This is a genomic window from Streptomyces sp. NPDC046860 (genome assembly GCF_040645115.1).
Taxonomy (GTDB): domain Bacteria; phylum Actinomycetota; class Actinomycetes; order Streptomycetales; family Streptomycetaceae; genus Streptomyces.
The window spans coordinates 66,376-124,046 of sequence record NZ_JBEYXQ010000006.1; the positions used below are offsets into that span (position 1 = coordinate 66,376).

Below are 57,671 nucleotides of genomic sequence, written 5' to 3' on the forward strand. Positions count from 1 at the left end.
GGCCCTCCCCCCCCCCCCCCCCCCGGCCGCCGGGCGGCCCCCCCCCTCCGCCCCCCCCCACCCGGGCTCCTCGCGTGTCCGGCGTCAGTCCTTGTCGTCGCCGGGCGTGCCCAGTGACACCACGACCGCGGTGGCCTCGCCGTCCGGGGCGTCGTAGCTGACGGTGTCACCGGGGACGCGGCCCATGAGCGCGCCGCCCAGCGGGCTGTCGGAGGTGACCAGAGCCGGGTCGCGGGCGTCGGCGATCTCGCCGATGTGCAGCGTCTGCGTGGTGCCGTCCGCGAACCGCACGGTGACCGTCGTGCCCACCCCGACCACGTCGGTGGGCGCCGGGCCCGCGAGGCCGGCCTGGCGCAGCCGGTCCTCGACCCGGTCGATGCGTTCGTCCAGCCGGTTCAGCTGGTCGGCCCGCTGGATCTCGTCGGCCTGGTCGGCGCGGTCGCCCACCTCGTCGGAGTCCTTCAGCGTCGCGGCGACCGTCCTGCGTTCCTCATGCAGATCGGACAGTTCCTGTTCGAGCGCGCGACGGGCTTCGGCGCTGATCGGCTCGGGGTCACCGGTCATTCCTGCTCCAGTGCTACAGGCGGGAAATGCTGGACAGAAGCACCCTAATGGCGCTCCCGCACGACAACCAGTCGGACCGGGCGCGCCGCGGGGCGGGCCCGGCCGGCCCTACTGGCGCGAACCGGGTGGCGGGGGAACCTCCGGCACCCAGGGCTTCTGCCAGGGCGGGCTGCCCGCCACCAGGGCCTCGGCCTGGGGCGGACCCCAGGAACCGGGCGGATAGGGGTGGACCGGCGGGGGATAGGTCAGCAGGGGCTGGACGATCCGCCAGCACTCCTCCACCGCCCGCTGCGGGGCGAAGTACTTGTCGTCGCCGGTCAGCGCCGCGTACAGCAGGCGCTCGTACGGGGCGAGGGGCTGGCCCAGTTCACGGGCGAAAATGGTGTCCAGCGGGACCAGCCGCCACGCCGAGGCCTCGTCCAGCGCGGAGATCTGCAGCCGCATCCCCGCCTCCGGGTCGATGCGCAGCACGATCTGGTTCCCGGCCACCCTGCCGGGGTCGGGGAGGAAGTTGAGCCGGGGCGGCTCGCGCAGGATCAGCCGTACCTCGGTCACCCGCACCGGGAGCCGCTTGCCCGCGCGGATGAGGACGGGCACTCCCGCCCACCGCCAGTTGTTGATCCCCAGCCGCAGCGCCGCGTAGGTCTCCGTGGTCGACCCCGGTGCCACGCCCGGCAGTTGCTGGTAGCCGACGTACTGGCCGCGTACGTACTCGTGCACGTCGGCGGCCGGCATGGCGCGCAGCACCTCGATCCGCTTGTCCCACAGATCGGTCGCGCTCGGCCCGACCGGCGGGTCCATCGCCACCAGGGCGAGCACCAGCAGCAGATGGTTCTGGATCACGTCGCGCAGCGCGCCCACATGGTCGTAGAAACCGCCGCGCTGTTCGACGCCGAACTCCTCGGCCATCGTGATCCGGATGGACACCACGCTGTCGCGGTGCCACAACTCGGCCAGCGCGGAGTTGGCGAACCGCAGGTACTCCAGCTCGATCACGGGCTCCTTGCCCAGGAAGTGGTCGACCCGCAGGATCTGGCCCTCGTCCAGCACCGCCGTCAGCCTGCGGTCCAGCGCGCGGGCCGAGGCCAGGTCGTGCCCGAAGGGCTTCTCCAGCGCCACCCGCGCCTGCCCCAGCAGCCGCGCGGCGGCCAGCTGGTCCACGATCGGCGCGAACAGCGAGGGCGGTGTCTCCAGATAGAACAGCGGACGCCGGCGCCGGCCCAGCATCTGGGCGAGCCGCCTATAGGTGTCGGGTTCGTCCAGGTCTCCGGACACATAGGCGAGCCGGGCGGCCAGCCGTCCGAACACCGCGTCGTCGACCGGCCCGCCGGCCTCCTCCACCGCCTCGCGGGCGAACGCGGCCAGCGCCTCGCCGTCCATCTCCCGTCTGCCCACGCCGATCACCGGACAGTCGAGCAGCCCCCGGCCCTCCAGCTTGTACAGGGCGGGGAACGTCATCTTCCGCGCGAGATCCCCGGTCACCCCGAAGATCACCAGGGCGTCCGCTTCCCAGGTTCCGGCCATCGGCTGGTGCTCCTCACCCCTCGCGGGACGCGCCCGCGAGGACAGGACCCCGTCTCCCGCCATCGTCCGTGTCCCGCACCCGGCGCGCGAGTCGGGGCGTGCGCTCCGGCGGCTGTGCCCGGGGGCCGTACCGGCATGTATGGTGTCCGGCACGCGGGGCAGGTGATCACCCGTCCCCGTACCGAACGTGACCGACCACGCCAGAAGGAGGCCCGCATGTCCTCGAAGCGACGCCGGAAGAAGAAGGCCCGCCGGAAGAACGGCGCCAACCACGGCAGCCGGCCGCAGTCCTGAACGACGGCCGCACCGGGCCCGGTCACCTCACCGCGAGGCGGCCGGGCCCGGCCCGTTCTCCGGCCCGCCGGAGCCGGCCGCGGTGACCGCCCGCCCGTGACGGTCCCCCGTACGGACCGCCCGCGCTGGCCGCCGGACACCCGACGCCCGAGTCTGGGAGCGCGGCACGCCGCGATCCCCGCCACGGAAGAGGGTTGCTGTCCGGTCATGAGCGAACAGGATGGACCCGGAATGGAACGAGGTCCGCACGCGGGCAAGGGCCCCTATCTGGACGCCCGCGTGGGTTCCGCGCAGGGCCCCGGCGCGGGCGGATCGACGTTCACCGTCCTGGTCGCCGCGGCCGCCAACTTCGGCGTCGCGCTCGCCAAGGCGGTCGCCGGTGTGCTCAGCGGCTCCAGCGCCATGCTCGCCGAGGCCGGGCACTCCGTCGCCGACACCATGACCGAGGCGCTGCTCTTCGTCGCCCTCAAGCGCAGCAAGAAGCCGGCCGACGACGACCACCCCCTCGGCCACGGACCCGAGCGGTACATCTGGGCCCTGCTCGCCTCCGTCGCCACCTTCGTCGGCGGCGGCGTCTTCGCCGTGTACGACGGCATCCACGCGCTCACCCACGGCGAGAAGCCCGGCAACCCGCTGATCTCCTACATCGTGCTCGCCGTCGCCTTCGTCCTGGAGGGGCTGTCCCTGCGCACCGGCCTGCGGCAGGCCACCGGACGCGCCGAGCACTTCCGTGTGCCGATCCTGCGCTACCTCCAGCACACCCCCGACACCGCCGTGAAGGCCGTCGTCATGGAGGACTCCGCCGCGCTCGTCGGCCTCGTCCTCGCCGCCCTCGGCCTGCTCGGCGGCCAGCTCACCGGCTCCGGCGTCTACGACGGCATCGCGTCCATCCTCATCGGTGTACTGCTGGTCGGGGTGGCCTACGTCCTCGGCCGCGCCAACACCGAACTCCTCGTCGGCCGCGCCCTGCCGGCGCCCATGCGGGAGGCGGTGCGCAGGGAACTGCTCTCCGTCGACGCCGTCCAGGACGTGATGGAGCTGACCACGCTGGTCCAGGGGCCGGGGGAGATCCTGATCGCCGCCAAGGTCGACTTCCGCGACGTCTCCACCTCCGCCCAGATCGAGTGGGCCTGCGAGGAGGCGGAGACCCGGCTGCGCGCCCTGATCCCGGCGGTCAAGCGCGTCTACCTGGACCCGACCCCGCCGCGCGCCGGGGAGTAGCCGGCCGGCGGTCTCCCGGCAGGCGTGCGGACCCGGCGGCCGTTAGCGTGTTGCCGACGGCCGCCGCCGCGCGCGACAGCCGCGACCGGCCGTTCCCGCCGACGGAAGGACCCTCCCATGGGCCGACGCAAGGATCTCGGACTGCTGGCCGTACGCCTGGGCACCGGCGGCGTACTGGCCGCCCACGGCGCGCAGAAGCTCCTCGGCTGGTTCGGCGGCGCCGGCATCGACGGCACGGGGAAGTTCATGGAGTCCCTGGGCTTCGTCCCGGGCAGGCCGAGCGCCGTCGCGTCCGGAGCCGCCGAGCTGGGCGGCGGGGTCCTGCTCGCCCTCGGTCTCGCCACGCCCGCCGCCGGTGCCGCGGTCGCGGGCGGCATGTCCGGCGCCGTCTCCGTGCACCGCCCGAACGGGTTCTTCATCACCGCGGGCGGCTACGAGTATCCGGCCTACCTCGGCTACATCGCCGCGACCGTCGGGGTGACCGGGCCCGGCCGCTACTCCCTCGACCGCCTCCTCGGCTACCGCCTCGACCGCCCCCGGCTGGTCCTGCTCTCCTTCGCGCTGAGCGCCGCCGCCACCGCGGTCGTCGTGGCCCGCCGGGAGACGGTGCTCGCGGCCCGGGAGCGTGAACAGGGCGGCTCGCACGTGCGAGCCTGAAGCACGCCGTCACTTCGGAATCGCGGCACGGAACTCGGTGGGCGAACCGAATTCCGTGCCGTTCCGGCATTGCGCGGCTCCGCCATTTCCGCACCGGTGAAAAAAGGGTTCGGGTTTCCGGCTCCGAATAGCCGCTCGCCCTTTGTTCGCAAGGGGTGTGCGTCGCGTGGCGGGTGCTGATACACCGACATACTCTGGCCTAGAGCTCCATATATCGGTATGGACGCACGCCGCGACGGCGGAAGGGTGAGAGTCTTGAGCACCTTGGACGAAGAACAGTCACGGATGATGGAGGCGGAGTCGGATCTCGAGCCCCGCGTGGGCCCGATCCCCAAAGGGGAACCGTACTTCCACCCCTACCATCACCCCGCCGCGGGATGGGGCGCCGCAAAGAGCGTGACCAAATTCCTGCTGGACGAGGGAACGCTGATCGAGGGCCCGCGGGCCATCATGAAGATGAACCACGAGAACGGTGGTTTCGACTGTCCCGGATGCGCGTGGCCGGACGACACCAAGGGTCTGAAGCTCGACATCTGCGAGAACGGGATCAAGCACGTTCTGTGGGAGCTGACCCACAAGAGGGCCGACCGGCAGATGTTCGCCCGCCACTCCGTGAGCGAGATGCACGAGTGGAGCGACTACAAACTGGAGGACCAGGGCCGGCTGACCGAGCCCATGGTCTACGACGCGGCCACCGACCACTACGTGCCGATCTCCTGGCACGACGCGTTCGCGCTGATCGGGCGCCACCTGCGCAACCTGGAGAACCCCAACCAGGCGTCGTACTACACCTCGGGCCGGCTCGGCAACGAGGCGACGTTCCTGTACCAGCTCATGGCGCGCGAGCTGGGCACCAACAACCTGCCGGACTGCTCCAACATGTGCCACGAGGCCAGCGGACGCGCCCTTCAGGCGTCGCTCGGCACCGGAAAGGGCACGGTCGACCTCAAGGACTGGGAGGCCACGGACGCCCTGTTCGTGATCGGCGTCAACGTCGCCTCCAACGCACCGCGGATGCTCACCTCGCTGACCGAGGCGTTCGACCGGGGTGCGCAGGTCGTGCACATCAACCCGTTCATCGAGGCGGGCGCCACGAAGGCCATCATCCCGCACGACTTCGTGGACATGGCCACCTTCCACGCCACCCGGACCAGCACCCTGAACCTCCAGGTGCGGGTCGGCGGCGACCTGGCGCTGCTGCGCGGCATGGCCAAGGCGGTGCTGGAGCAGGCGAAGACCGACCCCAAGGCCATCGACACCCAGTTCATCAACCGGCACACCGTCGGCTTCGACGAGTACCGGGCGATCTGCGAGGCCACGTCCTGGGAGGAACTGGAGCGCCAGTCCGGCCTCACCCGCGCGGACATCCTCAAGGCCGCCCGCATCTACACCGACGCCGACCGCTCCATCATCAGCTGGTGCCTGGGCGTCACCCAGCACGAGCACGGTGTGGACACCGTCCGCGAGATCGTCAACCTGCTGCTCCTGCGCGGCAACCTGGGCCGTGAGGGCGCGGGTCCGTCGCCGGTGCGCGGGCACAGCAACGTGCAGGGCAACCGCACCTGCGGCATCGACCACCGCCCGGAGCCCGAGTTCCTGGACCGGCTGGCCGAGGTCTGCAAGATCAACCCGCCGCGCGAGGACGGCCTGGACACGGTCGGCACGCTCCAGGCGATGAACCGGGGCGACGTCAAGGTCTTCATCGGCATGGGCGGCAACTTCGCGCTCGCGGTGCCGGACTCGCCGTTCAGCTACGAGGCGCTGCGCAACTGCGACCTCACGGTCCAGGTCAGCACCAAGCTGAACCGCAGCCACGTCGTCCACGGCAAGGAGGCGCTGATCCTGCCGTGCCTCGGCCGGACGGACAAGGACCACCAGAAGAACGGCGTGCAGAGCACCTCCGTCGAGGACTCGATGTCGATGGTCCACCTGTCGGTCGGCATGAAGCGGCCCCCCTCCAAGCACCTGCTGTCGGAGCCCGCGATCATCTCCGGCATGGCGCGTGCCGCGCTGCCCACGAGCCCCACGCCGTGGGAGTGGTACATCGAGGACTACGACCGCATCCGCGACACGATGTCCGAGGTGCTCGACGGCTTCGAGGACTTCAACCGCCGCGTGCGGCTGCCGCTGGGCTTCCGCATCAAGCAGCCCGCCCGTGAGCTGATCTTCCTCACGAAGTCCGGCAAGGCGGAGTTCTCGCACGCCAAGCTGCCGGACGTGGTCCCCCCTCCGGGCATGCTGGCGCTGGGCACCATGCGCTCGCACGACCAGTGGAACACCACGATCTACTCCGACAACGACCGCTACCGCGGCATCAAGAACCTGCGCGAGCTCGTCTTCATGAACGAGGACGACATGCGCGAGCGCGGGATCTCGGAGTTCGACCCGGTGAACATCGTCGCCACGGCCAAGGACGGCAGCCACCGCTACCTCGACGGCTACCTGGCCATCCCGTACGACATGCCGCGAGGCTGCGCTGCGGGCTACATGCCCGAGATGAACGTGCTGATCGCCCTGTGCGACTACAGCACGCAGAGCGACCAGCCGCTCATGAAGTACGTCAAGGTGGACATCACCCCGGCGACCTGACCGGGAGCGCACACGGGCGGGCCCCCTCCGAGTTTCCGGAGGGGGCCCGCCCGTTCGTCCGTGCGGTGCGGCCGACGGGTCAGTGGCCGGCCGGGATGTGGTGGACCGCGATGCGCTTGCTGAAGACCCAGTACGTCCAGCTCTGGTAGAGGATGATCAGCGGGGCGAAGATCGCCGCGACGATCGTCATCACCGTCAGCGTGTAGGACGCGGACGAGGCGTTGGCGACCGTCAGCGACCAGGCGGGGTTCAGCGTGGACGGCATGACCTCGGGGAACAGCGTCAGGAACAGCATGGCGAAGGTCGAGACCACCGTCAGGGCGGAGAAGGTGAACGCCCAGCCCTCCCGGCCGATCCGGTTGAAGAACAGCGCCACGAGCAGCGCCGCGAACGCCACGATCATCACGCCGAGGCTCTGGCCGTTGCCCGAGTTCACCTGCGTCCACAGCAGGAACGCGAGCAGCAGCAGGAGGGAGGCCGCCCCCAGCACGGGCACCAGCTTCCGCGCCCGCTGCCGGATCTCGCCGTCCGTCTTCAGCGCCGCGAAGATCGCGCCGTGGCAGGTGCAGAGCACCAGGGTGGCGAAGCCGCCCAGGACCGCGTACCCGTCGAACAGCTCACCCGGCGTGCCCACGTAGGACTTGTTCCGGGCGATGGCGATGCCCTGCACCATGTTGGCGAAGACCACGCCCCACAGGAACGGCAGGATCGCCGAGGTCCAGAAGGTGACCTGCTCCCAGCTCCGCTGCCAGCGCGGGTCGTCGCGTTTGGCGCGGTACTCGAAGGACACGCCCCGCGCGATCAGACAGAGCACGATGATCAGCAGCGGGATGTAGAAGCCGCTGAACAGGGTGGCGTACCAGTCCGGGAACGCCGCGAAGGTCGCGCCCGCGGCCGCGATCACCCACACCTCGTTGCCGTCCCACACGGGCGCGATCGTGTTGATGAGGACGCGCCGCTCCTTGTCGTTGCGGGCCATCGTCTGGGTGAGGACGCCGATCCCGAAGTCGAACCCCTCCAGGAAGAAGTAGCCGACCCACAGGAGGGCGATCAGGATGAACCAGAGATCGTAGAGATGCATGGCGATCCGTCCTCAGTAGGCGATGGAGAGGGGCTTGTCCTGGTCGTCCGGGGAGACGCGCAGGGACGGATCCTTCGCGGGCGGCTGCTCGTCGACGTCGGGCCCCGGTTTCGCGTACTTGACCATCAGGCCGCCCTCGACCACCGCGAGGATCGCGTAGACCACGCTGAGTGCGGCCAGCGAGCCGATCTGGGTGCCCACGCTCACGTTCGGCGAGTTGGCGTCGGCCGTCTTCATCAGGTGGAACACCACCCAGGGCTGGCGGCCCATCTCGGTGAAGATCCAGCCGAAGCTGTTGGCCAGCAGCGGGAACCCCAGGGTCAGGGCGACGATCCGCCAGCTCCACTTGGTGAAGAAGTCGTTCATCCTGATCTTGTCGGTGAGCATCAGGTTCGGCGGCTCGTCCTCACCCGTGCGGAACCTGGGTTTGACCCACAGTCTCCTGCGGGTGAGGTAGAGGCCGATCACGCCGATGGTGAAGCTGGTCATGCCGAAGAAGATCATCAGGCGGAATCCCCAGTACGTCATGAAGATGTTGGGGATGTAGTCCTCCCGGCTGCCGCCGAACAGCCGCACCTGCTCGTCGGCCCGGTCGTTGATGCCGGGGACGGGGGAGTGGAAGTTGCTCTTGGCCAGGAAGGACAGCGCGCCCGGGACTTCCAGGGCGACGTCGTTGCGCCCCTCGCCGACGTTGCCGACCGAGAAGATCGAGAAGGGGGCCGGCCCTTCCGTGTCCCACAGGGCCTCCGCCGCCGCCATCTTCATCGGCTGCTGCTCGAACATCACCTTGGCCAGGCGGTCGCCGCTGAGGGCGGTGAGGATGCCGGCGATCGAGCAGACGACCAGGGCCAGCTTGAGCGAGCTGCGCATGGCCGCGATCCGCTTGCGGTTGGTGTCCTTGCCGCGCTTGGCCCGCCACAGGTGGTAGGCCGCGATGCCCATGACGAAGGCGGCGCCCGTGATGAACGCCGCCGTCAGGGTGTGGAAGACCTGCACCAGCGTCGTGTCCTGGAACAGCACGCGCCAGATGTTCGTCAGCCGGGCCTTGCCGTTCTCGGGATCGATCCGGTAGCCGACCGGGTGCTGCATGAAGGAGTTGGCGGCCAGGATGAAGTACGCGGAGAGAAGGCTGCCGATGGTCACGATCCAGATCGTCGCCAGGTGGACCTTCTTCGGGAGCCGGTTCCAGCCGAAGATCCACAGGCCGATGAACACGGACTCGAAGAAGAAGGCGATCAGCGCCTCCATCGCCAGCGGAGCGCCGAAGACGTCACCGACGAAGCGGGAGTAGCTCGACCAGCTCATGCCGAACTGGAACTCCTGGAAGATGCCCGTGACCACGCCCAGCGCGAGGTTGATCAGCAGGAGCTTTCCCCAGAATTTGGTGGCGTGGAAGTACTTCTCCTTGCCCGTCCGCACCCAGGCCGTCTCCAGACCGGCGACGATGCCTCCGAGGCCGATGCTGAGCGGGACGAAGAGGAAGTGGTAGACCGTCGTCATACCGAACTGCCACCGCGCGATGGTCTCCTGAGCGATTGCTAGTTCCACTACGTCCTTCTCTCGCTCGATCCGGCCGCAATCTGGATAAAAGGTATCTCTCAGGCATAGTCGCGTCGACTTGGGGAAGGGGATACGCGCACTCGGCGCAAGTCGTCCGGCCGGGACGGTCGGTGACGTCATCGCGAAAACGCGATCAGGGCGCGCATCTGCGTGCCGATCTCCCCTTTTCGGGTCTTATGTGCGCACCCTCGGGCGGCATTTCAGGAACACCGCACGCGGAATGCCGACCCGCGTACATGCGTATTCCTTTATCGCCCGAGGCTCCTTTTCGGGCGTCACGCGAGGACCGCGTCCCCCAGCCAGTGCGCGGCGAGCAGCGCGGCCCGCACGTTGAAGTCGTCCGCCGGGCCGTCCGGCAGCAGCGCGGTGGCCCGGCGCACCCGGTACTGGACCGAGTTGCGGTGCAGGTTCAGCGCCCGCGCGGCGGCCGTGTGGCTGCGGCGGCAGGCGAGGAAGACCCGCAGCGTCTCGCGCAGGGTGGCGCCCCGCGCGTCGCGGCACGCCAGCCCGCCGAGCGTGCCCGTCACGAAATCCCGTACCGCCGGAAGGTCACCGGCCATCAGTGCGACCGGCGCGACCGCGGCGTAATGCACCCACCGCGCGGTGCCCGCGCCGCCCGCCCCGGCCGGCTTCGCCGTGAGGATCTCCCGGACCCGCGCCGACTGCCGCGCCGACGTGCGGAAACCCTCCAGACCGGCGCCGGGCCGCCCCACGGCGGCGTGCAGCGCCGTGCCCTCCGGCGGGGCCAGGTCGCCCTGCCACCGCCGCTCGCCCCCGGCGGGCAGCGCCAGCCACAGCCGGGCCTCGCGCTCGTCGGTCGGCACCACCAGCGCGGCCCGCGCCCGCAGCGCCGCCACCGCGTGCGCGCGTACCTCGTCCACGGCGGTGACCAGGTCGAACGACGTCATCGCGCCCACCGGCCACAGCGTGCAGGCCACGTGCACCGCGTCCAGCGGGTAGCGCAGCGCCCGCTCGGCGGCCGCCCGGTCCACCGGCCCCGCGCCGAGCAGCGCCCCCACCCACTGCTGGCGCACGCCGCCCTGGCTCGCCACCCACCGCTCCCGCTCGTGCTCGTAGGCGCGCCCGACCTGCTCGCAGACGTGGTCGATGAACAGCGCCGAGCGGCGCACCACGTCGAGCACGAGCGCCACCCGGTGCTCGGCCGGCAGCGCGTCGAGATGCGCGAAGGCGTGGTCCAGCACCCGGGAGTGGCCGATGCGGTACGCGCGGACCAGGGCGGACAGCGGCACATCGCGCTGGGCCAGCGTCCGCGCGTACGCCACGGCCGCGGACGGGGCCTCCAGCAGCTCCGGGTCGAAGTCCTGCTGGAGGAAGTTGAGCGCGGCCATCACGTTCTCGCTCAGGCTCGCCTCCAGCAGGGAGCGGGTGGCGGCGTCGTGGTCGAGGGCGTCGATCTGCACGAGGGTCAGCCGGACCAGATCCGTGATCATGGCCTCGCTCGTCCCGCGCAGCCGGTCCACCAACTGGCTGACCAGGGCCTGTTGTGTCGGCATGAGTGAACTGTAGAGGTGCCGGGCGGCGGTGCCGCTGTGCCCGGCGCACAAAGGAGGCCCCGGATGTTGTGACGCGCGGCCGTCGCCGCCGTGCTCCGGGCGCCCCTACCTTCACCGGGTCCGTACCGCCCGCCCAGTGAAGGCGTGATGTCCATGGGCTTCATGAAACCCCGGCTGATCCCCGTCGACGCCGGCACCTACCGCACCCTGCCGCGCCGCGACCGCCTCCAGGTCCTGACCCGGCACTGGGTCGAGCACGGCTTCGGCAGCCCGGCGGCGGTGTACCTGTTCTACGTCGTCAAGTGCGCGCTCTACATCGGCGGGGCGGCACTGGTGATCTCGCCGACGCCGGGCCTCGGACCGGTCACCGAGGTGGCGTCCTGGTGGTCGGAGCCGGTCGTCTACCAGAAGCTGATCGTGTTCACCCTGCTGTGGGAGGTGACCGGACTCGGCTGCGGCTCCGGCCCGCTGTCCTCCCGCTTCCTCCCGCCGATCGGCTCCGCGCTGTACTGGCTCAGGCCCGGCACCGTGCGGCTGCCCCCGTGGCCCGGCAGGGTGCCGCTGACCCGGGGCGACCGCAGGACCGCGGCCGACGTCCTGCTCTACGCGGCCGTACTGGCCTCCGGCGTCTGGCTGCTCGGGCGCCCCGGCGAGGCGGGCCCGCCCGGACACGCGGGCCTGCTCGACCCGGTGGCCGCGATCCCGCTCATCGTGACCCTGGCGGTGCTCGGACTGCGCGACAAGACGGTCTTCCTCGCCGCGCGCGGGGAGCAGTACGGGCTCTCGCTGCTGGTGTTCTTCTTCCCGTACACCGACATGTTCATCGGCTTCCAGCTGATCATGCTGGCGATCTGGTGGGGCGCCGCCACCTCCAAGCTCAACCACCACTTCCCCTTCGTGGTGGCCACGATGATGAGCAACGCGCCCCTGGTCCCGAACCGGCTCAAGTCCCTCTTCTACCGCGACCACCCCGAGGACCTGCGTCCCTCCCGCCTGTCCTTCCTGCTCGCGCACACCGGCACCGCCACCGAGTACCTCGTCCCGCTCTTCCTCGTCCTCCTCGGCGACGGCGGGCCCTGGACGTGGGCGGCCCTGCTCTACATGGCCGTGTTCCACCTGCACATCCTGTCGACCCTCCCCATGGGAGTGCCGCTGGAGTGGAACCTGTTCTTCGTCTTCTCGCTCTTCTTCCTCTTCGGCGCCCACGGCGACCTCACCGTGTGGCAGCTCCACTCGCCCTGGCTGCTCGCGGTGATCCTGCCGAGCCTCGTGCTGCTCCCCCTCCTCGGCAACCTCCGCCCCGACCTCGTCTCCTTCCTGCCCGCCATGCGCTACTACGCGGGCAACTGGGCCACCAGCGCCTGGCTGTTCACCGGGGACGCGCTCGACCGGCTCGAAGCGGGCCTCACCACGAGCGCCCGGCCCGCCCACCGGCAGATGGCCACCCTCTACGACGCCGACACCGCCCTGGTGCTCGCGGCCAAGGCCGAGGGCTGGCGGGCCATGCACTCCCACGGCCGGGCCCTCGGCGGCCTGGTGGAACGCGTCACCGACGGCCAGGACGCCGTCACCGTGCTGGAGGGCGAGCTGATCGCGGGCTTCGCCCTCGGCTGGAACTTCGGCGAGGGCCACCTCCACGACGACCAGCTGCTGCGCGCCGTACAGGCCCGCTGCGCCTTCGCGCCCGGCGAGGTGCGGGTGATCTGTTTGGAGGGACAGCCCCTGCACCGGCAGACTCAGGACTATGAGATCCACGACGCGGCCCTCGGCCTGCTGGAGAGCGGCCATGTCGCGGTGCGCGACATGCTGACCCGTCAGCCCTGGCCCACGGACGGGGCGGCCTACCCGGTGTACGGCGTACAGGTCCGGCGTGCGCTGCCGCTGCCGCTGGACAGCACCTCATGACCTCCGCCGTCGTGGTCGGCGGCGGGCCCAACGGGCTCGCCGCGGCGGCCCTGCTCGCCAAGGCGGGACTCGACGTCACCCTCCTGGAGGCCGCCGACGAGGCCGGCGGCGGCACCCGCAGCCACGAGGCGCTCCTGCCGGGCCTGCTGCACGACCACTGCTCCGCCGTGCACCCCATGGCCGTCGGCTCGCCCGCCCTGCGCGAACTGGAACTGGAACGCCACGGACTGCGCTGGCGCCTGCCCGCCGTCGACTGCGTCCACCCCCTCGACGACGGCACGGCGGGCGTGCTGATGCGCTCCGTCGCGGACACCGCCCGGCTCCTCGGCCCCGACGGCGCCCGCTACCGTGCGCTGATCGAGCCCTCGGTACGGCACTGGGACACGCTCGCCGGGGAGGTGATGGGTCCGCTGCTGCGCGTCCCCTCGCACCCCCTGCTGCTCGCCCGGTTCGGCCTGCCGACCGCCCTGCCCGCCACCGCCCTCGCCCGGCTCTTCCGCACCCCGCGGGCACGCGGCCTGTGGGCCGGTGTCGCCGCCCACGCCTTCCGCCCGCTGAACCGCCCGTTCACCTCCGCCATCGGGCTCGGCATCCTGACCGCCGGGCACGCCGCCGGGTGGGCCGTGGCCGAAGGAGGCTCGCAGTCCATCGCCCTCGCCCTGGAGAAGGCGCTGCGCGAGCACGGCGGGACCGTCCACACCGGCGTCCGGATCACCGACCACCGCCAGCTCCCCGCCGCCGACGTCACCCTGCTCGACCTCGACCCGGCGCAGGCCGCCGCCGTCTACGGAGACCGGCTGCCCGCCCGGACCCGGTCCGCCTACCGGCGCTTCCGCCGGGGACCCGGCGCCTTCAAGATCGACCTGGCGGTCGAGGGCGGCATCCCCTGGACGCACGAGAAGGCCCGGCAGGCCGGGACCGTGCACCTGGGCGGCACCGTCGAGGAGATCGCGCGGGCCGAACGGGACGTGACGGCCGGACGCATGCCCGAGCGGCCGTTCGTGCTGGTCGGCCAGCAGTACCTGGCCGACCCGAGCCGCTCGGCCGGTGACATCCACCCGGTCTGGGCCTACGCGCACGTCCCGTACGGATACACCGGGGACGCCACGGAGGCGATCCTCGGGCAGATCGAACGGTTCGCCCCCGGCGCCCGGGACCGCGTCGTGGGCATCGCCGCCACCGCCCCGGCCGGGTTCGCCGCCGCCAACGCCAACTTCGCGGGCGGCGACATCCTCACCGGCGCCAAGACGACCCCCCAGCTCGTCCTGGGCCCCCGCCCCGCCCTCGACCCCTACAGCACCGGGCTGCCCGGCGTCTTCCTCTGCTCGGCGGCCACCCCGCCGGGGCCGGGCGCCCACGGCATGTGCGGTGCGGGCGCGGCGGCCTCGGCGCTGCGGTACCTAGCGCGCGAGTAGCTCCAGCGTGTCGATCACCCGGTTGGAGAAGCCCCACTCGTTGTCGTACCAGGCGACCACCTTGACGTGGCGGCCGTCGACCCGGGTGAGGGCGGAGTCGAAGATCGAGGAGGCCGGGTTGCCGACGATGTCGGTGGAGACCAGCGGGTCCTCGGAGTACTCCAGGACACCGGCCAGCGGGCCCTCGGCCGCGGTGCGGTAGGCGGCGAGGACCTCCTCGCGGGTGACGTCGCGGGCGACGGTGGTGTTCAGCTCGACGATCGAGCCGACCGGCACCGGGACCCGGATCGAGTCGCCGGACAGCTTGCCGTCCAGGTTCGGCAGCACCAGGCCGATGGCCTTGGCGGCGCCCGTGGTCGTCGGCACGATGTTCACGCCGGCCGCGCGGGCCCGGCGGGGGTCGCGGTGCGGGCCGTCCTGGAGGTTCTGCTCCTGGGTGTAGGCGTGCACGGTCGTCATGAACCCGTGCTCGATGCCCGCCAGTCCGTCCAGCACCGCGGCCAGCGGGGCCAGCGCGTTGGTCGTGCACGAGGCGTTCGACACGATCGTGTGCAGGGCCGGGTCGTAGGTGTCGCTGTTCACCCCGTACGCCAGCGTCACGTCGGCGCCGTCCGAGGGGGCGCTCACCAGCACCCGCTTCGCACCCGCGTCCAGGTGGGCGCGGGCGGCCTTGGCCGAGGTGAAGCGGCCGGTCGCCTCCAGCACGATGTCGACGTCCAGCTCGGCCCACGGCAGCTGCGCGGGCTCGCGCTCGGCGAGGACCTTGATGCGGCGGCCGTCGACCACGAGGGTGTCGCCGTCCACCTCCACCGGGCGGCCGAGCCGCCCGGCCGTCGAGTCGAAGGCCAGCAGCCGGGCCAGCCCCGCGGGTTCGGTGAGGTCGTTCACCGCGACGACCTCGAGGCCGCTGTCCCGTTCGAGCAGGGCCCGCAGCACGTTGCGTCCGATGCGGCCGAATCCGTTGATGGCGATGCGCGTCATGAAAGTGTCCCTTCCGTCCGCCATCAGGTTCGCGGGCGGCGGCCGCGCGCGGCAGTGGCAGGAGCGCCACGGTTCACAAGGATCGCGCCAGGTCCGCAAGGCGCCAGGCCCCCAGAGATCGCGCCGGCGCTACTCGCCCCGGGCGAACGTCCGCCGGTAGTCGCTCGGCGTCGTCCCCAGCACGCGCTGGAAGTGCAGCCGGAGGTTGGTGCCGGTGCCGAGCCCCACCTCGTCGGCGATTCGCTCCACGCTCCGCTCCGAACGCTCCAGCAGCTCGCGCGCCAGGTCGACCCGGGCCCGCGTCACCCACTGCATCGGCGTGTACCCGGTGTCCTCCGCGAACCGCCGGGAGAACGTGCGCGGCGACACCGCCGCGTGCCGGGCCAGCGCCTGCAGGCTCAGCGGCTCACCGAGCCGGTGCAGCGCCCACTCCCGGGTCGCGGCGAACCGCTCGCCCAGCGGCTCGGGCACGCTGCGCGGCACGTACTGCGCCTGACCCCCGCTGCGATAGGGCGCCGCGACCAGGCGCCGGGCCGCGTGATTGGAGGCGGCCACCCCCAGCTCGCCGCGCAGCATGTGCAGGCACAGGTCGATGCCGGAGGCCGCCCCGGCCGACGTCAGCACGCTGCCCTCGTCCACGAACAGCACGTTCTCGTCGACCCGGATCAGCGGGTACCGGGCCGCGAGGGCACGCGCGTAGTGCCAGTGCGTGGTGGCCCGCCTGCCGTCCAGCAGCCCGGTGGCCGCCAGCGCGAACGCCCCCGTGGAGATCGCCGCGAGCCGCGCGCCCCGCCCGTGCGCGGCCACCAGCGCCGCCACCACCGGCTCCGGCGGGTCCTCCCGGTCCGGGAACCGGTAGCCGGGCACGAACACCACGTCCGCCCACTGAAGCGCCTCCAGCCCGTGCGCCACGTGGTACGACAGACCGTCGCCGCCCGTCACCAGCCCCGGCGCGGCACCGCACACCCGCACCTCGTACGGCATGCTCGCCCGGGTCGTGAACACCTGCGCCGGAATACCGACGTCGAGCGGCTTCGCGCCCTCCAGAACGAGAACGGCGACACGGCGGAGGCGGGATGAGGGCACGTCAGCAGCGTACGGCGCCTCCGCCCGGGGACCGGGTCACCCCCTCCGTGGTGTCCGGCCCCGCCGACGAGCGGTGCCCGGCCGAGATGGAGAAGCTCGTCCGGGACACCTGGGCGCGCCCCAACGGCGGCCCCTCTCCCTTCGATTCGGCTCGGCACACCGCGGGGAGAGGAAGATCACCCGTGGGTGACGTGGTCTTGGCCGACCACGTCACACGCGATACCGTCGGGGCGATATCGACGACGGCGAATCGGAAGCCGGTGGGAAACCGGCACGGTCGCGCCACTGTGTGCGCGGGCCCTCCAGGAAGGGGCCGCGCGAGTCAGACCCGTGGCCGTCGTCCTGTGCACCACCGAGATGGGACGCGAACTCCCAGAGGAGGTCCTGCCATGGCGCAGACCGTCGCCCAGCCGACCGCCGGCAACCCTGCCGTCCCCGCCAAGCTGCCGCTGAGGGAGATAGCGCCCTGGGCGGTCTTCTTCGGCGTCCTCATGATGGTCCTGCTGTACTTCGTCGGCGCCGAGCAGGGCGCCACCTCCGTGTTCAACGGCACGGACGTCCACGAGTGGGTGCACGACGCCCGCCACCTGCTCGGCTTCCCCTGCCACTGACGCGAGGGACGCCGCACACCCATGAACTCCGCAACGGTAAGAAACCTCCTCGTGCGGGGCATGCTCGCCGGCCTCGCCGCCGGAGTGCTCGCCCTGATCGCCGCCTACTTCCTCGGCGAGCCCAGCGTGGACAGCGCCATCAGCTTCGAGGGCCACCACGCCCACGAGCACGAGGTCGAAGTCGTCTCCCGCTCGCTCCAGTCCACCGCCGGACTCGCCACCGGTGTCCTCGTCTACGGCGTCGCCTTCGGCGGCATCGCCGCGCTCGGCTTCTGCTTCGCGCTCGGCCGCGTCGGCCGCTTCGGCCCCCGCGCGACCGCGCTGCTGCTGTCCGGTGCCGCACTGCTCGCCGTGTACGTGGTGCCGTTCCTGAAGTACCCGGCCAACCCGCCCTCGGTCGGCGACCCGGACACCATCGGCAAGCGCACCACGCTGTACTTCCTGATGATGGTGCTCAGCGTGCTCCTGGCGGTCGCCGCCACCCTGCTCGGCAAGCGGCTCGCCCCGCGCCTGGGCACCTGGTACGCGACCGTCGTGGCCGTCGCCGCCTTCGCCCTCGTGACCGGGCTCGCGTACGCGTTCCTCCCGGTCGTCAACGAGGTGCCGGAACACTTCCCGGCCACCCTGCTGTGGCGCTTCCGCCTCTCCGCGCTGGCCATCCAGACCGTGCTGTGGGCCGGATTCGGGCTCGTCTTCGGTGAGTTGGCCGAACGGCTGCTCAACCCGCGCCCCGCGACGGCGCGCGAGACGGGTCAGGCGGTCGCCGCCTCCCACTGAGCCGGTGACATGACGAGGAGAAGGGGCCCCGGAGATCTCCGGGGCCCCTCTCATTCGCCCCCGAGCGGGCGCCCCAGCCGCAGGTTCCAGCGTCCGGTCCGCCCCGACAGTTCCGTCGCGGTGAGCGGTGCCGCGTCCAGCCGCCAGAACGCCCCGGCCGGCAGCCTCAGCGCGTGCACGACGGCCGCCCGTACCACCTCGGGCTCCGCGACGGCGAGCGTGCGGCCGTCGGGCAGCGACTCCAGCCAGCGCCCGACCCGTGCGCACACCTCCCGCACCGACTCCCCGCCCGGTGCCGCGTACTCCGGGTCGGCCAGCCACCGGGCCATCGCCTCCCCCTCCGTCGCGACGGCCTCGGCCAGTGTGCGCCCGCGCCACCGCCCGGCGTCCAGCGGCGCCAGCTCCGGCGCCGTCACGCCCCGCAGCCCCAGCGCCTCCGCCGTCGCCCGGCACCGCGCGCCGGGGGACAGCACCACCCGCGACGCCTCCGGCAGCCCCCCGGCCGCCGCCCGCGCCCGAGCGGTGCCCGCCTCGTCGATCGACGAGGAACCGTCGTAGAACCGGGCCTCCCGCAGCGCGGGCCCGACGGCGGGCGAGATGAGCAGCAGCCGACTGGTCACCCCGGGAACCTCCTGATCACACAAGCCCGTTCGTCCCGGCCCACAGTGAGGGCCGGGACGAACGGGCAGTACGGTTAACGCAGTTCATCCCGCACGGTACGGGCCGCCGCCACCAGGTTCTCCAGCGAGGACCTGGTCTCCGGCCAGCCCCGGGTCTTCAGCCCGCAGTCCGGGTTCACCCACAGCCGCTCGGCGGGGATCGCCTTCAGCCCCGTACGCAGCAGATCGGCCGCCTCCTCGGCGCTCGGCACGCGCGGGGAGTGGATGTCGTACACGCCCGGACCCGCCTCGCGGGGGTAGCCGTGCGCGGCGAGTTCGCGGGCCACCTGCATGTGCGAGCGGGCCGCCTCCAGGCTGATGACGTCGGCGTCCAGGTCGTCGATGGCCCGCACGATGTCACCGAACTCGGCGTAGCACATGTGGGTGTGGACCTGGGTGTCCGGCCGGACCCCGGCGGTGGTCAGCCGGAACGCCTCCGTCGCCCAGGCGAGATAGGCTGCCCGGTCGGCGGCGCGCAGCGGGAGCGTCTCGCGCAGCGCGGGCTCGTCCACCTGGATCACCGAAGTGCCCGCCGCCTCCAGGTCGTTGACCTCGTCACGGAGGGCGAGCGCGACCTGGCGCGCGGTGTCGCCGAGCGGCTGGTCGTCGCGGACGAAGGACCAGGCCAGCATGGTGACCGGACCGGTGAGCATGCCCTTGACCGGGCGGTCGGAGAGCGACTGGGCGTACGTCGTCCAGCGGACCGTCATCGGCTCGGGGCGGGAGATGTCGCCGGCCAGGATCGGCGGGCGGACGTAGCGGGTGCCGTAGGACTGGACCCAGCCGTGCTGGGTGGCGAGGTAGCCGGTGAGCCGTTCGGCGAAGTACTGCACCATGTCGTTGCGTTCGGGCTCGCCGTGCACCAGGACGTCCAGGCCGGTCTTCTCCTGGAAGGAGATCACCTCCTGGATCTCCGCCCTGATGCGCTCCTCGTACCCGGCGGTGTCGATCCGGCCCGCGCGCAGGTCCGCGCGGGCGGTGCGCAGTTCGCCGGTCTGCGGGAACGAGCCGATCGTGGTCGTCGGCAGCAGCGGCAGGCCGAGGTGGGCGCGCTGGGCGGCGGCCCGCTCGGTGTACGGCTGGGAGCGGCGGGCGTCGGCGTCCGTGACGGCCTCGGAGCGGGCCCGCACGGCGGGGTCACGCGTGATCGGCGAGCCCGTGCGGGAGGCCAGGGCGGCCCGGTTCGCGGCGAGTTCGGCGCTGATCGCGTCCGTGCCGCGTGCCAGGCCCCTGGCCAGGGTGACGATCTCGGCGGTCTTCTGCCGGGCGAACGCCAGCCAGCGCAGGATCTGCGGTTCGATGTCCCGTTCGGGCGCGGTGTCCAGCGGCACGTGCAGCAGGGAGCAGGACGCGGAGACGTCGACCCGATCGGCCAGCCCGAGCAGGGTGCCCAGGGTGGCGAGGGACTTCGACAGGTCGTCGGCCCAGATGTTGCGGCCGTCGACCACACCGGCCACCAGCCGCTTGCCGGGGAGCCCGCCGACGGCGGCCAGCGCGTCCAGATTGCCCGCTGCGGTCCCGGTGAAGTCCAGCGCCAGCCCCTCCACGGGTGCCTTCGCCAGCACCGGCAGCGCCTCGCCGAGACGGTCGAAGTAGGACGCGACCAGCAGCTTCGGCCGGTCGGCCGGCGCGCCCAGGTCGCGGTAGGCGCGCTCGGCCGCGTTCAGCTCGGCCGGGGTGCGGTCCTGCACCAGCGCGGGCTCGTCGAGCTGGACCCACTCCGCCCCGGCCGCGCGCAGATCCGCCAGCACCTCGGCGTACACCGGGAGCAGCCGGTCCAGCAGGGTCAGCGGATCGAAACCGGCGCCGACCCCGGGCGCGGGCTTGGCCAGCAGCAGGTAGGTGACCGGGCCGACCAGCACCGGCCGGGCGGCCAGGCCCAGGGCGAGCGCCTCCTTCAGCTCCGCGACCTGCCTGGCGGAGTCCGCCGAGAACACGGTGTCCGGGCCCAGCTCGGGCACCAGATAGTGGTAGTTGGTGTCGAACCACTTGGTCATCTCCAGCGGCGGCACCTCTCCGGTGCCGCGCGCCATGGCGAAGTAACCGTCCAGCGGGTCGGCGGCGACGGCGGCGCGGTGCCGGGCCGGAACCGCGCCGACCATGACGGTGGTGTCCAGGACGTGGTCGTAGTACGAGAAGTCGCCGGTCGGGACCTCGTCGATGCCGGCCCCGGCGAGCGCCTGCCAGTTGGTGCGGCGGATGTCCTGCGCGGTGGCCCGGAGGGCGTCGGCGGTGACGCGGCCCTTCCAGTAGCCCTCGATCGCCTTCTTCAGCTCCCGGTCCTGGCCCTGACGCGGGTAGCCGTACACGGTGGACCGTGCTGCCGCGGCTGCGGACTTCGGTGTCACGGAGATCTCCTTCACGAGATGAATCCCTGAGATCCCGGCGACGGGACGAGCACGTGAAGGGGTGACGGCCAGGCGGCCCGGCCCGCGTGCTGCGGCGCGGTGGTTCCGACTGGTTGCGTACGCCGACCCGCCCTCGAGGTCACCGGGACTCCGTACGCGAACGGGCCGCGCACGGGCAGTTGGCAGGTCTTCGGACTCGCGGGCACGTCCTCGACGGAGGACACCTAGTGGCCGTCGCTTCCCAGGCCCGTGCGTCGGACCCAGTGCGTATGACGGCGTTCGTTCCCGCTCACCGCTGCGGGGCAGTCCCGGATTCCCACCGGGTTCCCTCTTACGACACCCCGCCTGGCGGACGGGGCGAACCAGCTACAGGGGTCACCCTACGGGCCGTGACCGCGTGCCGCCGGTGGCGTCCGGCATTCGGATGGTGATCCGGGCCACGCGTCCCGGACTCAACTCCCCGCCGGGCCCAGTTGGGCGAGCGCCGCCGTCACCATCGCGGCCGTGCCCGTGTCCAGGGTCAGGCGGACGCTGGGCAGATAGCGGGGCGAGTGGTTGTGGGGCAGGCCGCGGAACTTCTCGGCGGGCCCCTTGCCCGCGGCCGCCGCCCACTGGGTGGGGCCGACCGAGCCCAGCATCCAGTAGGTGCCCCGGATGCCGGGCCGCCCGTGCAGATGGCCGCCCGCGCCGGTGAGCAGCGGGAAGTCCTCGGTCGCCGAGGACGCCGGCCAGCCGGTGACGCGGGCCGCGCCGAAGGCCGCCCGGTGGGCGGCGCGGACGGTGGCCGTGACGCCGGGGTCGGGCCGGGTGACACCGGAGCGTGCCGTCTCGCGCACGCTGACCCGGGGCGGCAGCGCGGCCGCGGCGGCCTCCGCGCGCACCACCCGCTCCACCGCCGCCGTCCCGCGTACGAGCGCCGCCTCCGACAGGGCGCGGACGGTGACCCGCAGTTCGGCGCGGGTCGCGGTCACGTTCCCGGTGCGGCCGGTGTCCCCGGCGCGCAGCGAGGACGCGGTGACCACCAGCCGCTCGGCCGGGTCCGTCTCGCGGGCGGTGACCGCGGGCAGCCGGGTCGCCGCGCCCGCCGCCGCCAGCAGCGGATCGGCCGTCAGATGCGGGGTGGCCGCGTGGCCGCCGTCGCCCTCGAAGACCACCTCCAGCGTCACGCTGCCCGCCATCAGCGGGCCGTCGGCGTGCGCCACCATCCCGGCCGGGAACGCGGCGGTGTGCTGGGCGAGGACCACGTCCGGCGCGGTGACCCGGTCGTACAGGCCGTCCTCCAGCATGGCGCGGGCCCCGCTGAGGGTCTCCTCGGCGGGCTGGCCGACGACCAGCAGCGTGCCCCGCCAGCGGTCCCGGTGTTCGGCGAGCCAGCGGGCGGCGGCCGCCGCGCAGGCCAGGTGGGCGTCATGGCCGCAGGCGTGCATCACCGGCACCGGCCGCCCGTCCGGGCCCGGCGCGGTCGCGGTGCTCGCGTAGGGGACGCCGGTCTCCTCCGCGACCGGCAGCGCGTCCAGCTCGGCCCGCAGCAGCACGGCCGGGCCGTCGCCGTTGGCCAGTTCGGCCGCGACGCCGTGCCCGCCGACCCCGCGCAGCACACGGAAGCCGTCCGCCGCCAGCCGGTCCGCGAACCGGGCGGCCGTGCGCTCCTCGGCACCGGAGAGCTCGGGGTGCCGGTGCAGGTCGAGGTACAGCTCCGCGGTGGACGCCAGCAGGGCGTCCAGGCCGGGCGGGACGCCACCGCCCTCGGTCGCGGTCGGACGGTTCTGGTCGCTGCTCACGGCGGTTGCTCCAAGGGGTCGTCGTACGGGCGTCGTACGGGGGTGTCAGCGAAGTGACAGCCATCGGTCAGGGAGTTGGTGTCGGACGCGCGTAGAAAGGGAGGTGCCCGGGGGAGCGCTCCTTGGGCAGGTTCGGCGCACCACTGATCAGCAGCAGGTCACCTGACCCGGAAGGAGCCACCATGGCTGACAACAACCTCGCCTCCCTCGCCCAGGAGATCCTGGACCTGGAGTCGGAGACCTTCGAGATCACCGACTACTCGGACGCCAGTGAGGTCATGCTCGGTTCGTCGACGAGCTGTTCCTCCACCAGCACCTGCTCCAGCACCACCAGCACCACCTCCTGCACCGCCTGATCCAGGCGTCGCACCGACGGCCCCCGGCCCGCGTCAGCGCGCCGGGGGCCGTCGGCGTCGCCGCGGGCCCCTTCACGGCCCGCGCGCCGACGAGCTGAACGTCTGCCCCGCTCACGGGAACGGATGCGGCACCCGCCGCAACTCCTCCTCCCGCAGCGGCCGCGGCACCAGTCCGGCCCGGTGCGGCGCGCTGCGCAGCCTCGGCATGGTGAGCGCCCGCTGCCGCGGCCAGCCGAAGTCGATCGGCAGCAGGCCCGGCGCCAGCGCGGCCACCGTGCGCAGCCCCATCCGCCGCTGCTCGGGCGTGGTCTGGTCGACGGCGATCACCTCGCAGCCCGCCCCCTCCAGCAGATCCCGCACCAGCAGCAGGTCGTCCCGCAGGTCCCCGGTGCGCGGCCGGCGCTTCTCCCAGCCCGCGAACAGCTCCCCGAGCCCCGCCGTCCGGGGCGGCTTCAGGTATCCGGCGGCGTGTTCGCGCATCGAGAGCAGCCCGAACAGTGCCGCGTGGTCCGGCAGCCGCTTCACCAGGTCGAAGTCCTCGGCCATCGCGGCCAGTTCGGCGGGCCGCTCGGCGACCTGGCCGGGCAGGTGCGGGATGTAGGTGAGGATCTCGGAGACCGCCGACTCCACGGCCGTCGCGGGGTCGAAGGAGGCGCCCGCGGCGAACGCCAGGGAGCCCGGCGCGTCGTCGCGGCGGACGGCGAGCCCGGTCACCACGGGCACGGGCAGGTCCACCCGGTTGTCGAAGACCCGTACGTCGTACCCCTGGAGCGCGGCCCGTGCCACCATCGCCCGCACGCGGGGCGAGCGCACCGAGTCCAGCTCGATCTCGGGCAGCGGCAGATCTCCGTACCAGCCGAGCAGGAAGGCGTCCCGTTCGATGAGTTCGAGCAGCCCGAAGAACACCGCCTCCTCCCAACTGCTGCCGGTCGCACAGCCGTTGGAGCACTCGAAGACGAAGTTGTCGGCGGCTGTGCCCGCGCTGTAGTACACCAGCCGGGCCGGGACCAGCACCGGGCGGGCGTCCCGCAGTGAGTGGCCGGTCACCCACGGGATCGGCCGGGCGGGGTCGAAGGGCTCGACCATCGGGTCCTCGGCGTACGTGCGCGGCCCGTACAGCCCGCACGCGCGCGGGTCGAGGGCGCGCTCGCCGCGTTCCTCCAGCTCCTCCAGCGACGCGGTCAGCACCGGCGCCCGGTGCCTGCGATGGGTGCCCGCGTAGCGCTCCAGCCCCTCCAGGAACGCCAGATCGCGGCTGTCCGCGAAGGAGTTGGCCTGCCCGCTCCAGGTGACGTCGGTGAGTCCGGCGTACCCCCGCATGAACACGCTGCCCGCCACCGGGGCGGTGGTGGGGGAGGTGACGTCGATCCAGGTGCCGCCGCCCAGCACCCCGCACACCGGGTTGGCCAGCGCCTTCACCGGGAGCGGATGGTCGCCGGCCCGGCGCAGCCGGTAGGAGTCCGGGCCCGGCTTGGGCAGCGGGCCCGGCGCGGGCGGCGTGGCGCCGAGCGCGGCGCTGCGGGCCGCCTCCTCGGTGGAGGGGCGGCAGTGCGGGCACATCGGCTCCGGCAGCAGCGGGAACGTCCGCACCCGCAGTGTCTCCAGATCGACCTCGGTGACCTGGGGCAACTCGGCGTCCGGGCCCTGGGCGGAGTGCCGGGCGGCGCCGGAGGCGATCAGCCGGTGCAGCGACCACACCGCGTCCACCGTGTGGTCCGGCAGCACCGGCCACGCCCCGGCCGCCGTGGTCCCGGTACCGGTCTCCAGCGCCTCCCGTTCGGTACGGGTCCGCAGCCGCTGTCTGCGCATCGCCAGACAGGTCCCGCAGGCCGGACCGGCGGCCGGGGTGCCGCCCCACGGGCCGAGCAGCACGGCCTGCGCGGTCAGGTGCACGGCTGCCGCGTTCGCGGCGGGCAGCCCGCTCTCGCCGAGCACGTTGGAGTCGCCCATGCGGGACACCTCGGGCGCGGGCAGCCCGGCCGCGGCGGCGCGCGCCGCCAGCCGGTCCCGCAGCCCGGCCCGCGCGGCCTCCAGAGGGGGGATCGTCGTCGTCATGTCCGGTTGCTCCAGCGGAAGATCCGGGTGGCCAGGGCCCCGAAGACCAGGGCGAACACGACGAGTCCCGCGCAGTCCAGCGCGATGTCGCCCAGGTCGCCGCGGCCGCCCATGGCGTCGGTGAGACCGTCGTTGAGATAGTGCAGCGGCAGCACCTTGGCGGCGGTGCGCAGCCAGCCCGGCATCAGGTCGTCCGGGAAGAACGAGCCGGACAGGAACGCCATCGGCACCATCACCAGGTTGGCGATGGCCGCGACCGCCTCCGGGGTGTCCGCCAGGCTGCCGACGACCAGGCCCATGGCGAGGAACGCGGTCACCCCCAGCACCAGCAGCGGCAGCGCCGCCCACCAGGGGCCCATCAGCTTCAGCCCGAAGAACGGCAGCAGCGCGACGGCGGTGAACAGCGCGGTCTGCGCCAGCGCCACCCCCATGGCCACCGTCCAGCGGGACGCCAGCAGCGTCCGCAGCGGCGTCGGGGTGCGCCAGATCAGCCGCAGCAGGTCGTCGCGGCGCCACTGCATCAGGGCGAACCCGACCGAGAACACGGCGGCGTTGCCCACACCCCAGGACAGCACGCCCGGCGCGATGTAGTTGATGGAGGCCAGCCCGCCGTCGACCTTGTCGCCCTGGAAGATCAGGCCGAACAGCACGAGGAAGGCGAGCGGGAAGGCGAAGGTGAAGAAGAGGGTCGTCTTGTCGCGCACGCTCGCGACGTAGGTGGCCCTGGTCAGTGCGGCGTAGGCGCTCAACGGTGGTGCTCCGATCCGGTGCCGGTCAACGAGAGGTAGGCGTCTTCGAGGGTGGGGGTGCGCACGGAGACCGTGTCGATGTCCACGAGGTCCCCGAGCGCGGGCAGCACCCGGTTGGGCACCGTCGTCTCGATGACCAGGTCGTCGCCCTGCACGGTCGCCCGGTCCACCCCCGCCAGCGCGAGCGCGGCCTCGGCGGACACCTTGTCGGCGGGCACCAGCAGCCGGGTCGGCGCGGCGAGGGCGCGGATCAGGCTGCGGGGCGAGTCGAGCGCGACGACCCGGCCGCCGGCGATGATCGCCACCCGGTCGCACAGCGCCTCGGCCTCGTCCAGGTAGTGGGTGGTGCAGATGATCGTGCGCCCCTCCGAGCGCAACGACTGGAGCAGCACCCACAGTTCGCGCCGCGCCTCCGGGTCGAGCGCGGCCGTCGGCTCGTCCAGGAAGATCAGCTCCGGCTCGTTGAGCAGCGCGGTCGCCACCGCGAGGCGCTGGCGCTGGCCGCCGGAGAGGTGGTCGACCCGGGCGTTCTCCTTCTCGGTCAGCCCGACCCGCTCCAGCGCGGTCTTCGCGGCCTCGGGCGCCATGCCGTACAGCGCGGCCACCGTCCGCAGATGCTCGCCCGCGGTCAGCCGGGCGAAGAACGCCGACGCCTGCGTCTGCACCCCGATCCGGGCCAGCAGCGCGATGTCGCGCGGCCAGGGGCTCTGCCCGAACACGAAGACGCTGCCGGAGTCGGCCTCCCGCATGCCCTCCACGATCTCCACCAGGGTGGTCTTGCCCGCGCCGTTCGGCCCGAGGATGCCGAAGAACTCCCCCCGGCGCACCGCGAGGGAGACGCCGTCGAGCGCCGTCAGTTCCCCGTAGCGCTTGCTGACGCCCTCCAGGGCGACGACGGTCTCGGTCGCGGTGCCGCCGGGGGCGGGCTCCGTCCTGCTGTCGGGTGCGCTCATCTCGCCTTTCCTCAACTGATCTGCGGTGTGCGGTACTTGCCGCTCGGGTTCGGACGTGGGGGAGGGGGCCGGAGCCGCCCCGGTGGTGCGCCGGTCCCGCAGCCGCCGGCCGAGCCCGCCCAGCGCCCACAGCAGCAGGACGGCGGCGAGCAGCGCGGGCGGCAGCGACCAGGCGAGCACCGCCAGGCCGTCCGGCAGCATCGTGCGCAGCACGGCCCCGCACAGCACCAGCAGCGCCGCGCTCTGCACGGCCGTCAGCAGCGCGAACCCGCCGTACAGCAGCCGCAGGCGCGCCGGGTACGCGGCGAGGCCCGGACCGCGCCGGAACAGCGCCCGCGCCGCGAGACCGGTGAACGTCCGGGAGCCCTCGGAGAGACCGCTGACGCCGAGCGCGTGCCCGAGTGCCTTGTAGCCGTCCAGCGGCGGCAGCGGCAGCAGGTTGGCCACCCCGAGGACGGTGCCGAGCAGCAGCAGCGCCCCCAGCGCGGGCCGGGCCTGGGCGTCGGCGGGGAGCAGCGCCCACACCGGGTAGAACGGGACGAGGAAGAGCAGGTTGGCGAAGACGCCCGCGCAGGCGGTGGCGACCTTGCGGGCCCTGCCGCCGAGGAACTGGACGTCCTCCACCTCGCAGTACAGGTAGGTGGCGAAGCAGATCCAGCGCAGCCCGATCTCCGTCACCCGCCCGCCCCAGGCCCGCGCGAACAGCCCGTGCGCCAGCTCGTGCAGGGCCAGCCCGCACCACAGCACACAGCCGATGGCGAACAGCAGCACCGGCTGCCGCGCCGTCTCCTCCGTCTGCCGCCACAGCGTCCCGGCCTGCGCCACCACGGCGACGAACACGCCGGCCGCCAGCGCGGTGAGCACCGCCAGCACGGCGGGCCGCCGCACGGGCGCGGTGAGCCGGTGCAGCCGGTCCATCAGCGCGGGCGCGTCGGACACCATCCGGGTCCGCCCGGCCAGAATCCCGTTCGGCGGCCGCTCCGGCCCGGCCGGGGGCGCCGCGGCCGGTACGGGGGAGCCCTCCAGCAGGCCCCGGCCGTACAGCAGCCGCAGCAACTGCCCCCACTGCGCCTCGCCGAGCCGGGCCCCGAACTCGCCCGCGTACTCGCCGCCGATCTCCTCCAGCGTGCGGGTGCCGTCCAGCCTGGTGATCAGGAAGTGCTCCTTGGGCCCCAGCTCCAGCCGCCGCCCGTCGCGCGGGTCCTTCAGCAGGTGGATACGGCCCGGACCGCGCACCAGCCGGGGCCCGGCCACGAGGTCGGGGCGCACCTTGGGGCGGCCGGCGAGGAACGTGCCCGTGCTCACCCCTCACCCCCGCGCCGCCAGCCCGCCAGCGAGCCGGCGGCGTCGCCCGCCGCGCCCTTCGCGCCGCCGTCCCGCAGGGCGCGGGCGAGCACGTACGACAGGAACGCCTCGTCGCGCACGGTCGTGCTCAGCCGGTTGTTGGTCATGTGCAGATACGGGGAGAGCAGCATCGGCAGCGCCAGGGCCGGGTCGGTGGGGCGCAGGTCGCGGGTGCCGTCCCAGGAGCGGAAGACCAGCTCGCCGTCTCCGATCAGCGCCGTCGCCCGGTCGCGCAGCTCGGCGCAGTGCCCGGCCCAGCCCCGCAGGAACGCCGGGAGCCGATCGCCCTCGCCCGCCGCCACCGCCTTCCGGATGTCCCGGAACCGGCCGGGCAGGCTCGCGCCCATCGCGGTGTACGCGCGGTCGTAGCCCTCGTCGGCGGTGTAGTTGGTGTCGGAGAACGCCCGGTTCCAGAAGGCGTGGTAGCGGTCCAGGAAGGCCAGCAGAGCCTCGTCGTCCCGCAGGAAGGTCCCGGACATCACCATCATCAGCTGGGCGGACAGCCCGAGCAGCACGGTGCGCAGATGCAGGTTCATGGAGCGGGCGGCCTCGATCACCAGGTCGCTGGAGTGCTGGAAGTGCCACTCCGCCAGCTCGATCCCGGCCGGGCCGCCGTACTTGCCGTACTCGGGCTCGTACGGGCGGTCCTCGAAGGAGTTGTTGGGGCGCAGCAGCATCCGGCCGTCCGGGCCCAGGTACTGCGACCGTTCCTCGTCGCCGAACTCCAGGGTGAACAGGGTCTCGTAGAGATCGGCGAAGAAGCCGTCCTTCACCTCGTACAGCGCGGGCCGCTCGCGCAGGAACGTCTCCAGCGCGGCGTGCGCCCGCTCCCGGACCACGGCCGCGTCGGCGGCGCGGGCCGGTTTGAGGCGCAGGCGCAGATGCGGGCCCTCCAGCCAGTAGTTGATGAAGAAGTACCCGGCGAGCAGGCCCTCCTGGGTGAGGGCGTCGACCAGGGGGCGGACGCACTTCAGGAGCAGCGGGCGCGGGCTGGCGGCGTAGAAGACGTGCACGGCCAGCCAGTCGCCGGGCGCCTCCCCGGCGGCCGGGCCGGGCACGGCGGCGGATGCGGCGGGAGCGGTCATGGGGTGACGTCCTCCTCGGGACGGGCGGCCGGTACGGGCAGCAGTTCCACGGCGAGTTCGGCGACGTGCCGCCCGCGCGGGGAGGTGACGTGCAGTTCGTCCTCGCCGGGGAGCATCTCCTCGAAGACGGTCCGGGCCCTGCGGCCGGCGAGCAGCCCTTCGAGCGCGGTGAGCGAGAGCGGGCTCTCGAAGTCGACGTAGCTCGGCTTGGACCCCCCGGACCAGGCGGCGCCCCGGCCCTCCTCCGCCTCCTCGTGGACGGTGGCGAACACGCGGGCGGGCAGGCCGTGCCGGACCCGCCAGCGATGCCAGGCGAGGTACCAGTCGGCGTCGGCGGCACCGGCCTCCCGCAGCGGGAGACGGCCGTCGGCCACGGTCCAGGAGCGCCGCTGGAGCACCAGCGCGTGGTGGCGCACGCGCGGGCGCCGGGTGACGCCGTCCACCGCCTCCCCGGCCGGCACCCCGCGCCACACGTCCGGCACCGAACGGGAGGTGGGCGAGAACAGCAGCAGGGTGCGCGGGATCTCGGGCAGCACCATCGGCACCAGATAGCCGAGGTACACCGGGACGACCTCGCGGTCCAGGCGCCGCGAGCGCAGCAGCAGCCGGTCCTCGGCCTCGTCGTGCACGGCGTACAGGTCGTCCAGGTGGAGGCGGGCCTCCTCGGGGGCGGTGCTGTGCTCGCCGGGGCAGACGATCTCGTGGTCGGTCAGGCGCCCGTGCAGATTGAGGTTGGTGGTCGCGGCACCGGCCGTGACCTCGGCGAGGACCGCGCCGGACGGCGGCACCGAACGCAGCCCGGCCCGCAGGGCGTCCGTGAGGCCGTCCTCGCCGTCGAAACAGTGGGTGAACCGGGTGAAGGGGAAGCAGAGCCCGCCGTAGGAGTTGTTCAGCACGGCCAGCGGACCGTCGGCGCGGCGGGCCAGTTGCAGGAAGTGGCTCTGCGGGCGGAACGCGGGCGCCGCATCGCCGAGCGCCTCGGCCACCTCGTCCACGGTCGCGTCGTCGAGCACGAACTCCTCGGCGCCCCGCGGGAGCCGGTCCCACTGCTCGCGCATCCGGCCGGTGAGCGTCGCGCGGGCCCGGTCGAGGGCGGTGATCTCCGGGACGCCGAGCCAGTTCTCCTCCGGGGCGTGGGCGCCGTCCGGGAGGTAGGTGTCCTTGGCCGCCGTGAACTGCAGATACTGGCGGAAGATGTCCTCGTGGAAGTCGTGGACCAGCCGCAGCAGGTCCTCGCAGCGGCCGCCGCGCCCGTACCGGGCGAGGAAGAAGCCCTTCAGGGTGAGCCGCTGCGGCAGCGCCACGTCGAAGGCGGGCAGCACCCGCCCGACCGACCGCAGCGGGCCCGCCACCGGCTCCGCCCAGTGCGCCAGCGGCGCGCCGGTGGTGCCCGCCGACACGTCCTCGTAGAGCAGGGTCCGCGGCAGTACGGGCCGTTCGGCGCCCAGATCCCGCTGGAGGGCGGTGAGTTCGTCGCGGAGCCCGGCCAGCAGTGAACGCCGGGCGGGCACGTCCGCGTCCCCGTACCGGGCGACCGCCCCGGCCGGGCCGTCCAGCCGGGCGGCGACGGAGTCCGCCCAGTCCACCCCCAGCCCGCGCAGCGCCCGCTGGAAGGAGCGCAGCGGGTCGCTGCCGTGCACGCCGGTGTCCAGCAGGGGGAGCTGCAGCATGCCCAGCTCGCGCAGCGCGGTCAGATAGTGCTCCGCCTCCTCGTCCCCGGCCCCCGTGGTGGCGGACAGCCAGCGGGCCAGGTCGCCGTGGGTGAGCGTGCCCCCGGTGTCCCGCAACAGCGTCAGCATCCCGTCGAGGACGCCCTGCCGGCGCAGGAAGAACAGCCGGTCCTGGGCGGCGTCGAAACTCACCGGCGCGCTGTCGTCCCCCGCCGTGACCGCGCGCCGGACGTAGCGCACCATGTCGTCGTCCAGCCGCCAGCCCGAGGCCGGTGCCACCGGCAGGTCGGCGCGGCGGGCCGCGTCGGCCGCGATCAGCTCGGCGAGCCGGGTGAGGACGACCACGTTCAGCCGGGGATGGCTCGTCCAGCCGTCGCCCACCTCCGTCAGGTCGCCGCCGTCCTCGAAAGTGCCGAGCGCGACCCCGGTCAGCGTGCTGAAGGGGCTCGTCTTGCAGGCGGTCCGGTACAGGTACGACAGCAGCGAACGCTCCATCTTGCGGGCCCGCTTGCCCGGCGCCGGGTTCGCCTCGGCGGCGAAGGCGTCGAGCCGCTCCTCCAGCGTCGGGGAGGCCAGCAGCAGCCCCCGGCGCAGCCGGTCGTCCAGTGCCAGCTCACGCAGCGCGGCACGGGTGCGGGCCAGGGCCTCGCCCAGCACCGGGCCGCCCTCGGCGCGCAGTTCCTCCCAGCGCAGCCGCGCCTGAAGCCATTCGGCGAGGTCCGCGCCCGTGTCGCCGCCGAGCCCGGCGGCGAGGGCGCGGGCGGCCGGGAGGTCGCCGGGCAGGCGGTTGTTGAAGACCTGGCGGCGCAGCGCGAGCAGACGGCGGCGCAGCGCCGCGTCCTCGGTGGCGCCGACCGCCTCGGAGAGCGGATCGCTCAGCCGGGCGCCGAGCGCGCGCAGCCTGTCCTCCTCGGCCGCCGCGCGGACGGCCCAGGCGGCGGCCTCCGGGGCGCGCAGCACCTCCACGGTCTCGGCCGGGAGCCCGGCCACGCGCAGCATGAAACGGCGGTGCAGGGTCACAGTTGTCTCGGCGGCTGTGGTGGCCGGGCTCATACCGTGCTGCCCCTTTCGGGTCGGGACTCCCCCTGGCCGGGCGGGAGTTCGGTCGGGCGGTTCATGGGGCGACGATGTCGTAGCGGTAGTCGGCGGGCCGGGGCCGTTCCTCGCCGATCATCATGATCAGCAGCGGCACCTCGCCCCGGCCGGCCACCCCGAACTCCTCCGCGTACGCCACGCAGTCGAAGCCGAGCGCGACCCCGCAGCCGGTCCCGGCGGCGGAGGCGGCGGTGTAGACGGCCTGGGCGATGGCGCCCACGGCGGCGTTGACCAGCCGCAGCCCCCGGTCGCCCACGGCGTCCAGCACCGCGTACGTACGCGCCACCGGCACCAGCACGGCGGCCGCCTGCTCCAGGTTGTAGTTGGCGAGGAAGTAGTTCCGCTGGAGGAACTCCCCCCACTCCCCGGACTTCAGCAGCACCAGATCGCCGGTGTCCCGGTCGTACTCGTACAGCCCCGGCGGTACGTCGCGGACATGGTTGACGAAGACGTGGAACCGGGTCAGCGGAGCCCCTCCCGGTGTCTCCACGTCGCTGTCCAGGGTGGCGGCCGAGACGGCGGCGGCGAGCGCCACCGCCAGCTTGGCCGCGTCCAGCGGCGCCCCGGCGCTGAACCGGCCGAAGCTGCTGCGCCGTTCGCGCAGTGCCCGCCGCACCGTGGTGTCCAGCGGCGCCGGGGCGGGCAGCGGCACCGGCTCGCCGGGCCCGGCCGGAGCCGCCAGCGCCGGGTCCAGCCGGCCGGGGGCGGGGCGGTCGGCGGCGCCCTCCAGCGTGGCCTCGTGCACCCGGCCGACGGTCGGGAAGGTCAGGGTCCGCCGCGAACGCTCGTCCGGCACCCGCCGCACCGCCGCTCCCGGCGTCGGTGGGGCGGGCGTCCCCGGCGCGGGCGCGGCCCAGCGCAGCGGCACCACGGCGAACACCCCGTCCTCGGCCGGGTCCAGGCCCAGCAGGCGGCCGATGCGCGGCTCGTCGAACCACAGGGCGGTGCCCAGGCGCAGCCCGTGCGCCCGCGCCCACATCCGCCAGGTCTCCAGCAGGGCGCCGATGTCCATCGTCACGGCGTGGTAGGCGAAGCTGTTGTACTTGAACGCGTTCTGCCAGAACGTCACGCCCAGCACCAGGAACTGATCGGTGCCGGCGTCCGCCAGGCCGTCGCCCAGCGCGTCGCGCACCTCGCCGGAGACATCGCCGGACAGGAGCCGGTTCAGCCGGTGGCGGGGGGTGTCGTAGTAGTAGACGCCCGGGGTGAGCGGGCCGCTCGCGCCGCTCACCCAGTGCACGCCGATCGGGTACAGCCCGCCGCCCGAGGCGGTGCCCCGCGACCAGTTGGCGTGGGTGTGGAACGGCAGCGAACCGAGGTCCGTGTTGGCCTGCACGGCCAGCCGGCGTCCGGTCAGCCCGTAGGAGTCCCGGAGCATCGCGCCCAGCAGGGGCAGCGTGAAGGCGCCCGTGCCCGGCTCGCCGAACAGGCCCCGGCCCAGTGTGGCGTCGTCCGCGCAGCCGCCGTCGGGCAGCGGGAAGGACGGCACGCCGGGGAAGTACTTGCCCTTGCGGGGCCGGTCGGCCCAGTCCGGCACGAAGTCGGCCGGCTCCATGGGGGTCCTGCCCCGCCGCATCACCGCGGTCGCGTACTCATGGGCGTATCCCACGGTCACTCCCTAGTCAGCTCGTCTGTGGCGGGCGCCCGGCGGCTCGGGCCGGGCGCCCGTGATTCGTTGGTGCGGACAGCCGCCGGGGCGGTCAGGGGAAGGGGTGCGGGGCCGGATTGCACTCCTCCGGCGCCAGATCGCCCGCCCGCAGACCGGCCTCCCGGAGCGCGGTACGGGTACGGGGCAGCCAGGGGCCGCGCTGCCGGCTCCGGCCGAAGTCGATCGGGAGCAGGCCCGGCACCAGCACCTTGACCGTGCTGAGGCCCAGCTCCCGCTGCTCGGGCGCGCTCTGGTCGACCACCACCACGTCGAAGCCGCGCGCGGTGACGTCCGCGACGACCGCCTCCACGTCCGCCCGCAGATCGGCCGGGCGGGACCGGGGGCGGTCCGGGGCGAGCGAGGCGAGCGGGACCCGCGCGGCGTCGTCCCGGCCGCGCAGCAGGAAGTCGGTGTACCGGCCCATCTCGGGCAGCCCGTACAGCAGCGGATGGTCGTGCAGCACCCGTACCTCGTCGAAGTCGGCGGCCATGCGGCGCAGCCGCCGCTCCTCGCGCGCGGTGCGGCGGCGCAGGTTCACCGAGTCGGTCGCGATCTCGCACAGCCCGCCCGCCAGCGCGTCCTCCGGGTCCAGGGAGGCGCCCGCGCCGAAGCACAGCAGCCCCGGCCCGCCGTCGACCCGCTCGGCGACCGCGGTCACCACCGGCACCGGGAAGCTGATCCGGGTGTCGAAGAACCGCGCCCGGTACCCGTACATCGCCAGCCGGTCCACCATCGCGCGGGTCGCGGGCCGCGCGCTGCTCGCCGGGTCGATCTCCGGCAGCCGCGCCCGGCCGAACCAGGCCAGCAGAAAGGCGTCGCGCTCGATCGTCTCCATCAGCCCGTGCAGCACGGCCTCGGCCGGACTCCCGCCGGAGGCACAGCCGTTGGAGCTCTCCTGCACGAACCGGCGCCGGATGCCGCCCGGCGCGTGGTAGTACGCGACCACCTCGGGGACGAGGACCGGCCGGGCGTCCCGCAGCGACCAGCCCCACACCCAGGTGACCGGCCGGTCCGGCGCGAAGCGGGGAGCACCGACCGCCTCGGCGTCGAAGCCGTCCGGGTAGAGCCCGGTGACCCGCGGATCGACCGCGGTGTCGCCCAGCTCGTCCAGCGTGGCCGTGACCACCGGGCGCCGGGCGCGGGCCCGCATCCCCGCGTACCGCTCCAGCCCCTCCAGCAGTCCGACGCGCACACTCGTGCCGTAGCCGCCGGTGTGCCCGCCCCAGTAGCACTCCCGCAGATAGGCGCCGGAGCGGGTGGTGAACGCGCCGACCGCCGAGGAGGTGGAGCCCGAGGTGAGATCGGGCGCGACGGACGGGCCGAGCATGCCCGTCACCGGGTTGGCGAACGCCTCCAGCGGCAGGTCGTACGCGGACAGCGGACGGGTGCGGAAGCTGCCCGGCGTGTGCTCCGGCGCCGCGTCCAGAGCGATCCGGGCACCCTCGGCCGTGTCGTCCGGTCGGCCGGCGCAGGACGGACACTCGCCGTCCGGCACCAGCGGGAACCGGGAGACCCGCAGCGTCTCCAGGTCCAGCAGCCACACCCACGGATGCCGTACGGCCCGAGGGTGCGCCCCGGCCGCCGAGACCAGCGCGGCCAGCGCGTCCACCACGAAGGCGGCACCCCACGGCGGGGTCCCGGTCGCGCGGGCCGGCCCGCCCCGCTCCAGGGCGTCCCGCAGGAACCCGGCGCGCACGGCCTGCCAGCGCCGGGCCAGACAGCGCGGACAGCCGCGCCCGTCCACCGGGGCCACCGGGCCGACCACGGCGTGATGCCCGTACAGCCCCACGGGTATCGCGCCGGGCGTGAACTCCACCGCCTCGTCGGCGAGTTCGTCACGGACGCCGAGCGGCGTCACCACGGCGGGACGGCCGGGGAGCCGGGAGGCCAGAGCGGCGGTCAGCCGCGCGCACACCGCGTCCCACGGCGCGGCGGAGCCGACGGCGGCGGGCGCCGCCCCGGTCTCAGTGGGCACCGGACTCGCCACCGGTCAGCAGCACCCGTACCGCGTGCACCTCGCCCGCCGCCAGGTCCGGCGCGGCCACCGGCACCGCGAACGCGTCCCGCCCGTCCGCCGCCAGCGCGTCCAGCACCGTGCCCCAGTCCGTCCCGTCCGCCCGCAGCCCCACCGGCTCGCCCTCGGGGACGAGCGCCGCCGCCTCCAGATCGGCCCACAGCGGGTCACCGAGGTCGAGGCCGGTCCCGGCCCGCCGTATCTGCTCCGCGCCCAGCAGGTCCCGCAGCGCCTCCAGCACCGCCTCGCGCTGCCGCAGCCCGCTGCCCGGCGCCCAGCGCACCGCACCGCTCACCGGATCGGTGAGCCGGGCCAGCGCCACGGGCAGCGAGCCGACGGCCGCCGCCGACAGGTCCAGCACCTCCACGGCCACGCCCAGGTTCTCCGCCGAGCGCAGCAGGAACAGCGACTCGGCGTCACCGGTGAGGGAACCCGGGTCCAGCACCCTGACGGGGGCCGCCCGGCGGAGCACCCGGCCGAGCGCGTCATGGGCCACCGCGCCGCGCAGGGCGCGGGCCAGCGCCGCACGGGGCGTGCCCGCCGCGCCCGTACCGGCGGGCGTCCGCTCGAACAGACCCTGGTCGTTCCAGCCGCCCATGGTGCGCACCGCGCCCGTCGGCACCAGCACGGTCCGCCCGTCCAGCAGCGAGGTCGCCTCCGTCCACGCGGCGACCCGGTCCACGGCCACGTCCAGCCCGCTCGACACCGCCAGCCGGCCCGGCGCGACACGCGCCGGGCCGCCCTCGGCGGGCTCCGCCGTCCGGGGCGGCACCACGTGCTCGGCGTACACCTCGGCACCCCGGAACAGCGCGGCGAGCCGGGCCCCGGCCACATGGTGCACGTCGACCGCGGAGACCTCGCGCACCCGGCCGGGGGAGACCCCCAGGCGTACGGTGCTCACCTTCAGCGGGGTCTGCTCCCAGTCGTCGTCGGCGTACCCGCCGAACACCCCGGCCGCCTCCCGGACCAGGACGTCGCGCCGCTCCAGCGCGGTGAGCGCCGCCTTGGCCGCGGCCTCGTCCGCCGGGCCGTCGGCGGGCGCGGCCACCGGCTCGTCGTCCGGGTGCGGCACCCGCAGCGCGGCCCCGTCCGGGGCCTTGGGCTCACCGGACGCGCAGAACCGGCACCGGGGATGCGGCAGCAGCGGTTCGGCCAGCACGTCCAGCGAGTCGAGGTCCTGCACGACGACCTGGTTGCGGGTCTCGGCGGGCAGCGCCTCCGTCACCAGCCGGAACACCTCGAACGACAGCAGGTTGCCGAGCATCCCGGCGAGCGGCCCGGACGGCAGCCGCGCGGCCGTGCCCAGCGGCGCGGCCGGGCCCAGCGCGGCCCACAGGTCGGCGCTGTCGGCGGCGTCGGACCCCGCGCCCAGCCGCAGCGCGGCGCAGGACCAGCAGCCCGGCGTCCCGGCGGTCATCACCGGCCCCACCACCGTCCGCCGCCCGAAGGTCCACGCGCCCAGCAGGCGCCGTCCAGCCGGCACCCCCTCGGTGAGCAGCCCGAGGATGCGGCGCGGTGCCGTCGCCCCGGTCACCAGCACGGTGTCCCAGCCCTCCAGGTCGGCCCACCCGGGCGTCCCTCCGGCCAGCCGGGCCAGTGTGGGCGCGCAGCCCGCCTCGGTGAGCAGGGCCACCTCCGCGTCGAGGTCGGGCATGCCGCCGGGCTCGTGGTCGAGGGCGCCCTCCGCCGCGTCCTCGACCGTGATGCCCACCGCGGCGCAGCCGTTGCGCAGCAGACCCAGCGCGGCCCAGCGTGCCGTCGCGTCGTCACCGAGCACCGCGACCCGGGTGCCGCGGAACCGGGCGAACCTGCCGTGGGCGTCGTCGGCGTAGTGGTCCAGATAGTCGATCTGATGGGCGAAATGCCCGGCCACCTGCGGTGACAGTGTGCCGCCGTCGGGTCTGGGTCCGGCATCCCGGGCGAAACCACGCGCGTAGAGTGCGCGCACGAGTTGGAACACCATGTCGCGCTGCCTGTCCCCCAGGCCGGCGCAGAGTTCCTCGACCCGCCGCTCACCGTCGAGGTGGGGCACGATCAGCGCCGCGAACCGGTAGGCGGACTGCGTGACGACGTTGAACCCGCCGTGCGCGTTGTGGAACAGCACCCCGGTCGGGGTCTGGGTGAACAGGACGTCCCTGCGGATACGAGGCCGCGACTGCGCGATCTCCTCCAGGGACGCGGGAGCGTGGGCCATGCTGCGAAACCTCCGGACGAAGAGGGTGGGGAGCGGTCAGCCGGCGGGGGGTGGGGTGCGGTCCGCCGGGTCGTGCGGTGCGGTGGCCGGGGGGCTGGTGCCGGCCGCCTGGACGAACAGCCGCAGCAGGTCGTGGACCCGGTAGCGGCCCGGCGGGTCCTCCTCCAGCAGCCCGGCGTCGACCAGTGCGCGCAGCACCAGCGCGCCCGGCGCCGGGGGAGAGGCCCGCTCCAGAGCGGACGGGGCCCTGGCGGGCGCGGAGGGCGGCACACCGGCGGCGGGCAGCGCCGGGCGCCCGCCGTACGGCTCGCCCCGCAGCACGGCGAGCTGGAGACCGCGCAGCGCCGCACCCGGCTCCACCCCCAGTTCGGAGGTGAGATGGGCGTGGATGCGCCGGTACTCCGCGAGCGCCTCGGCCCGCCGGCCCGAGCGGTACAGCGCCTCGATGAGCAGCGCCGACAGCCCCTCGTGACCGGGCTGCACGCGCACCGCCTCACGGGCCTCGGCGACCATCTCCCGGTGTCTGCCCAGGCGGAGTTCGCCGTCGAAGACCCGCTCCACGGCCAGCAGCCGCTCCTCGGCCAGGCGCGGCACGTGGTCGCGGTGCAGCTCGTCGGAGTGGACGTTGCCGAGCAGCGGCTCCCGCCACAGCCCGAGCGCGGCCCGCGCCAGCCGCAGCGCGGCCTCCGGGTCCTCACTGGCCGAGGCCCGGCCGAGCAGGTCGCGGAAGTGCAGGAGGTCGAGGGTGTCGGCGTCCGCCTGGAGCCGGTAGCCGCCGGGCACCGCCTCGATGGCGCGGTCGGCGACCCCGTACTTGGCGAACAGGCGGCGCAGTCTGAGGACGCAGGTGTGCAGCGCCGACCGGCCGCCCGCGGGCGGCCGGTCGCCCCACACCACGCGCTGGAGCAGCTCGCCCGGCACCACGGCGCCGGGGTGCAGCAGCAGGGCGGCCAGCAGTGAGGTCGGTTTGGAGGGCTGGAGGACGACGGTCTCGTGGCCGTCGGTGATGGCCAGCAGGCCGAGGACCTGGAAGCGCGGGCGGCCCGGATGTGCCGCGGCGGCCTGCTGATCGGGAAGGGCGCCGTCGGGCGCAAGGATTCCGGTCTTCACCACAGCCTTTCGCATCGCACGGTAAGTGATGCACCAACGGCCTTGCGCGACAGGGCACTTGTTCACACCAGGGGTGCGGTACGTGAACAAGTGATCTGTTGAGACGGGAACTTAGAAGCGAACAGGCCGGTGCGTCCAGTGGTTGACGCGAAACACCTGATGACGCCCCGGAGTACACGGAGCTTTTGCCCGGGCGTTGTTGGCGCCCGCCCGGCCAGGGCATACCCTCCCGGTGAAGTGGCACGGCACGCTCCCGCCGGGCCGCGCGAAGGGGAGGAACCATGCCGTGGTGGGCGCTGATCCCGGTCGTCTCGATGATCACCGGGCCGGTCGCGCTGTACGTCCTGAGCCGGCGCAAGCGCGTGTCAGACGACGCCGACGAACGGTACGAGGAGCTGTCCCACAAGTACGACGAACTGCTGGCGGAGAACCGGGCGGCCAAGCCCCCGGCCACCGGCGAGCAGCACGGCTGAACCCGGCCGGCCCCGTCCCGCCCGGCCCGGCCGGACCTTCACTCCTCGGCCCGGCCGGACCCGTTCCCTTCAGCCCGCCTGCCCCACGTTCTCGGCCGGCTCGTGCTCGCTCATGTACCAGCCGTCGACCCGCGGCCCGGCCAGGTCTTCCGGCCAGCCGGCGGTCTCCACTGCTGTGCCGTAGACCGCGTCACCGAACCTGACGATCGCCCCGTGCGGGTCCGGCAGCCGGCGCAGGTTCTGCCAGGGCAGCAGCACGAGCCCCAGGTCCGGGTGCCACTCGGCGCCCTCGACACCCCAGGAACGGTCTGCGAGCCCGTCCGGCTGCGGCCAGATGTAGGCGTACATCCCGATGTCCAGCGGGCTGCCGCCGTCCCCGTGGGTGTTGTCGAAGGAGAACCCCACCGACACGTACTCGTGCAGCTGGGCGTTCCGCATGAACGGCGGGCCCTCGGGCGCGGGGGCCGTCCGCTTCGGGCGCCACCGGGTCGCCGAGAGGTCGAACCCGCCCCACATCACCCCGACCCGCGGCCGGTGCCCGAGGAACGGCGCCTGCCACGCCTCCAGGCCGTCCGCCGCCAGATCGAACGCCTCCCACATCAGGCGGGCCGAGTGCGCGTCCCACACGCGGCGCACCCGGTCGTCCTCGAAGTTCGGCGGGGCGGCGGGCATCTCGCAGATCTGCGCGCTGCGCGGATGCGGGATGCCCAGCTCGGAGGCGGCCTCGCAGAACTCCGCGAAGAAGTCGGCGACCGACGTCCGCCCCAGCGACAGGGTGCGCGTGGCGCGGTCGCTCTCGATCACCACGTCACCGTCGAGCAGGCGGTAGTGCACCGTGAAGGTGACCCCGTCGCGTCGGAACGTCGGGGTGCGCAGCCCGCGCGGGGACACCTCCAGCACGATGTTGCCCCAGCCGACCTCGAAGGGGTCGTCCAGCGAGTACTTGCCCGCTACCTGAACCACCCGGTTCACATATTCGATCATGGGCGCCAGTTCCGCGTGGTCCAGTACCGGCCACGCTTCGGGACGTTCGCTCACGGGAGCCTCCCGGCGGATCGATCCACGTGTCTGCGGCGGCCGTGGAACCACCTCATTCGCGGCATGACAGTCGCACGACCGCACATCCCCCGATTCTCCCACGCGCCCCGGAGGCCCGCCTCCTTCCCGCCCGTGCCGGATCGCACCCGGCGTGAAACGATGACGGGAGCGCGGCACCCCACCTCAGCACGCGGTTTCCGCAGAAGCGTCTGAAGGAGCCCAGCATGGCGTCGTCCGAAACGACCGGCGCGGCCGGGATGCAGTTCGGCATCTTCACCGTCGGGGACGTCACCCCCGACCCCACCACGGGCCGCACCCCCACCGAGGCGGAACGCATCCAGGCCACCGTCGCCATCGCGCGCAAGGCCGAGGAGGTCGGACTCGACGTCTTCGCCACCGGCGAGCACCACAACCCGCCCTTCGTGCCGTCCTCGCCGACCACCCTGCTCGCCTACATCGCGGCGCAGACCGTGCGGATCATCCTCTCCACCTCCACCACCCTGATCACCACCAACGACCCGGTGAAGATCGCCGAGGACTTCAGCGTGCTCCAGCACCTGTCCGGCGGCCGCACCGACGTCATGCTGGGCCGGGGCAACACCGGTCCCGTCTATCCGTGGTTCGGGCAGGACATCCGCCAGGCCATCCCGCTCACCGCGGAGAACTACGACCTGCTGCGCCGCCTGTGGCGCGAGGAGACGGTCGACTGGGAGGGCAAGTTCCGCAGCGCGCTGCAGGGCTTCACCCTCGCGCCCCGCCCGCTGGACGACGTGCCGCCCTTCGTCTGGCACGCCTCCATCCGCACCCCCGAGATCGCCGAGCTGGCCGCCTACTTCGGGGACGGCTTCTTCGCCAACCACATCTTCTGGCCGGCCTCCCACACCAGGGAACTGGTCGCCCTGTACCGGCGCCGGTTCGCCCACTACGGCCACGGCACCCCCGAGCAGGCCGTCGTGGGGCTCGGCGGGCAGGTGTTCATGCGGCCGAACAGCCAGGACGCCGTCGACGAGTTCCGGCCCTACTTCGACAACGCCCCGGTCTACGGGCACGGGCCCTCGCTGGAGGAGTTCACCCGGCAGACCCCGCTCACCGTCGGCTCCCCGGCCGAGGTGGTGGAGAAGACGCTCGGCTTCCGCGAGTACGTGGGGGACTACCAGCGGCAGCTGTTCCTCATCGACCACGCCGGGCTGCCGCTGAAGACCGTCCTCCAGCAACTCGACCTGCTCGGCGAGGAGGTCGTCCCCGTACTGCGCCGGGAGTTCGCCAAGGGCCGGCCCGAAGGCACCCCGGCCGCCCCCACCCACGCCTCGCTGCTGCGCGCACGCGAGAGCGGAGAGCCGGCCGGCGAAGGCACCCCGGAGGCACGATGAAGATCACCGTCATCACCGGCGGGCTGCGCGAGCCGTCCTCCACCCGGCTCCTGGCGGACCGGCTCGCCGCGGCCGTCACCCGTGAACTCGACGCACAGGGCGAGCCGGTGGAGCTGACCTTCGTCGAACTGCGCCCGCTGGCCCACCCGATCATGGACGCGATGCTCACCGGGTTCACCGGCGAGGCGCTGGACTCGGCGTTCGCCACGGTCGCCGGGGCGGACGGGGTCATCGCCGTCACCCCCGCCTTCAACGCCTCCTTCAGCGGGCTCTTCAAGTCGTTCTTCGACGTGCTCCCGGAGGAGACCCTCTCCGACATGCCCGTCCTCATCGCCGCCAGCGGCGGCACCGAACGGCACTCCCTCGTCCTCGAACACGCGCTGCGCCCGATGTTCTCCTACCTCCACGCGATCGTCTCCCCGCGCCCGGTGTACGCCGCCACCAGCGACTTCGGCACCCAGGACGGAGCGGCCCTCGGCGCCCGCATCACCGCGGCGGCCAACGACTTCACCCGCCTCCTCGGCGCCTGCGGCCCCCGCACCCACGAGACCCAGGAGGACGCGGACCTGGCGACGATGCGGGGGCTGCTGGGCGACGCGTAGCGTGCGGCCGCAGCCAAAGCAACAAATCACCACACAGGCAAAAGCTTGAACAAGTCTGAAGCAACAATTCTTGACGCGTTCGATCGCCCTTCGTACGTTCCCGAGCGGCCGTGAGGAGTCGTCGACTCCGTCTCCCCACCGCACGGCCGGCGAAGGAGCAGACGATGCGCGCAATGAGATCCGCCGTGTTACCCGGCGCCCGCGGGCGCCTGCGGGCTGTTCTGGCCGTACTCGCGCTGCTGCTGGGCGCCTTCGCCGGGCTGAGTGTGCCCGCCCAGGCCGCGGGCTCGCTGCCGTGCGACATCTACGCCGCCGCCGGCACCCCCTGCGTCGCCGCGCACAGCACGGTCCGGGCACTGTTCTCCGGCTACGACGGCCCGCTGTACCGGGTCACCCGCGCCTCCGACGGCGCCGCCACCGACATCGGGCTCCTGGCCGCCGGGGGCTACGCGGACGCCGGCCGCCAGGACACCTTCTGCGGCGGCACCACCTGCCGCATGACGAGGATCTACGACCAGACCAGCCGCCACAACGACCTCGACCCCGGCCCCGCCGGCACCGCCGGAATGGGCGCCGACCGCGCCGCCGACGCGAGCGAACTCTCCGTCACCGCGGGCGGCCACAAGGTCTACGGCATCTGGATCTCACCCGGCGTCGGCTACCGCTCGCACGGCGCCGCCTCCGGCGTCGCGGTGAACGGACAGCCCGAGGGCGTCTACATGGTGGCCAGCGGCACCCACGTCGGCTCCGCCTGCTGCTTCGACTACGGCAACGCCGAACGCACCCCCGCCGACACCGGCAACGGCCACATGGACGCCGTCTCCATCGCCACCACCTGCTACTTCGCCCCCTGCACCGGCAGCGGCCCCTGGGTCGAGGCCGACCTGGAGAACGGCATGTTCCAGGGCGACAACGGCTCCAACCCCGCCAACCGGGGCAACAGCAGCACCTACGTCACCGCCGTGCTGAAGAACGACGGCCAGACCCGGTACGCCCTCAAGGGCGGCAACTCCCAGACCGGTCCCTTGAGCACCTGGTGGGACGGCGCGCTGCCCTCGCGCGGCGGCTACCGGCCCATGCAGCAGGAGGGCGGCATCATCCTCGGCACCGGCGGGGACAACAGCAACTGGAACATGGGCACCTTCTTCGAGGGCGCCATGGTCTCCGGCTATCCCTCCGACGCCGCCGAGAACGCGGTGCAGGCCAACGTCGTCGCGGCCGGGTACTCCGGCCAGACCAACGTGCCCAATGGGCCCCAGGACACCGTCAGCGGCCCCGGCGGCAAGTGCGTCGACGTCGCCGCCGACGACACCGGGGTCAACGGCACCGCCGTCCAGCTCTGGGACTGCCAGGGCTACGCCGAGGACCAGCGCTGGACCCACAACCCCGACACCTCCCTCGGCACCATCTCCCGCTGCCTGGACATCAACGGCAACGCCACGGCCAACGGCACCGAGGTCGAGCTGTGGGACTGCAACGGCGTCGGCGGGCAGAAGTGGGTCCAGCAGGCCGACGGCTCGCTGCGCAACCCCCAGTCCGGCCGCTGCCTCGACGCCCCCAACGGCACCTCCGCGAACGGCACCCGGCTGCGGATCTGGGACTGCAACGGCTCGGCCGCGCAGAAGTTCGCCGTCAACGGCGGAGCTCCGGTCGCCGCGCCCGGCGGCAAGTGCGTCGACGTCGCCGCCGACGACTCCGGGGTCAACGGGACCGCCGTACAGCTCTGGGACTGCCAGACCTGGGCCGTCGACCAGCACTGGTTCCACCGCTCCGACACCGCGCTCTCCACCCTCGGCCGCTGCCTGGACATCAACGGCAACGGCACGGCCAACGGCACCGAGGTCGAGCTGTGGGACTGCAACGGGGCCGGGGGCCAGAAGTGGGTCCAGCAGGCCGACGGCTCGCTGCGCAACCCGCAGTCCGGCCGCTGCCTGGACACGCCGAACGGCACCTCCGCCAACGGCACCCGGCTGCGGATCTGGGACTGCAACGGCTCCGCCGCGCAGAAGTTCACGCTGAACTGACGACCCGCCACCAGGGATGGTCCTCCGGTCGCGGGGGAGGGGAACACGCGGGCGGACCGCACCTGTCCGCCCGCCAGGCTCCGCCCCCGCACACTGGGCGCAGCCGCAGCACCCGTACCGGAAGGAACCACCCGCACCATGCACATCGACCTGACCGGACGCACCGCCCTGGTCACCGGCTCCACCCAGGGCATCGGCGCGGCCATCGCCGTGGGCCTCGCCCGCGCCGGTGCGCGCGTCGCCGTCAACGGCCGCGACGCCGAACGCGTCGCCGCGAGCATCGCCGAGTTCTCCGAGCAGGTGCCGGACGGCGAGTTCGTCGCCGCCGCGGGCGACGTGTCCACCGAGGAGGGCGCCCAGCAGTTGCTGCGCGACCTGCCCCAGGTGGACATCCTCGTCAACAACCTCGGCATCTTCGGCACCGCGGACCCGCTGGAACTCACCGACGACGAGTGGCGGCGCTACTTCGAGGTCAACGTCCTCGCCGCCGTCCGGCTGACCCGCCTCTACCTGCCCGGCATGACCGGCCGCGGCTGGGGCCGCGTGCTGTACATCGCCAGCGACTCGGCGATCGTCATCCCGGCCGAGATGATCCAGTACGGCATGTCGAAGACCGCGCTGCTCGCGGTGAGCCGGGGCTTCGCCAAGAAGGCCGCGGGCACCGGGGTGACCGTCAACTCCGTCATCGCGGGCCCCACCCACACCGCGGGCGTCGAGGACTTCGTCTACGAACTCGTCGACAAGGACCTGCCCTGGGACGAGGCCCAGCGGGTCTTCATGCGCGAGTACCGCCCGCAGTCCCTGATCCAGCGGCTGATCGAGCCCGAGGAGATCGCCAACATGGTGGTCTACCTCAGCTCTCCCCAGGCGTCGGCCACCACCGGGGGAGCGCTCCGCGTGGACGGCGGCTACGTGGACGCCATCCTGCCCTGACCGTCCCGCCCCGACCGGCCCGCCCGCCGGGAGACCTCAGGCGTGCCGGACGTGCACATGGCCGTCGAGGGGGAACTCCGGCGGCGCGGCGGGCAGCACCCCGGACGGTTCGTAGCCGCACTTCAGCGCCACCCGGCAGGAGGCGGTGTTGTCCATCTGGTGCACCAGCTCCAGCCGGGTCAGCCCCCGGCCGAACGCCCACTCGGTCACCGCCGTCAGCGCGCGCGGAGCCACGCCCTGGCCCCGCGCCGACGCGGCCGTCCAGTAGCCGACCTCGGCACGCGTGCCGCCCGGCTCGACGCCCGTGAGCGCGATGTGGCCCAGCAACTCGCCTTCCCCTTCGGGAAGTTCACCGGCGACGACGGCGAAGCCCAGGAGGCCGCCGCTCTCCCGGCCCTCGGTCTGCCGGGCGATCCAGCGCGCGGCGGCCGGTTCGTCGTCCACGGCCGACGAGATCCAGTGCCGCAGCGCCGCGTCGTCACGCTGCACCCGCACCAGCTCGGCCGCGTCCTCCGCACGCCACGGCCGCAGCAGCAGCGGCCTCCCGCCACCCGCCGTCACCCGCACCACAGTGCCGCTCACGTCTCCCCCTCCGGCAACCCCGCTCCCACCCGGCCATGCTTGCACAGAAGCCCAGTTGGGCAGAGAGACAGACGCGCCCCGGGGCCACCGCCGGCCGCGAGCGGGCGGCGCCGCGCCGGGTCCGTTCGCCCGCACGGCCTGTGACAAGCCAAAATGGCCCCGAGCTTTCGAATGAGAACACCGATGCGGAGGAGCGGACCCATGGCGCACGAGCGAGCCGGCCGTCCGGCCGGGCCCGAGGACCTTGTCGATGTGGCCCGCCTGGTCACGGCGTACTACGCGCTGCACCCCGACCTGGCGGACCCCGCCCAGCGGGTCGCCTTCGGCACCTCGGGGCACCGCGGTTCGTCGCTGGCGGCCGCCTTCAACGAGGACCACATCGCCGCCACCAGCCAGGCGATCTGCGAGTACCGCGCCGACCAGGGCATCGACGGCCCGCTGTTCCTGGGCGCCGACACCCACGCCCTGTCCGAGCCGGCGAAGGTGACCGCCCTGGAGGTGTTCGCCGCCAACGGCGTCACCGTGCTCGTCGACAGCGAGGACGGCTACACCCCCACCCCGGCCGTCTCGCACGCGATCCTCGCGCACAACCGGGGCCGCACCACCGGCCTCGCGGACGGCGTCGTCGTGACCCCCTCGCACAACCCGCCCGCCGACGGCGGATTCAAGTACAACCCGCCGAGCGGCGGCCCGGCCGCCTCCGACGCCACGTCGTGGATCCAGGACCGCGCCAACCAGATCATCGCGGGCGGCATGAAGGACGTACGCCGCTTCCCCTACGCCCGCGCGCTCGCCGCCGACACCACCGGCCGGTACGACTTCCTCGGCACCTACGTCCGCGACCTGCCCAGCGTGCTGAACCTGGACGCGGTCCGCGAGTCCGGCCTGCGTATCGGGGCCGACCCGCTCGGCGGCGCCTCCGTCGCCTACTGGGGCCGGATCGCCGACGAGCACGGCATCGACCTGACCGTCGTCAACCCGCACGCGGACCCCACCTGGCGCTTCATGACGCTGGACTGGGACGGCAAGATCCGCATGGACTGCTCCTCCCCGCACGCGATGGCCTCGCTCATCGAGCAGCGCGACCGGTTCGCCCTGTCCACCGGCAACGACGCCGACGCCGACCGGCACGGCATCGTCACCCCCGACGCCGGTCTGATGAACCCCAACCACTACCTCGCCGTCGCCATCGACTACCTCTACCGCAACCGCGAGCAGTGGCCCCAGGCGACGGGCATCGGCAAGACCCTGGTCTCCTCCACGATGATCGACCGGGTCGCCGCCGACCTGGGCCGCCGTCTGGTCGAGGTGCCGGTCGGCTTCAAGTGGTTCGTGGACGGCCTGCTCAGCGGCGACCTCGGCTTCGGCGGCGAGGAGTCGGCGGGCGCCTCCTTCCTGCGCCGCGACGGCTCGGTGTGGACCACCGACAAGGACGGCATCCTCCTCGCCCTGCTCGCCTCGGAGATCACCGCCGTCACCGGCCGCACCCCCTCCGAGCACTACGCCTCCCTCACCGACCGCTTCGGCGAGCCCGCCTACGCCCGCATCGACGCCCCGGCGACCCGCGAGCAGAAGGCGCTGCTCGCCAAGCTGTCCCCGGCGCAGGTCACCGCCGACACCCTGGCCGGCGAGGAGGTCACCGCCGTCCTCACCGAGGCGCCCGGGAACGGCGCCTCCATCGGCGGCATCAAGGTCACCACCGCCAACGCCTGGTTCGCGGCCCGCCCCTCGGGCACCGAGGACGTGTACAAGGTGTACTCCGAGTCCTTCCTCGGCCCCGACCACCTCGCCCGTGTGCAGGAGGAGGCCCAGGGCGTCGTCCTCGGCGCGCTCGGCGACTGAGCCGAAGAAAAGCGGGGACGCGGCCGGTCAGTGCCGCCCGTGTCCCCGCTCCAGCCGGTCCAGCACCGCCCGCGCCATCGCCGCCTCGCCCCGCGCGTTGGGGTGGGCGGGGGCCGCGGGGGAGGCCGGCCGCAGCGGTTCGATCCAGCGGTCGGCGGGCGCCTTGCACATGTCGTGGCCGACCGTCGGCCTGTACGTGTCGACGTACTCCGCCCGGTCGAAGGCCGCGACCAGGCGCAGCATCAGGTTGAGCCGCTTGCCGGTGTCCCGCAGGTACGGGAAGTCGCCGCGCGCGAACGGCACGTCGGGGAAGCAGCCGGTGCCGTCGTCGGGCAGCAGGTCCGGGTAGCCGACCAGCAGCACGCGCGCGTGCGGAGCGCGTGCGCGCACGGCCCGCAGCACCCGGTCGACCTTGGGCGCCGTACGGGCCACCGCCGCCGTCAGCTCGTCGTATCCGGCGGCCCGGTAGGAGCGCTCGCACGGGTTGCCCCCCGGGTCGGTGGCGCCGAGCCGCGCGCAGGTGGCGATGATCGAGCCGAAGCCGACGTCGTTGCCGCCGATCTGCACGGTGACCAGATCGGTGCCCCGGTCCAGCGCGTCCAGCTGGGGCGCGTTGGTGCCCTGCGCCCGCCACATCTCGGCGGTCGTCGCGCCCGAACAGCTGACGTCCTCGAAGGTGCCCGTCCGGCGTCCCGCGGCCACCAGCGAGGGGTAGTTCCGGTTCGAACGGGCGCAGTTGGCGTCCACCTGGTCCGGTATCGACGGGCCCGAGGTGTACGAGTCGCCGAGCGCCACATAGTCCGTACCGTGTCCGGCGGGCTGCGCCGCCGCCGGCACCACCGAACCGGCGACCAGGGCGCAGCCGCCGAGCAGCGCCCCCAGCACGGCCCGCCGACGCCTTCTCGCCGTCTCTCCGTCACGCGCCATGAGATCGTCCCCCTCGCTCGCGGCCCGGCGCTCCCCGCGCCCTCGACCGGCCTTGTATACCTCCGGGCCGGCCCCCGCGACCAGAAGCCGGACCACGTCAACTTCCGCACCGCAGGTCACAGTTGCCGCAGGGCCGGTGTGGAAGACTCCAGAGGTTTCCGTCACCGTACGCAGGAGGGGCACCGCTCGATGGCCGTCATCCACAAGACCACCCTCACTCCCACCAAGGTCGAACTCCTCGCCACCTGGCTCCCCACCCGCCCCTGGTACCGCGGCCCCGGCGCGCCCGAGCTGGAGCGGACAGGCGGCTTCCGGCTGGACGACCCCGCGGGCGAGGTCGGCATCGAGTTCATGGTGGCCACCGACCGCTCCACCCCCGAGCCCGTCTCCTACCTGGTCCCGCTCACCTACCGAGGAGCCCCCCTCGCCGGTGCCGAGGACGCCCTGATCGGCACCACGGAACACGGTGTCCTGGGCAAGCGCTGGGTCTACGACGGCTGCCACGACCCGGTGCTGACCACCGCACTGCTCGCCCTGATCGGCGGCACCGCCCAGGCCGTGGCGCAGAGCGTCACGGACACCCCCGACCACGAGGTCGTCCGCTCCTTCACCGGCGAGCCCCTCCCGGGCGCCGCGCACACCCCGGCCCCCGCCGACGACGCGGACGGCACGGTCCTGCCCGCGCCGCACGGCACGGTGCTGCGGGTCCACCGCGTCCTGGTTCCCGTCCCCGGTGCCGAGCCGCCGGCCCGCCCCGAGGGCGCTGTCGGCCATGTGGCGACCGGCTGGGCCGGCCCGGACGGCACCCGGCTGCGCGCGGTCTTCATGGAGCTGCGCACCGCCTGACGCGGCGCGGCACCGGCGCCCGGCGGGGAGGGCGCCCGGTGCCTGGCGGCGGGGCGGCGGCGCCCCGCGCGGCTCTCTGGCATGCCCAAGTCAAATCTGTCACTCTTTCGGAGGCCACGCCCGCAGGGGCGCGGCGCGGTACCGCACAGAGATCGCGCACCCCCGCCCCCCGGCCGCCCCGGCACGCACCCCGCCCGTCAGGCGGCCACCGAGCAGGCCGAACCCCGGCCGCCGCCGAAGGAGTAGCGTGTGAGACCCACCCCCTACCGGAAGCTCGGCACCGGCGCGCTCACCGCAGCCGCCCTGATCGCCCTCTGTCTCCCCGGTACCCCCGCGGCCGCCCGGCCCTCGGCCGCCGCCGCGTGCACCCCCGCGCAGACGGTCGCCAACGGCGGCTTCGAGAGCGGCACGTCGCCCTGGACCCAGTCCACGTCCGGCCTGATCACCAGCCGCACCGGCCAGAGCGCCCACGGCGGCACCTCGTTCGCCTGGCTCGACGGCACCGGACGCACCCGCACCGACACCCTCACCCAGAGCGTCACCGTCCCGGGCGACTGCTCGACCGCCACCCTGAGCTTCCACCTCCACGTCGACACCGCCGAGACCACCTCGTCCACGGCGTACGACAAGCTCACCGTGAAGGCGGGCTCCACCACGCTCGCCACGTACTCCAACCTCGACCGGGCCTCCGGCTACGTCCGCAAGACGGTGGACGTCTCCTCGTACGCGGGCCAGACCGTGAGCCTCTCCTTCACCGGCACCGAGGACTCCAGCCTCCAGACCAGCTTCGTCCTGGACGACATCGCCCTCGACACCTCGGGCACCACCACGCCGCCCCCGGCCGACAGCGTGCGCACCCCGGCCGCGCCCGCCTACACCGTCAGCCTCAGCAGCGACAGCACGGGCACCGTCTGGAACGGGCACCAGAGCGCCACCTTCACCAACGCCTCGGCCACCGCGCTCGGTGAGGTCTACCTGCGGCTGTGGGACAACTACCACGGCACGTGCTCGGCGCCGCCCATCAAGGTCAGCAACGTCACCGGCGGCACGGCGGGCGACCTCTCGGTGGCCTGCACCGCCCTCAAGATCACCCTCCCGGCGCCGCTCGCCCAGGGGCAGAGCGCCACCATCGGCTTCGACCTCGGCATCACCGTGCCCGAGGGCGCCGACCGGTTCGGCCACGACGGCGCCTTCAGCTTCATCGGCAACGCCCTGCCCGTCCTCGCGGTCCGCGACGGCGGCGGCTGGCACCTCGACCCGTACACCAACAACGGCGAGTCCTTCTACTCGCTGGCCGCCGACTTCAAGGTGACCCTCGACCACCCCAGCACCCTGCTGGTCCCCGCCACCGGCACCTCCACCGACACCCCCGGCACCAGCGGACGCACGGTCACCACCGCCACCGCGTCCAAGGTGCGCGACTTCGCCTGGGCCGCGGGGCCCTTCAGCAAGATCTCCGGCACCTCCCCCGGCGGGGTCCCGGTCAACGTCTACTCCGTCTCCAACATCAGCTCCTCCAGCGCCCAGTCGATGCTGAGCACCGCCAAGAGCGCCGTCGACGCCCACGCCGGCCGCTTCGGGGCCTACCCCTACGGCGAGCTGGACGCGGTCATCGACAACAACTTCTGGTTCGGCGGCATGGAGTACCCCGGCTTCGTCCTCGACCTGGTCAGCACCACCGCCCTCACCCACGAGATCGCCCACCAGTGGTGGTACGGCATCGTCGGCGACGACGAGTACAACAGCCCCTGGCTGGACGAGTCCTTCACCGACTACGCCACCGACCTCGCCCAGGGCAAGACCGGCTCCGGCTGCTGGAGCAGCGTCTCCTGGGCCTCCAGCGCGGAGAAGATCACCAACGCGATGGCCTACTGGGACACCCACTCCTCCCGCTACTCCACCGTCGTCTACGGCTACGGCAAGTGCGCCCTGCACGACCTGCGCCGCGTCCTCGGTGACACCGCGATGGCCAAGCTGCTGAAGGACTACGCCACCGCCCACTGGTACGGCGTCTCCACCACCGCCGAGTTCAAGGCCGCCGCCCAGGCCGCGACCGCCACCGACCTCACCTCCTTCTGGACCCAGCACCGCATCGAGGGCTGAGCCGTCCGGCGCGCGGCCCGGCCGGGGACCTCCTCCCGCCGGGCCGCGCCCCCGGGACACCCGCATGGCCCAAGGACCGGCCGCGCACGGCTTCGTTGGGCCCACTCCGGCGTGCGGGACGGCCCGATGGCGGGTCAGATGGAAGTCGTGCGAAGCGACATACTTCCCCCCAGCGGCCGCTGCTCACGCCTGTGTCTCACCGGCGTCCTGACCGGCCTTGTCCTCTTCCTGTCGCCCCCCGCCGCCGTGCCCGACTCCGGCGGGCCGACCGCCTCGCGCGGCAGCGCCTACATGGGCGTGGGCGTACGCGCCCACGACGGGGGCGCGCCCGGGGCCGGCGAGCGGTCCGCCCCCCTCCGGGTCACCCAGACCGAGGGCGTCGACGTCTCCAGCCATCAGCGCGACGTCTCCTGGTCCACCCTGTGGGGCGCGGGCACCCGGTGGGCCTACACCAAGGCGACCGAGGGGACGTACTACAAGAACCCCTACTTCACCCAGCAGTACACCGGGCCCTACGCCGCGGGCATGATCCGGGGCTCGTACCACTTCGCCACCCCGGACACCAGCAGCGGCAAGTCCCAGGCCGACTACTTCGTCGACCACGGCGGCGGCTGGTCCAAGGACGGCAAGACGCTGCCCGGGGTGCTGGACATCGAGTGGAACCCCTACGGGGCGTCCTGCTACGGCAAGTCCAAGAGCGGCATGGTGACCTGGATCAAGAACTTCCTGAACCGCTACAAGGCCCGTACCGGCCGCGACGCCGTCATCTACACGGCCACCAACTGGTGGAAGGACTGCACCGGGAACTACTCCGGCTTCGCCTCCTCCCACCCGCTGTGGATCGCCCGCTACGCCTCCACCCCCGGCACGCTGCCGGCCGGCTGGTCCACGCACACCATGTGGCAGTACACCTCCACCGGCAAGACCGTCGGCGACCACAACAAGTTCAACGGCTCGCTCTCCCGGGTGCGTGCACTCGCCAACGGCTGACGCACCGACAGCCCACCGTGCGCGGGACCCGGCCACCCGGCCGGCCCGCGCACCGTCATGAGGACGGCGGGGGCGCCCGGAGCGTCGCGAGGACCGCCCACACCACCGACACGAACGGCACCGCCACCACGGCGCCGATGACCCCCGCCACGATGCTGCCCGCGATCACGGACACCGCGACGACCAGGGGATGCAGCCGGACCGCCCAGCTCATCACCAGCGGATGCAGCACGTGCCCCTCCAGCTGGCCGATGACCACGATGAGCACCAGCACCGCGAGCGCCGTCAGCGGGCCGCGCCCGGCCAGTGCCACGACCGTCGCCACCCCGAGCGCCACCGGTGAGCCCACCAGCGGCACGAACGCGGCGAAGAACTCCAGCAGGGTCAGCGGCAGCGCCAGCGGCACCCGCAGGATGAGCAGCACGATGCCGACCAGGATCGCGTTGGTCGCGGCGATGATGATGATGCCCCGCGTGTATCCGGCGAAGGTCCGCCAGGCGGCGTGGCCGGCGCGGTCCCAGACCGGGCGGGCGCCGCGCGGCAGCAGCCTGAGGCTGACCCAGCCCCACAGCCGCTCGCCGGAGTGGATGAAGAAGACGGAGGCGAACAGCGCCAGCGCCCCGCCGGTGATCACCTCGACCACCCGGCCCAGACCGGACACCGCGCTGCTGAACAGGCTGGCCCGGTGCCGGGCGAGATAGTCCGTCACCTCCTGCTGCAGCGCGGCGAGCCGGCCCGCGCTCAGCCGGAACGGCGGCTGCCGCAGCCACTCCTCGATCCGGTGCACCCCGCCCCGGAACTCGCCGCTCAGCCGCGTCGACTCGCCCGCCACCGCGTTGCCCACCAGCGCGAGCAGCCCGAGGACGAGCACGATGCTGCCGAGGACGGCCAGCGCCACGCTCAGCGGCCGGGGCATGAACCGGTCCAGCAGGTCGGCGAGGGGCCGCAGCACCGAGGTGATCACCAGAGCCAGGAACAGCGAGACGGCGATGAGCTGGAAGCGGCCCAGTACGCCGAAGATGCCCCAGACGACGATGCCGACGAGGATGAGCCGCCACGCGTAGGCCGCCGCGATCCGCAGCCAGGCCACGGTCCGCTCGGCCACCGACGACCGCGGGACGGACCGCGTCACCGAGGGCAGCCGTACGGAGTACGCCGGACGGCTGCCCGGCACCGCGCCCCGCGCGGCCGGCCCGGAGCGCTCGCGTCCCGTCCGCCGCCCGTCACCAGCCACCACGTGCCCGCCTCGTCTCCGCACCCGCCGAGCTGACCGTCACTCACCCACGACGCTACGGGCAAACGGGACATCCGGTGACGTCCACTGGGCCGCGTGGGCTACTCCTCGGACGGCAGCCAGTTCCCGTGCAGCCCGAGGGGGACCCGCACCGGGATGCGCACCCGCGCCACCGGCCCGCTCTCCGGTTCCCCGGCCGGGAACACCAGGAGCCACGAGGTGTCGTCCCCGCGGTCGGTGGCGAAGGCCAGCCAGTGGCCCCGGTCCTCGTCCGCCCTCCCCGGCGACGGCGCGAAGGCGGGCTCGCCCACCGAGAGGTCACCGGCGTGCCAGGTGCGGGACGGGACGCCGGGCGCGCCCGTGTCGTACCACCGCAGGGCGTCGAACTCGCCGGGCAGCAGGTCCGGGGAGCGCCCGCTGTCCCAGGCGACCGCCACCCGCCCGTGCCGGGTGCCGGTGCGGCGGTCGTCGATGCGCGGGAACTCCACGCGGGCGTCGTCCAGCACGGTGCGCCGCATGCGTCCGGCCGCCGGGTCCAGGACCGCCCGGACCAGGGCGCTGCGGGCGGGTTCGCCGCCCGGGTCGCCGAGGGACAGCCGCGACCACTGCACGTACTCCAGCACCACGGTCCCGTCGTCCTCGTCGTGGGCGTTGACGGTGTGCCAGAGCCAGAAGGCGTCGTCCGCCACCTCGCGCACCGGTGAGCCGTCGCGCGGGATCAGCAGGACCCGGGTGCCCGCCTCGGGACGCCAGTCGATCAGCGAGCCGCCGCTCATCGCCGCGCCCGGGGCGAAGAAGACGGGGGCGAGGACCAGCACCAGGTACCGGCCGGTGAGGGCCATGTCGTGGATCATCATCGGCTCGTCGACCCCGTCGACGGGCACCGGCCCCCGTGCCCCCGTCCCGTCCGGGGCGATCAGCGACCATGTCAGGTACGGCGGCTCCAGCGCGTAGCAGAACACCGCCATCTCGCCGGTGGCCGGATCGGTCTTCGGGTGGGCGGTGATCCCGGCGGGCAGGGCGCCGCCGAAGGTCTCCCGGCCCGCAGTCTCCAGGTCCGGGGTCATCCGGAACGGGCAGGCCGCCTCGGCCAGCGCCAGCAGCCTGCCCGCGTGCCGTACCACGTTGATGTCGGGCAGGTCCCGGAAGGTGCGGGCCAGCTCCGGCCCCACCTCCCGCTCGTCCGGCGTGATCATCGACTCGATGCCGCCCCACAGGGCCCGGCCCGCGCGTTCCTCGGCGAGTACGGCGGGTGTGCGCACGAACCGGTTGCGGTAGCGGGCGCGGCCGCCCTCGATCCACACGCCGTGCAGCATGCCGTCGCCGTCGATCGGATAGAGGAAGGAGCCGATCGGGGTGAAGCGCGGGTTGGGGCCGTTGCGCAGATAGACGCCGTCCAGGTCGCCGGGCAGCTCGCCCTCCACGGCCAGGGAGACCTCGTCCACCTCCTCGGTGACGGGCGCGAACCGCCCGGACAGGTGGGCCACCCGTGCCGGGTCGAAACGCCCGGTGCCGTAAGCGGTCATGGGTCCTCCCCGCGCAGCGGAACGGGCCGACGTCCCCCCATCGTCACCCGGCCGGAGGACCCCCGCATCCGGGTCGGCGCCCTGCCTCGAACCCCATGCCGACGGGCGAACGCACGTCCGTACCGAAGGGCCCGTATTGCCCGTCTCTGAGGAGAAGGGGCCGACTAGGGGTGATGAAACGTTCCGATGGTCCTACATGACGTCCGGAACATGGACGAACATACGGTCTCATGGACATTTTGCTGGTCGCCAGCGCGTTCAACAGCCTCTCCCAGCGCGCCTACGCCGAACTCTCGGACGCCGGCCACCGGGTGGACGTCGTACTCGCCACGCACGGTCCCGACCCCGTCCGCGCCGCCGTGCGCGAACTCCGCCCCGAGCTGATCATCGCGCCCATGCTGAGGACGGCGCTCCCCGAGGACCTGTGGCGTGAGCACACCTGCCTGATCGTGCACCCCGGCCCGCCCGGGGACCGGGGACCCTCCTCGCTGGACTGGGCCCTCGCCGAGGAGGCCGGCCACTGGGGCGTCACCGTCCTGCAGGCCGAGGCGGGCCTGGACGCGGGCGCGATCTGGGCCCACGAACCCTTCCCCGTACCGGCCACCGGCAAGAGCGACCTGTACCGCAACGAGGCCGCCGACGCCGCCATGGCCGCCCTGCACCGGGCCGTGCGCAGATACGCCGGGGGCAGCCACAAACCCCGCCCGCAGACCGGCGACTGGCCCACCGCCGTCTGGCGCGACTTCCACCGCCAGGAGCGGCGCCGCATCGACTGGGAGCGCGACGACACCGCGACCGTGCTGCGCAAACTGCGCGGCGCCGACTCCCAGCCCGGCGTCCTCGACGAACTCCGCGGCCGCGAGGTCTTCCTGCACGGCGGCCACCCGGAGGACGACCTCCGCGGCCGCCCCGGCGACCTCCTCGCCACCCGCGCCGGAGCCGTCTGCCGGGCCACCCGCGACGGCGCGGTGTGGATTCCCGAGCTGCGCCCCCGCAAGAACTCCGGCGACCCGGCACCCTTCCGCCGCCCCGCCGCCACCGTCCTCGCCTCCTGGGCCGGCCCGCACGCCCCGGCGCCGCCCGAGATCCCGGCCCCGCTCGACCTGCCCGAAGGCCGCCGCACCTACGCCGACATCCGCTACCGCGAGCACGGCACCGCCGGCTTCGTCACCTTCTCCTTCCCCGGCGGCGCGATGAGCACCGACCAGTGCCGCAGGCTCCTCGCCGCCTACGAGTACGCCCTCGGCCGCCCCACCCGTGTCCTCGTCCTCGGCGGCGCCCGCGACTTCTTCTCCAACGGCATCCACCTCAACGTCATCGAGGGCGCCCCCGACCCCGGCGAGGAGTCCTGGCGCAACCTCGACGCCATGGACGACCTGGTCGAGGCCGTCCTGCGCACCACCGACCGGCTGGTGGTCGCGGCGCTCGCGGGCAACGCCGCCGCCGGAGGCGCCATGCTCGCCCTCGCCGCCGACGAGGTGTGGTGCCGCACCGGCGCTGTGCTCAACCCGCACTACCGGCGCATGGGCCTGTACGGCTCCGAGTTCTGGACCTACAGCCTGCCCCGCCGCACCGGCCCCGAGACCGCCCGCCGCCTGACCGCCGAGGCCCTGCCCGTCAGCGCCGCCAGTGGCGTCCGGCTCGGCCTGGTGGACCGTCTCGTCCCGGCCGCGCCGGAGGAGTTCGCCGGGACCGTACGGGCCATGGCCGCCGAACTCGCCGCCGCACCCGGCCTGGAGGACCGCGTCGAGGCCAAGGCCGCCGCCCGCGTGGCCGACGAGGCGGTACGGCCGCTCGCCGACCACCGGCGCGACGAACTCGCCCGCATGCACGCCGTCTTCTGCGACCCCGACGCCCCCTACCACGCCCTGCGCTCGGCCTTCGTCCGCAAGATCCCCTCGGACGCCACCCGCCCCCTGCACCCCGGAGACGGACGATGACCCCCGTGAGCCCTGTCCCACGCGAACCCCTGCTCGTCGCCGGGGTCGGCAACATCTTCCTCGGCGACGACGCCTTCGGCCCCGAGGTGATCCGCGCCCTGGAGCGGCGCCCCCTCCCGCCCGGCGCCCACGTGCGGGACTTCGGCATCCGGGGCATGGACCTCGCCTACGCCCTGCTCGGCGGCTGCGCCACCGCCGTGCTCGTCGACGCCGCACCGCGCGGACACCGTCCCGGCACGCTCTCCCTGATCGAGACCGAACCGCCGGACGCGAGCGTGGTGCCCGAGGCCCACGGCATGGACCCGCAGAAGGTGCTCGCCCTCGCCACCCACCTGGGCGACGAACCGCTGCCCCGCGTCCTCGTCCTCGCCTGCGAGCCCGCCGTACTGCCCAGCCCGGAG

43 protein-coding genes and 2 riboswitches (1 of these 45 running past the window's edge) are annotated in these 57,671 nt (G+C 73.4%); of the genes, 19 read left to right on the forward strand and 24 right to left on the reverse strand.

Going from position 1 to position 57,671, the window contains the following annotated elements:
- Positions 1–84: 84 nt before the first annotated feature.
- Both ABZ898_RS11090 and ABZ898_RS11095 read right to left on the reverse strand, forming a co-directional pair.
- Complete coding sequence (locus ABZ898_RS11090; protein WP_361655727.1) at positions 85–564, reverse strand: GreA/GreB family elongation factor; 480 nt, start codon at positions 562–564, stop codon at positions 85–87.
- A gap of 108 nt (positions 565–672) precedes the next feature.
- Positions 673–2,088: a glucose-6-phosphate dehydrogenase gene (locus tag ABZ898_RS11095; protein ID WP_361655730.1), complete on the reverse strand. Its 1,416-nt coding sequence runs from the start codon at positions 2,086–2,088 to the stop codon at positions 673–675.
- Between the two features lie 525 nt (positions 2,089–2,613).
- Between ABZ898_RS11095 and ABZ898_RS11100 the strand changes: the two genes are divergently transcribed.
- From ABZ898_RS11100 to ABZ898_RS11110, 3 genes are all read left to right on the forward strand, one after another.
- Positions 2,614–3,603 carry a cation diffusion facilitator family transporter gene (locus ABZ898_RS11100; RefSeq protein WP_361655733.1) on the forward strand — a complete coding sequence of 330 codons (990 nt, stop codon included), beginning with the start codon at positions 2,614–2,616 and terminating at the stop codon, positions 3,601–3,603.
- Between the two features lie 117 nt (positions 3,604–3,720).
- On the forward strand, positions 3,721–4,260 hold the full coding sequence (locus ABZ898_RS11105; RefSeq protein WP_361655736.1) for a DoxX family protein: 540 nt from the start codon (positions 3,721–3,723) through the stop codon (positions 4,258–4,260).
- A gap of 285 nt (positions 4,261–4,545) precedes the next feature.
- Positions 4,546–6,849, forward strand: a complete 2,304-nt coding sequence (locus ABZ898_RS11110; RefSeq protein ID WP_361656288.1) for an FdhF/YdeP family oxidoreductase — start codon at positions 4,546–4,548, stop codon at positions 6,847–6,849.
- A gap of 79 nt (positions 6,850–6,928) precedes the next feature.
- On the opposite strand, the gene cydB is transcribed toward ABZ898_RS11110, so the two are convergent.
- From cydB to ABZ898_RS11125, 3 genes are all read right to left on the reverse strand, one after another.
- Positions 6,929–7,930 (reverse strand): cytochrome d ubiquinol oxidase subunit II, encoded by a 1,002-nt coding sequence (gene cydB, locus ABZ898_RS11115; protein WP_361655739.1) that lies wholly within the window; start codon positions 7,928–7,930, stop codon positions 6,929–6,931.
- 12 nt (positions 7,931–7,942) lie between these two features.
- Positions 7,943–9,478: a cytochrome ubiquinol oxidase subunit I gene (locus ABZ898_RS11120; protein WP_361655742.1), complete on the reverse strand. Its 1,536-nt coding sequence runs from the start codon at positions 9,476–9,478 to the stop codon at positions 7,943–7,945.
- A gap of 287 nt (positions 9,479–9,765) precedes the next feature.
- Positions 9,766–11,004: a helix-turn-helix domain-containing protein gene (locus ABZ898_RS11125; RefSeq protein WP_361655745.1), complete on the reverse strand. Its 1,239-nt coding sequence runs from the start codon at positions 11,002–11,004 to the stop codon at positions 9,766–9,768.
- Positions 11,005–11,157: 153 nt separating this feature from the next.
- On the opposite strand from ABZ898_RS11125, the gene ABZ898_RS11130 reads away from it, so the two are divergent.
- Both ABZ898_RS11130 and ABZ898_RS11135 read left to right on the forward strand, forming a co-directional pair.
- Positions 11,158–12,909 carry a DUF3556 domain-containing protein gene (locus ABZ898_RS11130; protein ID WP_361655748.1) on the forward strand — a complete coding sequence of 584 codons (1,752 nt, stop codon included), beginning with the start codon at positions 11,158–11,160 and terminating at the stop codon, positions 12,907–12,909.
- Positions 12,906–14,324 carry an NAD(P)/FAD-dependent oxidoreductase gene (locus ABZ898_RS11135; protein ID WP_361655751.1) on the forward strand — a complete coding sequence of 473 codons (1,419 nt, stop codon included), beginning with the start codon at positions 12,906–12,908 and terminating at the stop codon, positions 14,322–14,324. The genes ABZ898_RS11130 and ABZ898_RS11135 overlap by 4 nt, the downstream gene beginning before the upstream one ends.
- Here the strand turns inward: ABZ898_RS11135 and gap are convergent.
- Complete coding sequence (gene gap / locus ABZ898_RS11140; RefSeq protein WP_361655754.1) at positions 14,310–15,305, reverse strand: type I glyceraldehyde-3-phosphate dehydrogenase; 996 nt, start codon at positions 15,303–15,305, stop codon at positions 14,310–14,312. The two genes, ABZ898_RS11135 and gap, sit on opposite strands and share 15 nt — an antisense overlap.
- A 129-nt stretch (positions 15,306–15,434) precedes the next feature.
- The gene (locus ABZ898_RS11145; RefSeq protein WP_361655757.1) at positions 15,435–16,391 is read right to left on the reverse strand and encodes a helix-turn-helix domain-containing protein; all 957 of its coding nucleotides are present in this window, start codon (positions 16,389–16,391) and stop codon (positions 15,435–15,437) included.
- A 214-nt stretch (positions 16,392–16,605) separates the two neighbouring features.
- Positions 16,606–16,742, forward strand: a riboswitch (cobalamin riboswitch).
- A gap of 38 nt (positions 16,743–16,780) precedes the next feature.
- Between ABZ898_RS11145 and ABZ898_RS11150 the strand changes: the two genes are divergently transcribed.
- A complete protein-coding gene (locus tag ABZ898_RS11150) occupies positions 16,781–17,002 on the forward strand; it encodes a CbtB-domain containing protein (protein WP_361655759.1) in 222 nt (73 codons plus the stop codon).
- 21 nt (positions 17,003–17,023) lie between these two features.
- Positions 17,024–17,779: a CbtA family protein gene (locus ABZ898_RS11155; protein WP_361655761.1), complete on the forward strand. Its 756-nt coding sequence runs from the start codon at positions 17,024–17,026 to the stop codon at positions 17,777–17,779.
- Between the two features lie 50 nt (positions 17,780–17,829).
- Here ABZ898_RS11155 and ABZ898_RS11160 read toward each other — a convergent pair whose 3' ends face one another.
- The 3 genes from ABZ898_RS11160 to ABZ898_RS11170 all read right to left on the reverse strand — a co-directional run bounded on the left by ABZ898_RS11160 (position 17,830) and on the right by ABZ898_RS11170 (position 22,567).
- The gene (locus ABZ898_RS11160; protein WP_361655764.1) at positions 17,830–18,399 is read right to left on the reverse strand and encodes a histidine phosphatase family protein; all 570 of its coding nucleotides are present in this window, start codon (positions 18,397–18,399) and stop codon (positions 17,830–17,832) included.
- 74 nt (positions 18,400–18,473) lie between these two features.
- The gene (gene metE / locus ABZ898_RS11165) at positions 18,474–20,786 is read right to left on the reverse strand and encodes a 5-methyltetrahydropteroyltriglutamate--homocysteine S-methyltransferase (RefSeq protein WP_361655767.1); all 2,313 of its coding nucleotides are present in this window, start codon (positions 20,784–20,786) and stop codon (positions 18,474–18,476) included.
- Positions 20,787–20,949: 163 nt separating this feature from the next.
- A riboswitch (cobalamin riboswitch) is annotated at positions 20,950–21,168 on the reverse strand.
- A 70-nt stretch (positions 21,169–21,238) separates the two neighbouring features.
- Positions 21,239–22,567 (reverse strand): amidohydrolase, encoded by a 1,329-nt coding sequence (locus tag ABZ898_RS11170; protein WP_361655770.1) that lies wholly within the window; start codon positions 22,565–22,567, stop codon positions 21,239–21,241.
- 182 nt (positions 22,568–22,749) lie between these two features.
- Between ABZ898_RS11170 and ABZ898_RS11175 the strand changes: the two genes are divergently transcribed.
- Positions 22,750–22,923, forward strand: a complete 174-nt coding sequence (locus ABZ898_RS11175) for a thiazolylpeptide-type bacteriocin (protein WP_018548797.1) — start codon at positions 22,750–22,752, stop codon at positions 22,921–22,923.
- Between the two features lie 111 nt (positions 22,924–23,034).
- Here the strand turns inward: ABZ898_RS11175 and ABZ898_RS11180 are convergent, their stop codons facing one another.
- The 9 genes from ABZ898_RS11180 to ABZ898_RS11220 all read right to left on the reverse strand — a co-directional run bounded on the left by ABZ898_RS11180 (position 23,035) and on the right by ABZ898_RS11220 (position 38,855).
- The gene (locus ABZ898_RS11180) at positions 23,035–24,978 is read right to left on the reverse strand and encodes a TOMM precursor leader peptide-binding protein (protein WP_361655773.1); all 1,944 of its coding nucleotides are present in this window, start codon (positions 24,976–24,978) and stop codon (positions 23,035–23,037) included.
- Positions 24,975–25,727 (reverse strand): ABC transporter permease, encoded by a 753-nt coding sequence (locus ABZ898_RS11185; protein ID WP_361655776.1) that lies wholly within the window; start codon positions 25,725–25,727, stop codon positions 24,975–24,977. The genes ABZ898_RS11180 and ABZ898_RS11185 overlap by 4 nt, the downstream gene beginning before the upstream one ends.
- Complete coding sequence (locus ABZ898_RS11190) at positions 25,724–26,680, reverse strand: ABC transporter ATP-binding protein (protein ID WP_361656291.1); 957 nt, start codon at positions 26,678–26,680, stop codon at positions 25,724–25,726. Before ABZ898_RS11190 ends, ABZ898_RS11185 begins: the two co-directional genes overlap by 4 nt.
- A 1,301-nt stretch (positions 26,681–27,981) precedes the next feature.
- On the reverse strand, positions 27,982–29,109 hold the full coding sequence (locus ABZ898_RS11195; protein WP_361655778.1) for a lantibiotic dehydratase C-terminal domain-containing protein: 1,128 nt from the start codon (positions 29,107–29,109) through the stop codon (positions 27,982–27,984).
- Positions 29,106–31,832 (reverse strand): lantibiotic dehydratase, encoded by a 2,727-nt coding sequence (locus ABZ898_RS11200; RefSeq protein ID WP_361655781.1) that lies wholly within the window; start codon positions 31,830–31,832, stop codon positions 29,106–29,108. The genes ABZ898_RS11195 and ABZ898_RS11200 overlap by 4 nt, the downstream gene beginning before the upstream one ends.
- Before the next feature lie 61 nt (positions 31,833–31,893).
- On the reverse strand, positions 31,894–33,483 hold the full coding sequence (locus tag ABZ898_RS11205; RefSeq protein ID WP_361655784.1) for a nitroreductase family protein: 1,590 nt from the start codon (positions 33,481–33,483) through the stop codon (positions 31,894–31,896).
- A gap of 91 nt (positions 33,484–33,574) precedes the next feature.
- Positions 33,575–35,497 (reverse strand): TOMM precursor leader peptide-binding protein, encoded by a 1,923-nt coding sequence (locus ABZ898_RS11210; RefSeq protein WP_361655786.1) that lies wholly within the window; start codon positions 35,495–35,497, stop codon positions 33,575–33,577.
- A complete protein-coding gene (locus tag ABZ898_RS11215; RefSeq protein ID WP_361655788.1) occupies positions 35,487–37,730 on the reverse strand; it encodes a TOMM precursor leader peptide-binding protein in 2,244 nt (747 codons plus the stop codon). The genes ABZ898_RS11210 and ABZ898_RS11215 overlap by 11 nt, the downstream gene beginning before the upstream one ends.
- Positions 37,731–37,766: 36 nt before the next feature.
- Positions 37,767–38,855, reverse strand: coding sequence for an AfsR/SARP family transcriptional regulator (locus ABZ898_RS11220; protein WP_361655790.1), 1,089 nt, complete (start codon positions 38,853–38,855; stop codon positions 37,767–37,769).
- 266 nt (positions 38,856–39,121) lie between these two features.
- Between ABZ898_RS11220 and ABZ898_RS11225 the strand changes: the two genes are divergently transcribed.
- Positions 39,122–39,313: a hypothetical protein gene (locus tag ABZ898_RS11225; protein ID WP_361655791.1), complete on the forward strand. Its 192-nt coding sequence runs from the start codon at positions 39,122–39,124 to the stop codon at positions 39,311–39,313.
- Positions 39,314–39,382: 69 nt separating this feature from the next.
- Here ABZ898_RS11225 and ABZ898_RS11230 read toward each other — a convergent pair whose 3' ends face one another.
- Positions 39,383–40,351, reverse strand: coding sequence for a DUF5996 family protein (locus tag ABZ898_RS11230; RefSeq protein ID WP_361655793.1), 969 nt, complete (start codon positions 40,349–40,351; stop codon positions 39,383–39,385).
- 257 nt (positions 40,352–40,608) lie between these two features.
- Here ABZ898_RS11230 and ABZ898_RS11235 point away from each other — a divergent pair, with 257 nt between their 5' ends.
- The 4 genes from ABZ898_RS11235 to ABZ898_RS11250 all read left to right on the forward strand — a co-directional run bounded on the left by ABZ898_RS11235 (position 40,609) and on the right by ABZ898_RS11250 (position 45,280).
- A complete protein-coding gene (locus ABZ898_RS11235; protein WP_361656294.1) occupies positions 40,609–41,721 on the forward strand; it encodes an LLM class flavin-dependent oxidoreductase in 1,113 nt (370 codons plus the stop codon).
- Positions 41,718–42,323 carry a CE1759 family FMN reductase gene (locus ABZ898_RS11240; protein ID WP_361655794.1) on the forward strand — a complete coding sequence of 202 codons (606 nt, stop codon included), beginning with the start codon at positions 41,718–41,720 and terminating at the stop codon, positions 42,321–42,323. Before ABZ898_RS11235 ends, ABZ898_RS11240 begins: the two co-directional genes overlap by 4 nt.
- Positions 42,324–42,496: 173 nt before the next feature.
- Complete coding sequence (locus tag ABZ898_RS11245) at positions 42,497–44,347, forward strand: arabinofuranosidase catalytic domain-containing protein (RefSeq protein ID WP_361655796.1); 1,851 nt, start codon at positions 42,497–42,499, stop codon at positions 44,345–44,347.
- 138 nt (positions 44,348–44,485) lie between these two features.
- A complete protein-coding gene (locus tag ABZ898_RS11250; RefSeq protein ID WP_361655799.1) occupies positions 44,486–45,280 on the forward strand; it encodes an SDR family oxidoreductase in 795 nt (264 codons plus the stop codon).
- Between the two features lie 36 nt (positions 45,281–45,316).
- Here ABZ898_RS11250 and ABZ898_RS11255 read toward each other — a convergent pair whose 3' ends face one another.
- Positions 45,317–45,862 (reverse strand): GNAT family N-acetyltransferase, encoded by a 546-nt coding sequence (locus ABZ898_RS11255; protein WP_361655801.1) that lies wholly within the window; start codon positions 45,860–45,862, stop codon positions 45,317–45,319.
- Positions 45,863–46,063: 201 nt separating this feature from the next.
- Here ABZ898_RS11255 and pgm point away from each other — a divergent pair, with 201 nt between their 5' ends.
- Positions 46,064–47,704: a phosphoglucomutase (alpha-D-glucose-1,6-bisphosphate-dependent) gene (pgm, locus tag ABZ898_RS11260; protein WP_361655803.1), complete on the forward strand. Its 1,641-nt coding sequence runs from the start codon at positions 46,064–46,066 to the stop codon at positions 47,702–47,704.
- Positions 47,705–47,731: 27 nt separating this feature from the next.
- Here the strand turns inward: pgm and ABZ898_RS11265 are convergent, their stop codons facing one another.
- Complete coding sequence (locus ABZ898_RS11265; protein ID WP_361655805.1) at positions 47,732–48,631, reverse strand: SGNH/GDSL hydrolase family protein; 900 nt, start codon at positions 48,629–48,631, stop codon at positions 47,732–47,734.
- A gap of 189 nt (positions 48,632–48,820) precedes the next feature.
- Between ABZ898_RS11265 and ABZ898_RS11270 the strand changes: the two genes are divergently transcribed.
- The 3 genes from ABZ898_RS11270 to ABZ898_RS11280 all read left to right on the forward strand — a co-directional run bounded on the left by ABZ898_RS11270 (position 48,821) and on the right by ABZ898_RS11280 (position 52,570).
- Positions 48,821–49,477 (forward strand): 1,4-alpha-glucan branching protein, encoded by a 657-nt coding sequence (locus ABZ898_RS11270; RefSeq protein ID WP_361655807.1) that lies wholly within the window; start codon positions 48,821–48,823, stop codon positions 49,475–49,477.
- A gap of 249 nt (positions 49,478–49,726) precedes the next feature.
- Entirely contained in the window at positions 49,727–51,580 is a 1,854-nt protein-coding gene (locus tag ABZ898_RS11275) for a M1 family metallopeptidase (RefSeq protein WP_361655810.1), read from the forward strand.
- 138 nt (positions 51,581–51,718) lie between these two features.
- On the forward strand, positions 51,719–52,570 hold the full coding sequence (locus tag ABZ898_RS11280; RefSeq protein WP_361655813.1) for a lysozyme: 852 nt from the start codon (positions 51,719–51,721) through the stop codon (positions 52,568–52,570).
- Between the two features lie 55 nt (positions 52,571–52,625).
- On the opposite strand, the gene ABZ898_RS11285 is transcribed toward ABZ898_RS11280, so the two are convergent.
- Complete coding sequence (locus tag ABZ898_RS11285; protein ID WP_361656297.1) at positions 52,626–53,711, reverse strand: AI-2E family transporter; 1,086 nt, start codon at positions 53,709–53,711, stop codon at positions 52,626–52,628.
- 194 nt (positions 53,712–53,905) lie between these two features.
- Positions 53,906–55,330: a carotenoid oxygenase family protein gene (locus ABZ898_RS11290; RefSeq protein ID WP_361655816.1), complete on the reverse strand. Its 1,425-nt coding sequence runs from the start codon at positions 55,328–55,330 to the stop codon at positions 53,906–53,908.
- Between the two features lie 230 nt (positions 55,331–55,560).
- Here ABZ898_RS11290 and ABZ898_RS11295 point away from each other — a divergent pair, with 230 nt between their 5' ends.
- Positions 55,561–57,270 (forward strand): enoyl-CoA hydratase-related protein, encoded by a 1,710-nt coding sequence (locus ABZ898_RS11295; protein WP_361655818.1) that lies wholly within the window; start codon positions 55,561–55,563, stop codon positions 57,268–57,270.
- Positions 57,267–57,671, forward strand: partial view of a hydrogenase maturation protease gene (locus ABZ898_RS11300; RefSeq protein ID WP_361655821.1) — the 5' portion only. It continues 198 nt past the right edge of the window; the window shows 405 of its 603 coding nt (coding positions 1–405); its start codon is at positions 57,267–57,269; the stop codon falls past the right edge of the window. The genes ABZ898_RS11295 and ABZ898_RS11300 overlap by 4 nt, the downstream gene beginning before the upstream one ends.

What these genes read in the sequence shown, in the direction of transcription:
- ABZ898_RS11240 (WP_361655794.1), top strand. Translation starts at nt 41,718, where the DNA reads ATGAAGATCACCGTCATCACCGGCGGGCTGCGCGAGCCGTCCTCCACC.
- ABZ898_RS11225 (WP_361655791.1), top strand. Translation starts at nt 39,122, where the DNA reads ATGCCGTGGTGGGCGCTGATCCCGGTCGTCTCGATGATCACCGGGCCG.
- ABZ898_RS11155 (WP_361655761.1), top strand. Translation starts at nt 17,024, where the DNA reads ATGAACTCCGCAACGGTAAGAAACCTCCTCGTGCGGGGCATGCTCGCC.
- ABZ898_RS11175 (WP_018548797.1), top strand. Translation starts at nt 22,750, where the DNA reads ATGGCTGACAACAACCTCGCCTCCCTCGCCCAGGAGATCCTGGACCTG.
- ABZ898_RS11270 (WP_361655807.1), top strand. Translation starts at nt 48,821, where the DNA reads ATGGCCGTCATCCACAAGACCACCCTCACTCCCACCAAGGTCGAACTC.
- ABZ898_RS11090 (WP_361655727.1), bottom strand. Translation starts at nt 564, where the DNA reads ATGACCGGTGACCCCGAGCCGATCAGCGCCGAAGCCCGTCGCGCGCTC.
- ABZ898_RS11200 (WP_361655781.1), bottom strand. Translation starts at nt 31,832, where the DNA reads ATGAGCCCGGCCACCACAGCCGCCGAGACAACTGTGACCCTGCACCGC.
- ABZ898_RS11180 (WP_361655773.1), bottom strand. Translation starts at nt 24,978, where the DNA reads ATGACGACGACGATCCCCCCTCTGGAGGCCGCGCGGGCCGGGCTGCGG.
- ABZ898_RS11110 (WP_361656288.1), top strand. Translation starts at nt 4,546, where the DNA reads ATGATGGAGGCGGAGTCGGATCTCGAGCCCCGCGTGGGCCCGATCCCC.
- ABZ898_RS11100 (WP_361655733.1), top strand. Translation starts at nt 2,614, where the DNA reads ATGGAACGAGGTCCGCACGCGGGCAAGGGCCCCTATCTGGACGCCCGC.
- ABZ898_RS11125 (WP_361655745.1), bottom strand. Translation starts at nt 11,004, where the DNA reads ATGCCGACACAACAGGCCCTGGTCAGCCAGTTGGTGGACCGGCTGCGC.
- gap (WP_361655754.1), bottom strand. Translation starts at nt 15,305, where the DNA reads ATGACGCGCATCGCCATCAACGGATTCGGCCGCATCGGACGCAACGTG.
- ABZ898_RS11250 (WP_361655799.1), top strand. Translation starts at nt 44,486, where the DNA reads ATGCACATCGACCTGACCGGACGCACCGCCCTGGTCACCGGCTCCACC.
- pgm (WP_361655803.1), top strand. Translation starts at nt 46,064, where the DNA reads ATGGCGCACGAGCGAGCCGGCCGTCCGGCCGGGCCCGAGGACCTTGTC.
- ABZ898_RS11235 (WP_361656294.1), top strand. Translation starts at nt 40,609, where the DNA reads ATGCAGTTCGGCATCTTCACCGTCGGGGACGTCACCCCCGACCCCACC.
- ABZ898_RS11135 (WP_361655751.1), top strand. Translation starts at nt 12,906, where the DNA reads ATGACCTCCGCCGTCGTGGTCGGCGGCGGGCCCAACGGGCTCGCCGCG.
- ABZ898_RS11290 (WP_361655816.1), bottom strand. Translation starts at nt 55,330, where the DNA reads ATGACCGCTTACGGCACCGGGCGTTTCGACCCGGCACGGGTGGCCCAC.
- ABZ898_RS11190 (WP_361656291.1), bottom strand. Translation starts at nt 26,680, where the DNA reads ATGAGCGCACCCGACAGCAGGACGGAGCCCGCCCCCGGCGGCACCGCG.
- ABZ898_RS11105 (WP_361655736.1), top strand. Translation starts at nt 3,721, where the DNA reads ATGGGCCGACGCAAGGATCTCGGACTGCTGGCCGTACGCCTGGGCACC.
- ABZ898_RS11150 (WP_361655759.1), top strand. Translation starts at nt 16,781, where the DNA reads ATGGCGCAGACCGTCGCCCAGCCGACCGCCGGCAACCCTGCCGTCCCC.
- ABZ898_RS11280 (WP_361655813.1), top strand. Translation starts at nt 51,719, where the DNA reads ATGGAAGTCGTGCGAAGCGACATACTTCCCCCCAGCGGCCGCTGCTCA.
- ABZ898_RS11130 (WP_361655748.1), top strand. Translation starts at nt 11,158, where the DNA reads ATGGGCTTCATGAAACCCCGGCTGATCCCCGTCGACGCCGGCACCTAC.
- ABZ898_RS11245 (WP_361655796.1), top strand. Translation starts at nt 42,497, where the DNA reads ATGAGATCCGCCGTGTTACCCGGCGCCCGCGGGCGCCTGCGGGCTGTT.
- ABZ898_RS11295 (WP_361655818.1), top strand. Translation starts at nt 55,561, where the DNA reads ATGGACATTTTGCTGGTCGCCAGCGCGTTCAACAGCCTCTCCCAGCGC.
- cydB (WP_361655739.1), bottom strand. Translation starts at nt 7,930, where the DNA reads ATGCATCTCTACGATCTCTGGTTCATCCTGATCGCCCTCCTGTGGGTC.
- ABZ898_RS11215 (WP_361655788.1), bottom strand. Translation starts at nt 37,730, where the DNA reads ATGGCCCACGCTCCCGCGTCCCTGGAGGAGATCGCGCAGTCGCGGCCT.
- ABZ898_RS11220 (WP_361655790.1), bottom strand. Translation starts at nt 38,855, where the DNA reads ATGCGAAAGGCTGTGGTGAAGACCGGAATCCTTGCGCCCGACGGCGCC.
- ABZ898_RS11195 (WP_361655778.1), bottom strand. Translation starts at nt 29,109, where the DNA reads ATGACCGCTCCCGCCGCATCCGCCGCCGTGCCCGGCCCGGCCGCCGGG.
- ABZ898_RS11095 (WP_361655730.1), bottom strand. Translation starts at nt 2,088, where the DNA reads ATGGCCGGAACCTGGGAAGCGGACGCCCTGGTGATCTTCGGGGTGACC.
- ABZ898_RS11265 (WP_361655805.1), bottom strand. Translation starts at nt 48,631, where the DNA reads ATGGCGCGTGACGGAGAGACGGCGAGAAGGCGTCGGCGGGCCGTGCTG.